This is a genomic window from Ruegeria sp. BHSC037, assembly GCF_059613045.1.
In genome coordinates, this window is the sequence record NZ_JBXWRT010000003.1 from 55,673 (window position 1) to 109,855 (window position 54,183).

The 54,183-nt window shown below is 64.0% G+C and carries 62 protein-coding genes and 1 tRNA gene (2 of these 63 only partly in view); 30 read left to right on the forward strand and 33 right to left on the reverse strand.

Translation table 11 applies throughout. The features are described from left to right. From AC2FMN_RS03510 to rsmA, 4 genes are all read left to right on the forward strand, one after another. Positions 1-593, forward strand: partial view of an LPS-assembly protein LptD gene (locus AC2FMN_RS03510; RefSeq protein ID WP_496686300.1) — the 3' portion only. Its footprint begins 1,564 nt before the window's first position; the window shows 593 of its 2,157 coding nt (coding positions 1,565-2,157); its start codon lies beyond the left edge, outside the window; the stop codon is at positions 591-593. Further along, complete coding sequence (locus tag AC2FMN_RS03515) at positions 584-1,837, forward strand: peptidylprolyl isomerase (protein ID WP_496686302.1); 1,254 nt, start codon at positions 584-586, stop codon at positions 1,835-1,837. The genes AC2FMN_RS03510 and AC2FMN_RS03515 overlap by 10 nt, the downstream gene beginning before the upstream one ends. Then, positions 1,834-2,799: a 4-hydroxythreonine-4-phosphate dehydrogenase PdxA gene (gene pdxA, locus AC2FMN_RS03520; protein ID WP_496686305.1), complete on the forward strand. Its 966-nt coding sequence runs from the start codon at positions 1,834-1,836 to the stop codon at positions 2,797-2,799. The genes AC2FMN_RS03515 and pdxA overlap by 4 nt, the downstream gene beginning before the upstream one ends. Positions 2,800-2,883: 84 nt before the next feature. Next, the gene (rsmA, locus tag AC2FMN_RS03525) at positions 2,884-3,726 is read left to right on the forward strand and encodes a 16S rRNA (adenine(1518)-N(6)/adenine(1519)-N(6))-dimethyltransferase RsmA (protein WP_496686307.1); all 843 of its coding nucleotides are present in this window, start codon (positions 2,884-2,886) and stop codon (positions 3,724-3,726) included. 67 nt (positions 3,727-3,793) lie between these two features. Here the strand turns inward: rsmA and AC2FMN_RS03530 are convergent, their stop codons facing one another. From AC2FMN_RS03530 to prfA, 3 genes are all read right to left on the reverse strand, one after another. Beyond that, on the reverse strand, positions 3,794-4,372 hold the full coding sequence (locus tag AC2FMN_RS03530; protein WP_496686309.1) for a DUF4167 domain-containing protein: 579 nt from the start codon (positions 4,370-4,372) through the stop codon (positions 3,794-3,796). A gap of 240 nt (positions 4,373-4,612) precedes the next feature. Then, on the reverse strand, positions 4,613-5,458 hold the full coding sequence (prmC, locus tag AC2FMN_RS03535; RefSeq protein WP_496686311.1) for a peptide chain release factor N(5)-glutamine methyltransferase: 846 nt from the start codon (positions 5,456-5,458) through the stop codon (positions 4,613-4,615). After that, positions 5,455-6,510: a peptide chain release factor 1 gene (gene prfA / locus AC2FMN_RS03540; protein WP_496686313.1), complete on the reverse strand. Its 1,056-nt coding sequence runs from the start codon at positions 6,508-6,510 to the stop codon at positions 5,455-5,457. Before prfA ends, prmC begins: the two co-directional genes overlap by 4 nt. A 62-nt stretch (positions 6,511-6,572) precedes the next feature. Between prfA and AC2FMN_RS03545 the strand changes: the two genes are divergently transcribed. Continuing rightward, entirely contained in the window at positions 6,573-6,875 is a 303-nt protein-coding gene (locus AC2FMN_RS03545; protein WP_496686315.1) for a hypothetical protein, read from the forward strand. Here the strand turns inward: AC2FMN_RS03545 and AC2FMN_RS03550 are convergent. The 4 genes from AC2FMN_RS03550 to AC2FMN_RS03565 form a co-directional block, all read right to left on the reverse strand. Next, positions 6,801-7,208, reverse strand: coding sequence for a DUF1499 domain-containing protein (locus AC2FMN_RS03550; RefSeq protein ID WP_496686317.1), 408 nt, complete (start codon positions 7,206-7,208; stop codon positions 6,801-6,803). The two genes, AC2FMN_RS03545 and AC2FMN_RS03550, sit on opposite strands and share 75 nt — an antisense overlap. Positions 7,209-7,274: 66 nt before the next feature. After that, positions 7,275-8,222 carry an agmatinase gene (speB, locus tag AC2FMN_RS03555; RefSeq protein WP_496686320.1) on the reverse strand — a complete coding sequence of 316 codons (948 nt, stop codon included), beginning with the start codon at positions 8,220-8,222 and terminating at the stop codon, positions 7,275-7,277. A gap of 69 nt (positions 8,223-8,291) precedes the next feature. Beyond that, positions 8,292-9,269: an agmatinase gene (gene speB / locus AC2FMN_RS03560; protein WP_496686323.1), complete on the reverse strand. Its 978-nt coding sequence runs from the start codon at positions 9,267-9,269 to the stop codon at positions 8,292-8,294. Between the two features lie 35 nt (positions 9,270-9,304). Next, the gene (locus tag AC2FMN_RS03565; RefSeq protein ID WP_496686325.1) at positions 9,305-10,468 is read right to left on the reverse strand and encodes a M20 aminoacylase family protein; all 1,164 of its coding nucleotides are present in this window, start codon (positions 10,466-10,468) and stop codon (positions 9,305-9,307) included. A gap of 66 nt (positions 10,469-10,534) precedes the next feature. On the opposite strand from AC2FMN_RS03565, the gene mazG reads away from it, so the two are divergent. The 3 genes from mazG to AC2FMN_RS03580 all read left to right on the forward strand — a co-directional run bounded on the left by mazG (position 10,535) and on the right by AC2FMN_RS03580 (position 12,843). Then, entirely contained in the window at positions 10,535-11,392 is an 858-nt protein-coding gene (gene mazG / locus AC2FMN_RS03570; protein ID WP_496686327.1) for a nucleoside triphosphate pyrophosphohydrolase, read from the forward strand. Between the two features lie 63 nt (positions 11,393-11,455). After that, on the forward strand, positions 11,456-12,397 hold the full coding sequence (locus tag AC2FMN_RS03575; protein ID WP_496686330.1) for a nucleoside hydrolase: 942 nt from the start codon (positions 11,456-11,458) through the stop codon (positions 12,395-12,397). Then, the gene (locus AC2FMN_RS03580; RefSeq protein WP_496686332.1) at positions 12,394-12,843 is read left to right on the forward strand and encodes a GNAT family N-acetyltransferase; all 450 of its coding nucleotides are present in this window, start codon (positions 12,394-12,396) and stop codon (positions 12,841-12,843) included. Before AC2FMN_RS03575 ends, AC2FMN_RS03580 begins: the two co-directional genes overlap by 4 nt. Here the strand turns inward: AC2FMN_RS03580 and AC2FMN_RS03585 are convergent. The 7 genes from AC2FMN_RS03585 to AC2FMN_RS03615 all read right to left on the reverse strand — a co-directional run bounded on the left by AC2FMN_RS03585 (position 12,840) and on the right by AC2FMN_RS03615 (position 18,880). Beyond that, positions 12,840-13,010: a hypothetical protein gene (locus AC2FMN_RS03585; RefSeq protein ID WP_490361548.1), complete on the reverse strand. Its 171-nt coding sequence runs from the start codon at positions 13,008-13,010 to the stop codon at positions 12,840-12,842. The two genes, AC2FMN_RS03580 and AC2FMN_RS03585, sit on opposite strands and share 4 nt — an antisense overlap. Before the next feature lie 149 nt (positions 13,011-13,159). Next, positions 13,160-13,633 (reverse strand): GNAT family N-acetyltransferase, encoded by a 474-nt coding sequence (locus tag AC2FMN_RS03590; protein ID WP_496686334.1) that lies wholly within the window; start codon positions 13,631-13,633, stop codon positions 13,160-13,162. A gap of 100 nt (positions 13,634-13,733) precedes the next feature. After that, positions 13,734-15,011 carry a phosphopyruvate hydratase gene (gene eno, locus AC2FMN_RS03595; RefSeq protein ID WP_496686336.1) on the reverse strand — a complete coding sequence of 426 codons (1,278 nt, stop codon included), beginning with the start codon at positions 15,009-15,011 and terminating at the stop codon, positions 13,734-13,736. Between the two features lie 135 nt (positions 15,012-15,146). Beyond that, the gene (locus tag AC2FMN_RS03600; RefSeq protein WP_496686339.1) at positions 15,147-16,031 is read right to left on the reverse strand and encodes a DMT family transporter; all 885 of its coding nucleotides are present in this window, start codon (positions 16,029-16,031) and stop codon (positions 15,147-15,149) included. A 144-nt stretch (positions 16,032-16,175) separates the two neighbouring features. Next, positions 16,176-16,589, reverse strand: coding sequence for a Fur family transcriptional regulator (locus tag AC2FMN_RS03605; protein WP_005982689.1), 414 nt, complete (start codon positions 16,587-16,589; stop codon positions 16,176-16,178). Between the two features lie 81 nt (positions 16,590-16,670). Continuing rightward, a complete protein-coding gene (locus AC2FMN_RS03610; RefSeq protein WP_496682305.1) occupies positions 16,671-17,375 on the reverse strand; it encodes an endonuclease/exonuclease/phosphatase family protein in 705 nt (234 codons plus the stop codon). A gap of 86 nt (positions 17,376-17,461) precedes the next feature. Beyond that, positions 17,462-18,880 carry a protein adenylyltransferase SelO gene (locus tag AC2FMN_RS03615; RefSeq protein WP_496686341.1) on the reverse strand — a complete coding sequence of 473 codons (1,419 nt, stop codon included), beginning with the start codon at positions 18,878-18,880 and terminating at the stop codon, positions 17,462-17,464. A 66-nt stretch (positions 18,881-18,946) separates the two neighbouring features. On the opposite strand from AC2FMN_RS03615, the gene AC2FMN_RS03620 reads away from it, so the two are divergent. Together AC2FMN_RS03620 and AC2FMN_RS03625 are read left to right on the forward strand one after the other, a co-directional pair. Next, positions 18,947-19,366 (forward strand): cupin domain-containing protein, encoded by a 420-nt coding sequence (locus tag AC2FMN_RS03620; protein ID WP_496686344.1) that lies wholly within the window; start codon positions 18,947-18,949, stop codon positions 19,364-19,366. Positions 19,367-19,456: 90 nt separating this feature from the next. Further along, the gene (locus tag AC2FMN_RS03625; protein WP_496682299.1) at positions 19,457-20,998 is read left to right on the forward strand and encodes a phospholipase D family protein; all 1,542 of its coding nucleotides are present in this window, start codon (positions 19,457-19,459) and stop codon (positions 20,996-20,998) included. A gap of 12 nt (positions 20,999-21,010) precedes the next feature. Here the strand turns inward: AC2FMN_RS03625 and AC2FMN_RS03630 are convergent, their stop codons facing one another. The 3 genes from AC2FMN_RS03630 to AC2FMN_RS03640 all read right to left on the reverse strand — a co-directional run bounded on the left by AC2FMN_RS03630 (position 21,011) and on the right by AC2FMN_RS03640 (position 23,203). Next, complete coding sequence (locus AC2FMN_RS03630) at positions 21,011-21,463, reverse strand: TspO/MBR family protein (protein WP_496682297.1); 453 nt, start codon at positions 21,461-21,463, stop codon at positions 21,011-21,013. A gap of 29 nt (positions 21,464-21,492) precedes the next feature. Then, complete coding sequence (locus AC2FMN_RS03635) at positions 21,493-21,957, reverse strand: aggregation factor core (protein WP_496686346.1); 465 nt, start codon at positions 21,955-21,957, stop codon at positions 21,493-21,495. A gap of 124 nt (positions 21,958-22,081) precedes the next feature. Further along, positions 22,082-23,203, reverse strand: a complete 1,122-nt coding sequence (locus AC2FMN_RS03640) for an anhydro-N-acetylmuramic acid kinase (protein WP_496686349.1) — start codon at positions 23,201-23,203, stop codon at positions 22,082-22,084. Positions 23,204-23,266: 63 nt separating this feature from the next. Here AC2FMN_RS03640 and tyrS point away from each other — a divergent pair, with 63 nt between their 5' ends. Next, a complete protein-coding gene (gene tyrS, locus AC2FMN_RS03645; RefSeq protein ID WP_496682290.1) occupies positions 23,267-24,517 on the forward strand; it encodes a tyrosine--tRNA ligase in 1,251 nt (416 codons plus the stop codon). A gap of 46 nt (positions 24,518-24,563) precedes the next feature. Here tyrS and AC2FMN_RS03650 read toward each other — a convergent pair whose 3' ends face one another. Continuing rightward, positions 24,564-25,265: a GntR family transcriptional regulator gene (locus AC2FMN_RS03650; protein WP_496682288.1), complete on the reverse strand. Its 702-nt coding sequence runs from the start codon at positions 25,263-25,265 to the stop codon at positions 24,564-24,566. A 112-nt stretch (positions 25,266-25,377) separates the two neighbouring features. On the opposite strand from AC2FMN_RS03650, the gene AC2FMN_RS03655 reads away from it, so the two are divergent. Continuing rightward, positions 25,378-26,328, forward strand: coding sequence for a GlxA family transcriptional regulator (locus AC2FMN_RS03655; protein WP_496682286.1), 951 nt, complete (start codon positions 25,378-25,380; stop codon positions 26,326-26,328). 1 nt (position 26,329) lies between these two features. Here AC2FMN_RS03655 and AC2FMN_RS03660 read toward each other — a convergent pair whose 3' ends face one another. Next, positions 26,330-26,458: a hypothetical protein gene (locus tag AC2FMN_RS03660; RefSeq protein WP_496682284.1), complete on the reverse strand. Its 129-nt coding sequence runs from the start codon at positions 26,456-26,458 to the stop codon at positions 26,330-26,332. A gap of 45 nt (positions 26,459-26,503) precedes the next feature. Here AC2FMN_RS03660 and AC2FMN_RS03665 point away from each other — a divergent pair, with 45 nt between their 5' ends. Together AC2FMN_RS03665 and AC2FMN_RS03670 are read left to right on the forward strand one after the other, a co-directional pair. Then, the gene (locus AC2FMN_RS03665) at positions 26,504-27,382 is read left to right on the forward strand and encodes a GNAT family N-acetyltransferase (protein WP_496686351.1); all 879 of its coding nucleotides are present in this window, start codon (positions 26,504-26,506) and stop codon (positions 27,380-27,382) included. 40 nt (positions 27,383-27,422) lie between these two features. After that, the gene (locus tag AC2FMN_RS03670) at positions 27,423-28,178 is read left to right on the forward strand and encodes a 3-hydroxyacyl-CoA dehydrogenase (protein ID WP_496686353.1); all 756 of its coding nucleotides are present in this window, start codon (positions 27,423-27,425) and stop codon (positions 28,176-28,178) included. A gap of 55 nt (positions 28,179-28,233) precedes the next feature. Here the strand turns inward: AC2FMN_RS03670 and AC2FMN_RS03675 are convergent, their stop codons facing one another. The 3 genes from AC2FMN_RS03675 to AC2FMN_RS03685 form a co-directional block, all read right to left on the reverse strand. Beyond that, positions 28,234-30,045, reverse strand: a complete 1,812-nt coding sequence (locus AC2FMN_RS03675; RefSeq protein ID WP_496686355.1) for an ABC-F family ATP-binding cassette domain-containing protein — start codon at positions 30,043-30,045, stop codon at positions 28,234-28,236. 69 nt (positions 30,046-30,114) lie between these two features. Continuing rightward, a complete protein-coding gene (locus AC2FMN_RS03680; protein ID WP_496682275.1) occupies positions 30,115-30,855 on the reverse strand; it encodes a GNAT family N-acetyltransferase in 741 nt (246 codons plus the stop codon). A gap of 99 nt (positions 30,856-30,954) precedes the next feature. Beyond that, positions 30,955-31,425 carry an outer membrane protein assembly factor BamE gene (locus tag AC2FMN_RS03685; RefSeq protein WP_496682273.1) on the reverse strand — a complete coding sequence of 157 codons (471 nt, stop codon included), beginning with the start codon at positions 31,423-31,425 and terminating at the stop codon, positions 30,955-30,957. 83 nt (positions 31,426-31,508) lie between these two features. On the opposite strand from AC2FMN_RS03685, the gene AC2FMN_RS03690 reads away from it, so the two are divergent. The 8 genes from AC2FMN_RS03690 to AC2FMN_RS03725 all read left to right on the forward strand — a co-directional run bounded on the left by AC2FMN_RS03690 (position 31,509) and on the right by AC2FMN_RS03725 (position 36,859). Beyond that, complete coding sequence (locus tag AC2FMN_RS03690) at positions 31,509-32,045, forward strand: YceD family protein (RefSeq protein ID WP_496686357.1); 537 nt, start codon at positions 31,509-31,511, stop codon at positions 32,043-32,045. Positions 32,046-32,251: 206 nt separating this feature from the next. Then, entirely contained in the window at positions 32,252-32,458 is a 207-nt protein-coding gene (rpmF, locus tag AC2FMN_RS03695) for a 50S ribosomal protein L32 (RefSeq protein ID WP_068331762.1), read from the forward strand. Positions 32,459-32,482: 24 nt separating this feature from the next. Beyond that, positions 32,483-33,571: a phosphate acyltransferase PlsX gene (gene plsX / locus AC2FMN_RS03700; protein WP_496686646.1), complete on the forward strand. Its 1,089-nt coding sequence runs from the start codon at positions 32,483-32,485 to the stop codon at positions 33,569-33,571. Between the two features lie 19 nt (positions 33,572-33,590). Beyond that, entirely contained in the window at positions 33,591-34,562 is a 972-nt protein-coding gene (locus tag AC2FMN_RS03705; RefSeq protein ID WP_496682269.1) for a beta-ketoacyl-ACP synthase III, read from the forward strand. A gap of 97 nt (positions 34,563-34,659) precedes the next feature. Next, positions 34,660-34,962 carry an integration host factor subunit alpha gene (gene ihfA, locus AC2FMN_RS03710; protein WP_496682267.1) on the forward strand — a complete coding sequence of 101 codons (303 nt, stop codon included), beginning with the start codon at positions 34,660-34,662 and terminating at the stop codon, positions 34,960-34,962. Between the two features lie 18 nt (positions 34,963-34,980). Continuing rightward, a complete protein-coding gene (locus tag AC2FMN_RS03715) occupies positions 34,981-35,580 on the forward strand; it encodes a MerR family transcriptional regulator (protein ID WP_496686359.1) in 600 nt (199 codons plus the stop codon). A 61-nt stretch (positions 35,581-35,641) separates the two neighbouring features. Continuing rightward, positions 35,642-35,718 (forward strand) — tRNA-Pro (locus AC2FMN_RS03720). A 61-nt stretch (positions 35,719-35,779) separates the two neighbouring features. Next, on the forward strand, positions 35,780-36,859 hold the full coding sequence (locus AC2FMN_RS03725) for a 2'-deoxycytidine 5'-triphosphate deaminase (RefSeq protein ID WP_496686361.1): 1,080 nt from the start codon (positions 35,780-35,782) through the stop codon (positions 36,857-36,859). 3 nt (positions 36,860-36,862) lie between these two features. On the opposite strand, the gene AC2FMN_RS03730 is transcribed toward AC2FMN_RS03725, so the two are convergent. The 7 genes from AC2FMN_RS03730 to AC2FMN_RS03760 form a co-directional block, all read right to left on the reverse strand. Further along, positions 36,863-37,102 (reverse strand): hypothetical protein, encoded by a 240-nt coding sequence (locus tag AC2FMN_RS03730; RefSeq protein WP_496682261.1) that lies wholly within the window; start codon positions 37,100-37,102, stop codon positions 36,863-36,865. A gap of 62 nt (positions 37,103-37,164) precedes the next feature. After that, on the reverse strand, positions 37,165-37,824 hold the full coding sequence (scpB, locus tag AC2FMN_RS03735; RefSeq protein ID WP_496682259.1) for an SMC-Scp complex subunit ScpB: 660 nt from the start codon (positions 37,822-37,824) through the stop codon (positions 37,165-37,167). Beyond that, positions 37,817-38,611 carry a segregation and condensation protein A gene (locus AC2FMN_RS03740; RefSeq protein WP_496682257.1) on the reverse strand — a complete coding sequence of 265 codons (795 nt, stop codon included), beginning with the start codon at positions 38,609-38,611 and terminating at the stop codon, positions 37,817-37,819. Before AC2FMN_RS03740 ends, scpB begins: the two co-directional genes overlap by 8 nt. Then, positions 38,601-39,608: a beta-N-acetylhexosaminidase gene (gene nagZ / locus AC2FMN_RS03745; RefSeq protein WP_496686364.1), complete on the reverse strand. Its 1,008-nt coding sequence runs from the start codon at positions 39,606-39,608 to the stop codon at positions 38,601-38,603. Before nagZ ends, AC2FMN_RS03740 begins: the two co-directional genes overlap by 11 nt. Continuing rightward, entirely contained in the window at positions 39,605-40,669 is a 1,065-nt protein-coding gene (locus tag AC2FMN_RS03750; protein WP_496686366.1) for an SPOR domain-containing protein, read from the reverse strand. Before AC2FMN_RS03750 ends, nagZ begins: the two co-directional genes overlap by 4 nt. Positions 40,670-40,757: 88 nt before the next feature. After that, the gene (gene argS / locus AC2FMN_RS03755; protein WP_496686369.1) at positions 40,758-42,503 is read right to left on the reverse strand and encodes an arginine--tRNA ligase; all 1,746 of its coding nucleotides are present in this window, start codon (positions 42,501-42,503) and stop codon (positions 40,758-40,760) included. 82 nt (positions 42,504-42,585) lie between these two features. Continuing rightward, the gene (locus AC2FMN_RS03760) at positions 42,586-43,743 is read right to left on the reverse strand and encodes a deoxyguanosinetriphosphate triphosphohydrolase (RefSeq protein WP_496686372.1); all 1,158 of its coding nucleotides are present in this window, start codon (positions 43,741-43,743) and stop codon (positions 42,586-42,588) included. Between the two features lie 76 nt (positions 43,744-43,819). Here AC2FMN_RS03760 and AC2FMN_RS03765 point away from each other — a divergent pair, with 76 nt between their 5' ends. Together AC2FMN_RS03765 and xth are read left to right on the forward strand one after the other, a co-directional pair. Beyond that, the gene (locus AC2FMN_RS03765) at positions 43,820-44,143 is read left to right on the forward strand and encodes an iron-sulfur cluster assembly accessory protein (RefSeq protein WP_490360192.1); all 324 of its coding nucleotides are present in this window, start codon (positions 43,820-43,822) and stop codon (positions 44,141-44,143) included. A gap of 283 nt (positions 44,144-44,426) precedes the next feature. Next, entirely contained in the window at positions 44,427-45,206 is a 780-nt protein-coding gene (xth, locus tag AC2FMN_RS03770; protein ID WP_496686377.1) for an exodeoxyribonuclease III, read from the forward strand. 4 nt (positions 45,207-45,210) lie between these two features. On the opposite strand, the gene AC2FMN_RS03775 is transcribed toward xth, so the two are convergent. After that, positions 45,211-46,362 carry an FAD-dependent oxidoreductase gene (locus tag AC2FMN_RS03775; protein ID WP_496686380.1) on the reverse strand — a complete coding sequence of 384 codons (1,152 nt, stop codon included), beginning with the start codon at positions 46,360-46,362 and terminating at the stop codon, positions 45,211-45,213. 71 nt (positions 46,363-46,433) lie between these two features. Beyond that, positions 46,434-46,856 carry an RNA polymerase-binding protein DksA gene (dksA, locus tag AC2FMN_RS03780; protein WP_496683923.1) on the reverse strand — a complete coding sequence of 141 codons (423 nt, stop codon included), beginning with the start codon at positions 46,854-46,856 and terminating at the stop codon, positions 46,434-46,436. Positions 46,857-47,234: 378 nt separating this feature from the next. Between dksA and AC2FMN_RS03785 the strand changes: the two genes are divergently transcribed. From AC2FMN_RS03785 to AC2FMN_RS03805, 5 genes are all read left to right on the forward strand, one after another. Then, a complete protein-coding gene (locus AC2FMN_RS03785; protein ID WP_496683935.1) occupies positions 47,235-48,080 on the forward strand; it encodes an AAA family ATPase in 846 nt (281 codons plus the stop codon). 121 nt (positions 48,081-48,201) lie between these two features. After that, entirely contained in the window at positions 48,202-48,648 is a 447-nt protein-coding gene (locus AC2FMN_RS03790; protein ID WP_496686383.1) for a GNAT family N-acetyltransferase, read from the forward strand. Then, positions 48,645-49,994 carry a DUF2927 domain-containing protein gene (locus AC2FMN_RS03795; protein ID WP_496686385.1) on the forward strand — a complete coding sequence of 450 codons (1,350 nt, stop codon included), beginning with the start codon at positions 48,645-48,647 and terminating at the stop codon, positions 49,992-49,994. The genes AC2FMN_RS03790 and AC2FMN_RS03795 overlap by 4 nt, the downstream gene beginning before the upstream one ends. 23 nt (positions 49,995-50,017) lie before the next feature. Further along, positions 50,018-50,188 (forward strand): hypothetical protein, encoded by a 171-nt coding sequence (locus AC2FMN_RS03800; RefSeq protein WP_496683914.1) that lies wholly within the window; start codon positions 50,018-50,020, stop codon positions 50,186-50,188. Between the two features lie 4 nt (positions 50,189-50,192). Then, on the forward strand, positions 50,193-51,377 hold the full coding sequence (locus tag AC2FMN_RS03805; protein ID WP_496683910.1) for a vWA domain-containing protein: 1,185 nt from the start codon (positions 50,193-50,195) through the stop codon (positions 51,375-51,377). Positions 51,378-51,396: 19 nt separating this feature from the next. On the opposite strand, the gene AC2FMN_RS03810 is transcribed toward AC2FMN_RS03805, so the two are convergent. Then, positions 51,397-52,881 carry an inorganic phosphate transporter gene (locus AC2FMN_RS03810; RefSeq protein WP_496686388.1) on the reverse strand — a complete coding sequence of 495 codons (1,485 nt, stop codon included), beginning with the start codon at positions 52,879-52,881 and terminating at the stop codon, positions 51,397-51,399. A gap of 203 nt (positions 52,882-53,084) precedes the next feature. Here AC2FMN_RS03810 and AC2FMN_RS03815 point away from each other — a divergent pair, with 203 nt between their 5' ends. Further along, positions 53,085-53,771 carry a M48 family metallopeptidase gene (locus tag AC2FMN_RS03815; protein ID WP_093962334.1) on the forward strand — a complete coding sequence of 229 codons (687 nt, stop codon included), beginning with the start codon at positions 53,085-53,087 and terminating at the stop codon, positions 53,769-53,771. Positions 53,772-53,834: 63 nt separating this feature from the next. On the opposite strand, the gene AC2FMN_RS03820 is transcribed toward AC2FMN_RS03815, so the two are convergent. Then, on the reverse strand, positions 53,835-54,183 hold the 3' portion of the coding sequence (locus tag AC2FMN_RS03820) for an RSP_2648 family PIN domain-containing protein (protein WP_496686390.1). 194 nt of this gene lie beyond the right edge of the window; only the last 349 of its 543 coding nucleotides appear in the window; its start codon lies beyond the right edge, outside the window; its stop codon occupies positions 53,835-53,837.

The following is a 54,183-nucleotide window of genomic DNA, read 5'->3' on the forward strand; positions in this document are numbered from 1 at the left end:
CCGCCGTGATCGGCGTCAACTGGGCCCGCTATGCGGCCGGCGGCTGGCAGGCCCTAGCCACGATCGGACAGGTTTTCCGCGCCGATGCTGATCCGAACTTCACCCTGACCTCGGGGCTGCAAGGCACGTCCTCGGACCTTCTTCTGGCCGGTCAGATCAAGACCGCCAACAACCTCTCGCTGGCGGGGCGCGCCCTGCTGGATGGGGATTTCAGCTTTACCAAGGCCGAATTGCGCGGTGACTGGAAGGGCAACAGCACCTCTTTATCGGGCAGCTACATCTGGCAAGAGCCCGACCCGGCCGAGAACCTCGATGACGAGATTTCCGAAATTCGGTTGACGGCGCTCCACCGTTTGAACGAAAACTGGCGGACGCGCGCGCTGGCCCGCTATGATCTGGCCGAATCCGAGCCGCTCAGATTTGGCTTGGGCCTGACCTATGAAAACGAATGCGTGCAGGTAAACATGTCCGTCAGCCGGCGATATACGTCGTCATCGACTATTGAGCCCACGACGGAATTCGGCTTTACCGTTGCACTGACAGGATACGCCGTCGAAGGCGGGGGCAAAAAGTACAAGAGACAATGCAGTTGATTTCAGCTATCTCCACCTTTCTTCGTTCCGGTTTTCTGAAATCGGCGGCGCCCCTGCTGGCAGCGGCCCTGATCTCGGCGCTGCCGCATCAGGCCCCGGCCCAAAGCCTGTTCGCCCCCGCCATCCGGGTCAACCAGGACATCATCACTTGGTACGAACTGGAACAGCGGCAGCGGTTCCTCGAGGTCCTGGGCATTCCCGGCAGTTCAGAGCCCGAGGTCCGCAAGGCCCTGATCGACGAGCGGCTGCGCAAGCAGGCCATGCGCGAAGCCGGCATTCAGCCCACCCCCGAGGATATCCAGCTTGCGATCGATGAATTCGCCGCTCGCGGCCAGTTGGCGCCCGACCAGTTCCTGCAGGCGCTGACCGACTCGGGCGTCGACCCCGAAACCGTGCGAGACTATGTCGGCAATCAATTGGCCTGGCGCGACTATGTCAGTTCGCGCTTCATTTCTCAGGCCCGGCCCACACCCGACGAGATCAACCGCGCCATGGGCCAGGCCGGTGGCGGCGGGCTTCAGGTCCTGCTGTCGGAAATCATCATTCCCGTCACCCCCCAGACCCTTGCTCAGGCCGAGGCGCTGGCAGACGAGATCGCTCAGGTCAAGACCATCGACGCTTTCTCGGCCGCGGCCACGCAATATTCGGCCGCCCCGACGCGCGAGAACGGCGGGCGCCTCGATTGGCTGAATATCTCCAATCTGCCGCCGGTCCTGCAGCCCGTGATACTGGGCCTCAAGACCGGTGAAGTGACCCCTCCGCTGACGCTGCCGAATGCCGTCGCCCTGTTCCAGTTGCGCGGCCTGCGCGAGGTCGCAACCGGAGCGCCGCGATACTCCAAGATCGACTACGCCGCCTATTATCTTCCCGGCGGCCTCAGCCCCGAAACCTTGAAACGCGCGGCCGAGCTCAAGGAAACCGTCGACACTTGCGACGACCTGTACGGCATCGCCAAGGGTCAACCGCCCGAAGTGCTCGACCGCGTCGAGGCCAGCCCGTCGGAGATTCCGCGCGATTTCGCGGTCGAACTCGCCAAGCTCGACCCGAACGAAGTGTCCTCCACGCTGACCCGCAACAATGGCCAGACGCTGGTGTTCCTCATGCTGTGCGGCCGCACCCGCGACCTGGGCGAAGACACCTCGCGCGAGGACGTGGCCAACGCGCTGACCCAACAGCGGCTGCAAGCCTTTGCCGACAGCCTTCTGGAACAACTGCGCGCCGACGCCACGATCATCGAGCAATGACCGCGCCCATCGCGCTCAGCTGCGGCGAGCCCTCGGGCATCGGTCCGGAAATCGCCGCCAAGGCCTGGGCCGCGTTGCGCGACAGCTGCCCGTTCTTCTACATCGGCGATCCCGACCACCTGCCGGACGATATCCCCACGACCAAAATCGCAGACCCCGCCCAAGTGGCTGACATCTGCGCAGAGGCGCTGCCGGTGTTGCCGCTGGCTTTTCCCGCCCCCAACCTGCCCGGCTGCCCCGATCCGGCCAATGCGCCCTCGGTGATCGATGCTATCGAAACCGGCGTGTCGCTGGTGCAATCGGGCGCGGCCTCGGCCCTCTGCACGGCACCGATCCACAAGAAGGCCCTGATCGACGGCGCCGATTTCGCTTACCCAGGACATACCGAGTTTCTTGCGGCGCTGGCAGGTCGCTCCCGCGTGGTGATGATGCTGGCCAGCGACCAACTCCGCGTGGTGCCCGCCACGATCCACATCCCGCTGTCGCAGGTGCCCTCGCGGCTCACGCCCGACCTGCTGCGCGACACGATCGCGATCACCGCCGATGGACTGCGTCGCCAATTCGGCATCCCGCATCCTCGCATCGCGGTGGCCGGACTCAACCCCCATGCCGGCGAGGGTGGCAAGATGGGTCGCGAGGAACTGGACTGGATCGCGCCCCTTCTATCCGATCTTGCGCCCGACGGCTACACCGTCACCGGCCCGCACCCCGCCGACACGATGTTCCACGCCGCCGCACGCACCCGATACGATGCCGCAATCGCCATGTATCACGATCAGGCGCTGATCCCGATCAAGACGCTCGATTTCGACCGTGGCGTGAACGTGACCCTGGGCCTGCCCTTCATCCGCACCTCGCCCGACCATGGCACCGCGCTCGACATCGCCGGGAAAGGCGTCGCCAACCCCACCAGCTTGATCGAGGCGCTGAAACTCGCCCAACGCATGGGACAAAGCACTTGATCCTTCATCTGGCCCCAAATATCCCCGCCGGAGGCAATTAATGTCTGGCGCCCCGCCCACATCCCGCGCCACGGTAATCGAATCATGAGCGCAATCGACACCCTCCCCCCGCTGCGCGAGGTCATCGCCAAGCATCAGCTCTCGGCCCGCAAGTCGCTGGGCCAGAATTTCCTGCTCGATCTCAACCTGACCGCCAAGATCGCCCGGCAGGCCGGCGACCTGAGCCAATGCGACGTGCTGGAGATCGGCCCCGGCCCCGGAGGCCTGACCCGCGGTTTGCTGGCCGAAGGTGCGCGAAAGGTGGTGGCGGTGGAAAAAGACACCCGCTGCATCGCCGCGCTTCAGGAAATCGCTGCTGCTTATCCCGGGCGGCTTGACGTCATCAATGGTGACGCCCTCGAAATCGATCCACTTGAACATCTGACGCCGCCCATCCGCGTGGCGGCCAATCTGCCGTACAATGTGGGAACTGAACTGCTGGTGCGCTGGCTGACCCCGCCGGAATGGCCACCCTTCTGGCAAAGCCTGACCCTGATGTTCCAGCGCGAGGTGGCCGAACGCATCGTGGCGCAGCCCGGCACCAAGGCCTATGGCCGACTTGCGATCCTGGCCCAGTGGCGGGCTGAGGCGCGCATTGCCATGTCCCTGCCCCCCGGTGCGTTCACGCCGCCGCCCAAGGTCAGCAGCGCCGTGGTCCACTTGACCGCCCTTCCCGAACCACGCTTTCCGGCGGATGCCGACACCCTGTCACGCGTCGTGGCCGCTGCGTTTAATCAGCGCCGCAAGATGCTGCGCGCGGCGCTCAAGGGGCTGGCCCCCGATATCGAGGACCGCCTGACAGCCGCAGGCATCAAGCCGACTGATCGTGCCGAGCAAGTCTCGCTCGAAGCCTTCTGTGCGCTGGCACAGGAATTGCGGAAAACCTGACAGTCTGACCAAGAAAAAGCCCCGGCGCAGATGCCCGGGGCCTGTTCGTTGGCGCAAGTCCGACCGACTATTCAGCCGCTTCAGGCGCATCGCCTCCTTGCACAGGTGGCTCGGTTTCGGCCGGCGCCACCTTGGGTTTGCGACCGCGCGGACGGCGCGCGGGCTTCTCCTTCGGCTCAGACGCGTCGGCTGTACCGCCCTTGCTCTCTGGAGTTTCAACCAGCCCGGATTCAGGCGAATCCGCATCGCTATCCAAATCCAACACATCCGGCTGCGGCGCTTCGGCCGGATCCGCCCGGCGCGCAGCTTCCCGCTCCTGCCGCTCGGCCCGTTCACGGTCACGTTCGGCCTGCCGCTCGCGGTTCTGCCGCTCCTGCTCCTCGCGGCGTGCTTCCATCTCACGCTGCGCTTCGCTCAGCATACGCAGATAGTGCTCGGCATGTTGTTGAAAGTTTTCGGCAGCCACGCGGTCATTGGCCAGCTGTGCATCGCGCGCCAGCTGGTTGTACTTGTCAATGATCTGCTGCGGCGTGCCGCGCACCTTTCCCTCGGGTCCCGAGCTGTCGAAAACCCGGTTAACGACGTTGCCACCAGAGGGGCGATTGCGGTTGTTCTTTGCCCGCGAGCGGGATTTGGAGGATCTCATCTTACTGTACGTCAGCCTTGTCTTGCACTGTCGATCCGCCCGAAGTCTGCGCTGCTCTGTGGCTTGTGCCTTTGCGGGACTGTCGACGTTTTTGGGCTTGGCGTCAGGGGTGCGCCGAAAGGGCGTCAACCGCGCTGACTAACCCGAGTAAACATGTCCTGACGGCGCAGACAAGGGGTTAAAGTTCAAAATGCCGGGTTTTTTACCGCGACCGGCGTAAATCGGCCTCAGAATCCACGGCTAGCCCGGCATTTTGGCGCCAACAACCCGGTCGCGTCCATCCAGATCGGGGATCACGCGGATATCCACCAACCCCGCCGCGTCGAACAACGCGCTGACCGCCTGCGCCTGTGTCGGGCCGATTTCCACCAGAAGTCGTCCACCGGGCATCAGGTGATCAGGGGCGCCCGCCGCAATCCGGCGATAGGCGTCCAGCCCGTCCGCTTCATCCGTCAAGGCCAGACGCGGTTCGTGCTCGCGCACTTCGGGCGCCAAACCGTCCATCTCATCGAGCGCGATATAGGGCGGATTGGAAACGATCAGGTCGAAATACCCGCCAATGTTTTCAAACCAGTCCGAGCGCAGGATCTCTGCCCGATCCTGCACCCTATGGACCACCGCATTGGCGCTGGCCTGCAGACAGGCGGCCTCGCTCAGGTCGACGCCCAGCCCGGTTGCGCTGGTGCGCTCCGCCAGCAGGGTGATCAGGATGCAGCCCGAGCCGACGCCCAGATCCAGCACGCGGTCAAACGGCTGGCTCAGGGCCGCTTCGATCAGCGCTTCGGTCTCGGGGCGCGGGTCCAGCACGTCGCGGCTGACGCGGAAACGTCGGCCGTAGAATTCGCGCTCGCCCAGCAGATGGGAAACCGGAACCCGGATCGCGCGCAGCGACACCAGTTGCTCATAGCGTTCGGCGATCTCGGGCGAGAGCTCTTCGGGTGCGATCAGGGTCACGCGGCTGGCCTCGATCCGGGCGGCATGGGCCAGCAGGACCCGGGCGTCCCGCGCCGGGTCGTCCACACCTGCGGCCCGCAGGCGCGCGGTGGCGGCCACCATGGCCTGTGCCGCTGTCAGCGCCGCGATCATTGCGCCATCTCCGCCAACAAGCGCGCCTGATCGTCGGCCGTCAGCGCGTCGATCACCTCGTCCAGATCACCCTGCATCACCTGGTCCAGCTTGTAGAGCGTCAGGTTGATCCGGTGATCCGTCATCCGCCCCTGCGGGAAATTGTAGGTGCGGATCCGCTCGGACCGGTCACCCGTTCCCACCTGGCTGGCCCGGTCGGCCGAGCGTTCGCTGTCGATCCGCTGGCGCTCCATGTCATAGAGGCGCGTCTTGAGCACCTGCATCGCGATCTCGCGGTTGCGGTGCTGCGACTTCTCGGAACTGGTGACCACGATCCCGGTCGGCAGGTGGGTGATCCGCACCGCCGAGTCGGTGGTGTTCACATGCTGCCCGCCCGCGCCCGAACTGCGCATCGTGTCGATGCGAATGTCATTCGGGTCGATCTGGATGTCCACATCCTCGGCCTCGGGCAGGACGGCAACCGTCGCCGCCGAGGTGTGAATCCGCCCACCGCTCTCGGTCTCTGGCACCCGCTGCACCCGGTGCACGCCGGATTCGTATTTCAGCCGGGCAAAGACGTTGTCGCCCTTGATGTGGGCCACCACTTCCTTGATGCCGCCCAGCTCGGTCTGCTGTTCCTCGATGATCTCGAACTGCCAGCCGCGCGCCTCGGCATAGCGCTGATACATCCGCAGCAGGTCGCCCGCAAACAGAGCCGCCTCGTCGCCGCCGGTGCCGGGGCGGATCTCCAGCATCGCCGGCCTCGCATCGGCCGCGTCCTTGGGCAGCAACGCCAGTTGCAGCGCGTGCTCGGCCTCGGGGATGCGCGCCTTGAGCTGCGGGATCTCCTCCTCGGCCAGCGCTTTCATGTCGGGGTCGTCCAGCATCGCCTCGGCCTCGGCCAGATCGGCCCGCAACTGGCGCCAAGCTGCGATCTGTTCGACCACCGGCTTGAGGTCGGAATATTCCTTGGCCAAAGCCGCGATATCCCCACCCGAGGCGCCATCGGACATGGCCGCTTCGAGGTACTGGAATCGCTGGGTGATCTGTTCAAGACGTTCTTCGGGGATCATTGGGGCGGTGTCTATCATCCGACGGCTTTGGTCAAGGCCCCGGCTTGTGCTAAGCTGTGCGCATGAAACGGATCATTGCCCTGCTGATCGTCTGCGCAACGCCCGGTCTGGCAGATGTCATCGGCCCCAGTGGCAAGGTGCAGGATTGCTATTGCACCGACACATCCGGCGCGCGGGTCGAACTGGGCGAGATGGTCTGCCTGCAGGTCGATGGCCGCATGTTCATGGCCCAGTGCCAGATGTCGCTGAACGTGCCGATGTGGCGCGAGGTGTCCGAGGGGTGCCTGTCTTCAGGACTGCAAAGCCGCCAGCCAACCGTCGACCCGGGTGCGATTGACGTCGAAATCCCGTCGGCCAAATCGTAACCGTCCATAGATGCGCAGCGTGTCGCCGTCCTGCTGGGCAGTGGTGAAGTCGGGAAAGCCGAACACCCGGCTGCGGGTCACATAGGTGATCAGGCCCTCATCCACCGATCCGGCCAGCACCGTCGTGCGCGGCGTCGCCCGCGCCTCCTTGTCCAGCCGCGCGAGGCCGTCCGGTCCGGTCTGCACCACGCGGATCACGCCTCCGGGCAGGTCACGATCTGCCTCGGCCACGACCGGCACATGCCAGCGCGCGGGATCGGACGGTGCCAGCCGCACATAGAGGCCAAGCGCGACAACCGCTGCGACGACCAACCAAAAAACCATGCGTTTCATTCCATTCAGACCCTCCGGCAGAACCCTAACCGCCCGCCGGTACGGGGCAAGACCTGCCGGCCCTGCCTACCGTGACGTCACGCCGGGCAGGATACACAGCAGCTCGAACAGCAGGTTTGCCGCCGTCAGCGCGGTGTTGCCCGACGGATCATAGGGCGGAGAGACCTCGACCAGGTCGCAGCCCACCACGTTCATGCCCCCCAGCGCGTGGATCAGCTGCAGCGCCTGCGGCGTGGTCAGGCCGCCGATCTCGGGCGTGCCGGTGCCGGGGGCGTAGGCCGGATCCAGGCTGTCGATGTCGAACGAGATGTAGACCGGGTGATCGCCCACCGTCTTGCGGATCTGCGCACCGATCTCGGTCAGATTCTGTTGCCACAGATCCCAGGCAGGAAACTGGCGGAAACCCCATTCGCGCGCCTCGGTGAAATCGCTGGCCGCGTAACCCGAGCCGCGGATACCGACCTGAAAGGTCTTGTCGGGCACGATCAGCCCCTCTTCATACGCGCGGCGGAATACCGTTCCGTGGGTCTCGCGCTCGCCGAACATCTCGTCATTGATGTCGGCATGGGCGTCCACATGCACCAGAGCAACGGGGCCGTGTTTGGCGGCAACGGCCCGCAGGATCGGCAGAGTGATCGAATGATCGCCCCCCATCGCCACCGGGGTCACCCCCTGCGTCAGGATCGCGTCATAGCTTGCCTTGATAATCCGCAGGCTGTCGGCCAGCGAGAAGGTGTTGATCGCCAGATCTCCGATATCGGCGATCTGGAGGCTGTCGAAAGGCGCGGCCAGCGTGGCCATGTTGTAGGGCCGGATCATCGCGCTTTCGGCGCGGATCTGCTTGGGGCCGAACCGGGTGCCCGACCGCCACGAGGTTCCGATGTCCATCGGCACGCCCAGCACAGCCACGTCCAGCCCCGCCAGTCTATCGGCCGCAGGCAACCGCATGAAGGTGTTGGGCCCGGAAAACCGCGCCAGATCATTGCCGCTGATGGGTTGGTTGAATTGGCTCATGGCGTCTGCGCCCCCTGTCCCTTTGGTTCACCTGATACCGGCCATAGCAAAACCATGGCTAACCAATGGTTAAAGCCGCGCGTCTTTCGCCAGTTTGTTCCATCCCAGCAGGCACACGATCTGGGTCGCCACATGCGCCCCCGCGATCGCTGTGGCGCCGGACGTGTCAAACGGCGGAGACACCTCGACCACGTCGCCCCCCTTGATGTTGATCCCGGCAATGTCGCGCAGGATGATCTGCGCCTGGATCGAACTGAGCCCACCCCAGACCGGGGTGCCGGTGCCAGGGGCAAAGGCCGGGTCCAATCCGTCGATGTCAAAGCTCAGATAGACCGGGCTGTCGCCCAGGATACCCTTGATCTTCTGCGCCACGGCGGCAGGGCCAGATTCATAGACCTCGCGCGCGTCGATGATGTTGACGCCCAGCGTGTCCTCGTTGGTGGTGCGGATCCCCACCTGGACCGAGCGTTTCGGGTCCACGATCCCCGACTTCACCGCCTTGTAGAACATGGTGCCGTGGTCCACCCGGCTCATGTCGTCATCGGCCCAGGTGTCGGTATGGGCGTCGAACTGCAACAGCGACATCGGACCGTATTTCTCGGCATAGGCCTTGAGGATCGGAAAACTGATATAGTGGTCGCCCCCCAGCGTGACCGAGGCCACATCCGCCGCCAGAATGGTGCGGATATGGTCGGTCAACGTGTTGGGAAAGGCGGGAATGTTGGCATAGTCATAGGCCATGTCGCCATAGTCGATGATCGCCAGCTCGCTGAGCGCATCGAAAGGCCAACCATAGGGCGCATCGGGCGATTGCAGGGCGCTGGCCTCGCGGATCGCGCGCGGGCCCAGACGGGTGCCGGGGCGGTTGGTCACCGCCTGATCGAACGGCACGCCGGTCACTGCGATATCGGCGCCGGTCAGATCCTTGGTGTACAGCCGCCGCAGAAAGGACGTGGCCCCGCCAAAGGTGTTTTCATAGCTCAACCCCTTCAGGTCGGGGTTGGTAAAGGCCTCGTCGACCTGATTTTTCGCGTCTTCCAATGCCATTTTGGCCCGTATCCTCCCTGATATCGACCGGACCGTCAGGTCAACGGCTGCGCCTTTTCGACGATGCGCGCAAAAAACGAGGCACCCACCGGTGCGATCTCGTCGTTGAAATTGTACTTGGGGTGATGCAGCCCCGGCCCGTCGCCCTGCCCCAGGAACAGATAGGCGCCTGGGCGCTCCTGCAGCATGTACGAGAAATCCTCGGCCCCCATCTCGCGGCCCGAATTTGCGATCACCCGATCGGCGCCTGCCACTTCGCGCGCCACCTCGGCGGCGAAACCGGTCTTGTCCGCATCGTTGACCGTGGCCGGATAGCCCACGACGTAATCCAGCGTCGCCGTGACCCCATAGGATGCCGCCTGCCCCTGCACGATTTCTTCAAGACGGGTCATCACCATCTTCTGCACCGCCGGATCGAAGGTCCGGACGGTGCCGTTCAGATAGGCGGTGTCGGGGATCACGTTGTTCACGGTCCCGGTGTGGATCTGGGTGACCGAGATCACCAGATCGTCCAGCGCATAGTGGTTGCGGCTGACGATGGTCTGGATTGCCTGCGCGATTCCGCAGGCGGCCATGACCGGGTCGCGCGTGTCGTGTGGCATGGCACCGTGGCCACCCACGCCCTGAATGTGGATGTCGAACGTATCGACCGCCGCCATGATCGGCCCGGGCGTGGTATAGAATGCGCCCTCGGCAAAGCCCGGCGCATTGTGCAGCGCATAGACCTCGGCGATGTCGAACCGGTCCATCACGCCCTCTTTGACCATGATATCGGCGCCGCCTCCCTCTTCCTCGGCGGGTTGGAACAGCAACGCCACGCGGCCCCGGAAATTCCGCGTCTCGGCCAGGTACCGCGCCGCGCCCAGCAGCATTGTGGTGTGCCCGTCATGCCCGCAGGCATGCATCTTGCCGGGATTCTTCGAGGCATATGCCACCCCGGTCTGCTCCTCGATCGGCAGCGCATCCATGTCGGCGCGCAACCCGATCGTGGGGCCATCGCCCTGCCCGTTGATGATCGCCACGATCCCTGTCTGCGCGATCCCTTCGTGCAACTCATCCACGCCGAACTCGCGCAGCCGCTCGGCCACGAAGGCGGCGGTCTGGTGGCAATCGAATTCCAGTTCCGGGATCGTATGCAGGTGTCGGCGCCATTCGGCCATGTCGGCGGCGTAGTCGGCAATTCGGTTCACGACGGGCATCGGGGGTGGACTCCTGATCCAAGCTGCGGGATGGATGCATCTGACACCGGAACAAGGGGCTTCGCAATGGCTGAAAATCCACTGATCCACGATACCGACGCCGGAATCGAGCGGCTGCTGGAAATCATGCGCCGCCTGCGCGACCCGGAAACCGGCTGCCCGTGGGATATCGAACAGGACTTCGCCACCATCGCCCCCTACACGATCGAAGAGGCCTATGAGGTCGCCGACGCCATCGAACGCCAGGCCTGGGACGAACTCAAGGGCGAGCTGGGCGACCTGCTGTTCCAGTCAGTCTTTCACGCCCAGATGGCCGAAGAGGCCGGGCATTTCACCTTTCAGGACGTGGTGCGAACCATGGCCGACAAGATGGTCGCCCGCCACCCGCATGTCTTCGGCGACGAATCCCGAGACAAGTCCGCCGAACAGCAGACCCGCGACTGGGAGGCGATCAAGGCCGCCGAACGCGCGGGCAAGGAACAGAAGGGCGCGCTGGACGGTGTCGCCGCGAACCTGCCGGCCCTGCTGCGCGCCTACAAGCTGCAGAAACGCGCCGCGCGGGTGGGCTTTGACTGGCCCCATGCGGGCCATGTGCTGGACAAGATCGCCGAAGAGGCCGCCGAACTGGCAGAGGCGCGCGACCAGATGGACGCCGACGCGCTCGAGGACGAATTCGGCGACCTGCTCTTCGTGATCGTCAATCTCGGCCGCCATCTGGGCGTCGAGCCCGAGGCCGCCCTTCGCCGCACGAACGCCAAGTTCACCCGGCGCTTCAACAAGATCGAGGAACGCCTCGCCGAACGCGGCAAGACGCCCGAACAGAGCACGCTCGAGGAGATGGACGCCCTGTGGGACGAGGTGAAGGCCGAAGAGCACCGCGCGAACGGCAAACTCCCGCCGGTCAAGGCCGCAAGCGACGCCTGAAACCGCTGGACAAGCCCAGCCGCGCTTGCCAGTGTCCGCCCTCACCATCCCCCCGGAGACCCCATGACCGCCCGCAAAATCATCATCGACACCGACCCCGGACAGGACGACGCCGTCGCCATCCTGCTGGCCTTGGCCAGCCCCGAAGAGATCGAGGTGCTGGGCATTACCGCCGTCGCGGGCAACGTGCCGCTGGAGCTGACCGCCAGGAACGCCCGCATCGTCTGCGAACTGGCGGACCGAACCGACGTGCCGGTCTATGCGGGCTGCGACGCGCCTTTGAAACGCAAGCTGGTCACCGCCGAGCATGTGCACGGCAAGACCGGCCTCGACGGCCCCGACCTGCCCGACCCAAAGATGGAACTGGCCCAGGGCAACGCGGTCGATTTCATCATCCACACCCTGCGCCGCCACCCGCCCGGCACCGTCACCCTCTGCCCGCTGGGGCCGCTGACAAACATCGCCACGGCCTTTCAGAAAGCCCCCGACATCGTCGAGCGGGTGCAGCAGATCGTGCTGATGGGTGGTGCCTATTTCGAGGTGGGCAACATCACCCCGGCCGCTGAATTCAACATCTACGTCGACCCCGAAGCCGCTGACATCGTGTTCAAATCCGGCGCGGACATCGTGGTCATGCCGCTCGATGTCACCCACAAGGCGCTGGTCACCAAACAGCGCAACGAAGCCTTCCGCGCCCTTGGCACCAAGGTCGGCATCGCGGTGGCCGAGATGACTGATTTCTTCGAACGTTTCGACAAAGAGAAGTACGGAAGCGAGGGCGCGCCCCTGCACGATCCCTGCGTGACCGCCTATCTGATCCGCCCCGAGCTCTTCTCGGGCCGACACGTCAACGTCGAGATCGAAACCCAGTCGGACCTCACCCTTGGCATGACCGTCGCCGACTGGTGGGGCGTCACCGACCGAAAGCCCAACGCGCTGTTCATCGGCGATCTGGACGCCGACGGGTTCTTTGCCCTGCTCACCGAACGGCTGGCGCGGCTATGAGCGCCGCCCTGCGCCTTGCCCGCCCCGACGACCTTGATCGGCTGATGGGTCTGGTCGCCGCCTTTCACGCCGAGGCAGGGATCGAACAGGACCCCGACCAGCGCCGCGCGGCCCTTGCGCCGCTGCTCGAGGGCATCCCGCACGGCTGCATCTACCTGATCGGCCCCAGCCGCGCGCCGCTGGGCTATGTCATCATCACCTTCGGCTGGTCGGTCGAGTTCGGGGGCATGGACGGGTTCGTGGACGAAATCTACATCCGCCCCGCCATTCGCGGCCGCGGCATCGCTACCGAAGTTCTTCAAGCCCTGCCCAAGGCACTGGCCGGGGCCGGCCTGACGGCCCTGCACCTTGAGGTGGATCGAACCAACGAGGCCGCGCAGAAACTGTACCTTCGAACCGGCTTCAAACCGCGCGACCGCTACATGCTGATGAGCAAGACGCTCTAGCGCGACTCACCGCGGAAGATCAGGCTGGGGCTATAGTACATCTCTTGCACCGGATCATTCTGCGACACCGGTTCACCGGTGATCGGGTAGGTGCCAGGCCCCGCACAGGCCGCCAGAACACCGACGGAAAGCATCGAAATCACGAGAAGGATTCTTGAAGCAGACATCACGTTCTCCTTTCTGCTGTACCGTCAGACTACGCCCGTCGCTGCGGTGCGCGTAGGTAAAAGTTCACACATAATAACATTTATGTTTGCTTTTTTGGCGGTTCCGCCCCCCAAAAAACTGAAATTTTGGGCAATTCCGCTGCAATTCCCTAGGCTTCGGCGGTATCGCCCCGCAGCGACATTTCAAAGAACAACAATTGCCCTCGGGCGATTTCGGGAATGTCGGAATAGGCATCGCGTAGCTTGAACCCCAAGGACAGGTACAGCCGAGTCGCCGCCTTCAGCGGTTTTCCGGTGTCCATCCGGATCATCTCGAACCCGTCCTTGCGGCACTGGGCAATCAGTTCCTGCATGACTGCACACCCCGCGCCAGTACCCCGAGCAGCCTCGGTCACGAACACGCGCTTGATCTCGGCGATACCCGGCCCGATTGTCTGGAACATCCCGCAGCCCACCGCCTGCCCATCCAGCATCGCCAGCCGGGTCCCACCCTTGGGCGGCATATGCTCGACCTCGATGGCCGCCAGAACGGAGGCATATTTCTCGGGCGGATAGAACGTGTTGACGACCTGCCGCGACCGTTCGTCCAGTGTCAGTAGAAAGGCGTGATAGTCCCAACACAAACGCCGGACAGCATCAAACTGCTCCGGCGTTCTAGGTTCAATGATGCTGAGCATTAGGGACCCCCGGCCAATGTCGGGGATCAGACTAGCAGCTTGTGGCTTACTTGCGAAGGATCGAACGCCCCGCGTATTCCGCGACCTCGCCCAGCGTTTCCTCGATGCGGATCAGCTGGTTGTACTTGGCCAGCCGGTCCGACCGCGCCAGCGAGCCGGTCTTGATCTGACCGCAGTTGGTCGCCACGGCCAGATCGGCGATGGTGGCGTCCTCGGTCTCGCCCGAGCGGTGTGACATCACGTTGGTATAGCGGGCGCGGTGGGCCATATCCACGGCGCGCAGCGTTTCGGTCAGCGAACCGATCTGGTTCACCTTGACCAGCATCGAGTTGGCGCAGCCCTTCTCGATCCCCTCGGCCAGACGCGCGGGGTTGGTCACGAACAGGTCGTCACCCACCAGCTGCACCTTGCCGCCCAACTCGTCGGTCAGCGCCTTCCAGCCGTCCCAGTCATCCTCGGACATACCGTCCTCGATCGAGATGATCGGATAGTCGTTCACCAACGCTGCCAGATAGGCCACGTTCTCGTCACTGCTCAGAGTCTTGCCCTCGCCCGACAGGACGTATTTGCCATCCTTGTAATACTCGGTGGCCGCGCAATCGAGCGCCAGATAGATCTCGTCCCCCGGCTTGTAGCCCGCCTTCTCGATCGACTTGAGGATGAAATCCAGCGCTTCGCGGGTCGAAGCGATGTTCGGGGCAAATCCGCCCTCGTCGCCGACACCGGTGGCCAGCCCGGCCGCCGACAGTTCCTTTTTCAGGGTGTGGAAAACTTCCGAACCCATGCGCACCGCCTCGCGGATGTTGCTGGCGGCCACGGGCATGATCATGAATTCCTGGATGTCGATCGGGTTGTCGGCGTGTTCGCCACCATTGATGATGTTCATCATCGGCACCGGCAGAACCCGCGCCGAGGTGCCACCGACGTAGCGATAGAGCGGCTGGGTGGTGAAATCCGCCGCCGCCTTGGCCACCGCCAGCGAAACGCCCAGAATTGCGTTCGCACCCAGACGGGCCTTGTTGGGTGTGCCGTCCAGCTCAATCATCGCGGCGTCGATCGCCACCTGCTCGGTCGCGTCAAAGCCCACCAATTCTTCGGCGATCTCGCCATTCACGGCGGCCACGGCTTCGAGCACGCCCTTGCCCATGTAACGGGACTTGTCGCCATCGCGCTTCTCAACCGCCTCATAGGCGCCGGTCGACGCGCCCGAGGGCACGGCTGCCCGGCCCATGGTGCCGTCTTCCAGAACCACGTCCACCTCGACGGTGGGGTTGCCCCGGCTGTCCAGGATTTCGCGTGCGTGGATGTCGATGATGGTGCTCATGATACCGGTCCCTGAAAATGCGTTCGGTTGCATGCCTCATACCAGCACACGGGGAAAAGTAAACCGGGTCCGTTATCGCTAACACGCATATTTTCCGGCCTTTAGCGCCAACAGCAGCGTGTTTGCGCCAACAGGTCAGCAGACCGCCGGAGCCATGGCTCGCGCAATGCGCCGTTCGCGGATGAACGTGTACATGCCCGACCCGATGATCAGCGACGCGCCGATCATGGTCATCAGGTCCGGTCGTTCGCCGAACATCCACATCCCAGCCAGGATCGAGAACAGCAGACGCGTATAGCGGAACGGGGTCAGGGCCGAGGCCTCGCCCACGCGCATCGCCGTGACGATGCCGAAATAGCCCAGCACGCCAAAGCCCACCGCGCCGATATAGGGGCCGACCTGCCCGGCCTGAAGCGGCACCAACGGCTGGCCCGCCATCAGCATCAGAACGCCCCCCGCCAGCGCCACCGCCGCATAGGCCTGCAACGCCACCACGGCCGAGGCCACCCGCGCGTCCAGCCGCCGGGTGATCAGATCGCGCGCAGCGATGGCGATCACCGTCGCCACCACGAACAGAGCCTCGGGGCGGAACCCGTCCAGACCGGGGCGGATGACCATAAGCACCCCGGCGAATCCGACGCCAATCGCGCTCCACCGCCGCCAGCCAACGTGTTCGCCCAGAAACAGCGCGGCCCCCATAGTCACCGCCAAGGGCATTGCCTGGAACACGGCGGCGACCGTTGACAGATCGACCAGCGACAAGGCGGTCACGAAGCTGAGCGCGCCGACGGCCTCGGTGCCCGCGCGGATCAGGGGCAAGGGCTGCCAGGCGGCCCGGTCAAAGATCCGCTTGCGCGTGACCACCGCCATCAGGGCAAAGGCCAGCCCGCAGAACAGGCCCAGAACCAGCATGACCTGCCCGGTCGGCACGGAAGTCGACAGGTGCTTGATAAACATGTCCTCAAGCGTGAAGGCGGCCATCGCCCCGATGATCAGCAGAATGCCCTGTACGTTGTTCATGCGCGCGTCTCCGTCCGGCGGGCCCGTCTTGCCCGACCGGCGCAGGAAATCCCGATTGCCTCGGTCTGGCAACCCGCAACCTGACCACGAATGATGAATTGATTTGAGCCGACCGTTCGCGTTTCGTGATGGGTCGGTGCCGGATCAGTCCTTGTCCAGCGGCACGCCGTATAATTCCAGCCGGTGCCCTTTCAGGCGGTAGCCCAACTTGGCGGCAATCTTTTCCTGCAGAGCTTCGATTTCGGGGTCCACGAACTCGATCACCTCGCCCGAGTTCATATCGATCAGGTGATCGTGGTGGTCGCGCTCGGCATCCTCATAGCGCGCGCGCCCGTCGCCGAATTCCAGCCGCTCGAGAATTCCGGCCTCTTCGAACAGTTTGACGGTGCGATAGACGGTCGCGATCGAGATGCCCGCATCCAGCGCCGATGCGCGGGCGTAAAGCTCCTCGACATCCGGATGGTCGTCGCTTTGTTCCAGAACGGTCGCGATGGTCCGGCGCTGGCCGGTCATGCGCAGGCCTTTGGCTTCGCAACGCGCGATGATCGTGTCCGGCATGGCACCCCTCAGAATCCGTTCGGGTCTCTGTCTTAGTCTGTCCGCACGGGTTTCGCCACCGTGTTTTGCACCCTTGCCGACTCAACCGGCCAGGCGCAGATCGGCCCAGACCGGCAGGTGGTCCGAGGCGATATGCGCGGGCCGCTCCCCGTGCACACCGTGGGCCAGCGCCTCGAGCCCGCCGCCCAGCGCGATCCGGTCCAGCGCGCCCAGAGGCTGCGCGGCGGGAAAGCTGGGCACAGGCGGCAGGAACCGCATGTCGGGAGCAAGGCGGTCAAGGATCGGCTGGCGCGACCATTCGTTGAAATCCCCCGCCCAGACGGTGGGCATCCGGTCCAGCGCGCGGCCGTCCTGCCGCAGGTGAATGATCTGCTGGCGGCGCCACGCCGAGAACAGCCCCAGATGCATCCCCATCACCCGCAGGGGGCCGATATGCGTATCGAACTCGACCCGGACCGCCCCGCGCGGTTCGAGCCCCGGCAGATCGTGATGCGCGGCGCGGCGCACCTGAATGTGGTCGCCCCGCCAGATCACGGCGTTGCCATGCCAGCCGAGGCTGCCCGCACCGCCCAGATCAACGATCTTCCACCCCGCCTCGTCCAGCATGAAATGCGGCAGCGCCGCCGGGCGCGGCGGCAGGCGTTTGTCAGCCTCTTGCAGCACCACGATATCGGCGCTCAGCCGATCCAGCACCTGCAGGATACGCTGCGGCTGGCGTCGCAGGTCCAGTCCGACGCATTTCTGGATGTTGTAGCTGGCAAGGCGCAGCTTGGGCAAAGTGGTCATCGGTTTTCTACGGTTGTACCCCGTCAGGATTCGCAGGATCGCGCCCGGACGCAAGCCGATAGTTCAGCACAGATGCCGAAACCCGCTCAGGTGCCGCAAAAGGTGGCATGCACCACCTCGTCCTGCGTGGGCGGGTGCCTCAGGTCGGCGGCGTCGGGCTGGTCGTCATAGGGTTGGGCCAGCACAGCGTTCAGCCGGTGAAACAGGGCATATTCGCCCTGAACGGCGGCCTCGATCATCTGCTCGACCTGGTGGTTGCGCGGGATGAAGGCGGGGTTCGCCGCGTGCATCACTGCAACCGGGTCAGCCTCGCGCGTCAGCCGCGCGCGCCACCCCTCGGCCCAGCTGTCAAAAGCCGCCGAATCGGTAAACTGGTCCCGTGCCGCATCGCTGCCCAGCGCGCGGAAGGTATTGGTGAAATCGGCCTGGTTCTGCGCCATCCGCGTCAGCAGGTCCGAGATCAGTGCAAGGTCGCCGTCCTCCTCGGTGGTCAGGCCGATCTTGGCCCGGAATCGCCTCAGCCAGTGCCGCTGCATCAAATCGGGCATGGCATGTACGATCTCGGTCGCCTCTTCCACGGCGGCCTGCTTGTCCTCGATCTGTTGGATCAGCGCCGTCGCCAGCTGTGCAAGGTTCCACACCGCGATCTCGGGCTGGTTGGAATAGGCATAGCGCCCCATCCGGTCGATCGAACTGTAGACGGTGTTCGGATGATAGCTGTCCATAAAAGCGCAGGGGCCATAGTCGATGGTTTCGCCCGAGATGGCGCAGTTGTCGGTGTTCATCACCCCGTGGATGAAGCCCACCGCCATCCATTGCGCGATGAGCGCGGCCTGCGCGTCACGCACGGCGCGCAGTAGGCCCATTGGCCCGACGGCGTCCGGGTAGTGGCGCGCGATGGCATAGTCGGTCAGCCGCTGCAGGTCGGCGATCTGGCCGCGTGCGGCGAACACCTGAAACGTACCCACCCGCAGATGGCTTTGCGCCACGCGGGTCAGCACCGCGCCGGGCATCGGGCCCTCGCGCAGCACGACCTCGCCGGTTTCCACCGCCGCCAAGGCACGCGTGGTGGGAATGCCCAGCGCGTGCATCGCCTCGGACACGACATATTCGCGCAGAACCGGCCCCAGCCAGGCCCGCCCGTCGCCCTGCCGCGAGAACGGCGTGCGCCCGGAGCCCTTGAGTTGAATGTCGCGGCGGATCCCGTCCGTGCCCACCACCTCGCCCAGCAGCACCGCGCGCCCGTCGCCCAGCTGTGGGTTGTAGTTGCCGAACTGGTGGCCGGAATACAGCTGCGCCAGCGGCTCGGCCCCGTCCGGCAGGGTATTGCCCGCAAACACCTGCGCCATGTCCTGCGCGTCACCGGGCGAGATGCCCAGCACCTGCGCCAGATCGTCATTGAAAGCCACCAGCCGCGGCGCGCGCACGGGCTCAGGCGACTGGCGCGCATAAAAGGCGCCGGGCAGCCGGGCATAGGAATTGTCGAAGGGGATCGTCAGTGTCATGGCGCAAACATATGATCTGTGCGCAGTATTGCCAGCACCAAATCCCATCGCCGTGAAAGGCCCGCCATGACCGCCGACCAGATCATCGACCACCTGCAGTTGCAGCCCCACCCCGAAGGCGGCTGGTATGCCGAGACATGGCGCGCGGACAACAGCGGCCGCCCGACCGCGACCTGCATCTATTTCCTGCTGAAACAGGGCGAGGCCAGCCACTGGCACCGGGTCGATGCGACCGAGATCTGGCTGTTTCACACCGGTGCACCGCTGATCCTGTCGATCAGCGAAAGCGACACCGGACCGGCAAACGATCACATGCTATCCCCTGACCTGAGCGAGGGTGCCCCGCAGGTCATCGTACCCGCCGGGCATTGGCAGGCCGCCCGCAGCACCGGGGACTACACGCTGGTCAGCTGTACCGTTTCACCGGGTTTCCAGTTCGACGGGTTCGAATTGGCGCCGCCGGAATTCGAAATTCCCAGGGGCTAAACCTCCGGCCCCTGCTGAACCACGCTTGAACTTGCCCTGCCCGATGCGGCAAGGTTCGCTTGTGAATGATTGGGCAAAGATGAGGGCGCGATGCGGCTGATCAAGACTTTGGTGACCGTGGCCGTGATCCTCGGCCTGGGCGTGTTTGGGCTGCGGTTGGCCTTTCCGCTGCCCGAAACCAATTTCTCGGAGCAGACATACAGCCAACCCGCGGATTGGACGGGTCCGCTGGGCCAAGCCATCGAGCCGGCGATTCAGCGCAATCCCGGACTGGATGGCGTCCGCCCCCTCGGTCAGGGGCACACCGCATTCGCCGCCCGCGCCATTCTCGCGCGTGAGGCGGTCTCGTCCATCGATGCCCAATACTATATCTGGCAGGATGACGTGACCGGCCTGATGCTGCTGGACGAATTGCGTGCGGCGGCGGAACGGGGCGTGCGCGTGCGCCTCCTGGTCGATGACAATGGCATCTCGGGGCTGGACACGCTTCTGGCGGAACTGGATGCCATGCCCACGGCCCATGTGCGCATCTTCAACCCGTTCACTCTGCGCAACCCCAAGCTGCTATCCTATGTGTTCGATTTCGGCCGGTTGAACCGCCGCATGCATAACAAATCCATGACAGTGGACGGCGTGGCCACGATTGTCGGGGGCCGAAACATCGGCGACATCTATTTCGACTATGGGGCCGGAACGCACTATCTGGATGTCGATACCATCGCGATCGGTCCTATCGTGGACGAGGTTGCAGCGTCGTTCGATGCCTACTGGAACAGCGGCTCGGCCTATGATGCCGCGTTGTTCCTGCCTGCAGCGACCGATCCAAGCCTGAAGGCATTGGCCGAGGCCGCGCGTCAGACCGCTGCCGGGGCCGGATACCAAAAGGCGATCCGCGACAATGAACTGGCCGACCGCATCGCCGACCGCGATCTGCCGTTCGAGTGGAGCGCTATCGAACTTTTTGTCGATGACCCGGCAAAGGGACTTGGACAGGTGGAGGACGAGAACCTCATGGTCGAGCGTCTGATAGCCTTTGCCGAAAGCTCCGAGACGTCGCTCGATCTGGTCTCGGCCTATTTCATTCCCGGTCCCCGCGGGGCCGAGTTGCTCGAACGGTTGGCGTCGTCTGGGGTCAAAGTCCGGGTCTTGACCAACTCAATGGATGCGACCGATGTGATGCCGGTTCATGCCGCTTACATGGCCTACCGCGACGACCTGCTGGCAAGCGGGGTTCAGTTGCTGGAGCTGCGCGCGTTGCGCGCCGAGCATAAGGCACGCAGCCTGCCCGAGATTCTTGCAGGCTCTGCCTCGGGCCTGCATGCAAAGGTGTTTGGCTCGGATGGCAAACGGATCTTTATCGGCTCATACAATCTGGATCCACGTTCGGCCCGGCTGAACACCGAGATGGGGCTGCTGATCGAGAGCCCCGCGGTCGCTGCAGATCTGGCCCGGCAACTGGACAAGCCGGAATTCGCCTATCGCGTCGAAATGGCCGATGACGGCGGCCTGGTCTGGATTCAGCAGACCAACGACGGAACGACCACGACCTTTGAGACTGACCCGAACACCTCTCGGTTCCAGCGCGGCCTTGCCGCCGTCGTCAGGTGGCTGCCGGTCGAGTGGATGCTCTGACCACCGCCGGCGTCAGTTCAGGACCGCGATCGATAGATTCAGTATGGTGGCGAATGCCACCCATGCCAGATAGGGCACGAACGCCCAGGCCGAAACGCGGTCCACCGGGCGGACGCGCGCGATGAACAGCACAATCACCACCAGAAGCGCAAGAATCACTAACAATGCCAGCCACGGCTGATGCAGCACGAAGAATGTGGGCGACCACAGAAAGTTCAGGCCCAACTGCGCCCACCACAGGCGCATCGCGGGTGAACTTCGGTCGCGTTCGAACTGCCGCCAACCTGCCATCGCGATCAACACGTAAAGAACCGTCCAGACCGGGCCGAATACCCATCCCGGCGGGTTGAAGACCGGTTTGTTCAGGTTCGCATACCACTCACCCGGACCTGTCAGAGTGCCGATCAGTATGCCGCCACCCATTACCAGAACCAGAAATGCGATACGTGTCAGGGTCTTGGTCATGCCGGTTCCATCCGCAGTTTCACCGCCGCTCAGCAGGTCCCGACCGGTATAGCCGCGCGGGCCGCCGACGAAAAGACACCACGCTGGGGGTTCTGTGCGCCTTCCAGAGAGACCGTCGCGCCCTGGATCTCGGCCCCCGACACGATGATCTCGCGTCCGCCACCTGTGTCATCCACGTCGATCGTAAACGCGATTTCTGCACCGGGCGGCATCGCCCGGATGTCCAGATCGACCATCGACTGTCCGTCCTGAACCTGAGGCAACCCGTTCAGATACTCGGACCCCGCGACCATCTCAAAAGGCTGAAACACTTCAACCCCTGCCCCCGAGCCGGTGACATCAAAGATCAACCCGCCCTGTGACGAAGACAAATCCAGACGCACAGTTGCAGCAGACAGGTTGCAATCGCTGGCATTGCGAAGAACGAAACGGTCCTTTGGCGCTCCCTCGACGAACTCAACCAGCACTTCGGCCATGGCAGGCACTGCGAGCATGAACGCAACAGCACAACCGGCCGCATTTTTCACAAGGGAACCGATCATCTTCATCTCCGGCGTTGTTGTGGCTACTGCTACGATTACGCCCGGGTGCCTTGGCAGGATCATTTTTCGCCGCGTTTCAGCGCGGTGCGCCCTGCGACACCCGGCTGACCGTGCCTCCGCCGACCAAGGCCTTGACCCCTGTGGTGCCGGGGCAAGAGGTCGGCATCCCCCGCGCCACGCGCACCGCCAGATAGGCAAAGGCCTGCGCCTCGAGCATGTCGCCGTCCAGCCCCACGGCCTCGACCGGATCGACCGGGCAGTCCAGCGCCACGCGCAGCATCTCCATCAAAACCGGGTTCTTGCGCCCACCGCCGGTGACCAGCACCCGCGCGGGCGGTTTGGGACAATGCTCCATCCCCTGCACCACCCCGGCGGCGCTCATGCCCGTCAGGGTGGCGACTGCGTCAGCGTCGCTCAATTCCTTTACCAGACCGATCATTTCGGCGAAATCGTTGCGATCCAGCGATTTGGGCGGCAGACGGTTGAAATAGGGCTCGGCCAGAAACAGCTCCAGTGCTCCGGCCTCGACCGAGCCCTGCCGGGCCAGCGCGCCGTCGCGGTCCATCGGTAGGCCCAGACGCGCCTGTACCAGATCGTCGATCGGCGCATTGGCCGGGCCGGTGTCAAAGGCCAGCAAAGCACCGGGCGCCTCGGGTCCGTCAAAGGACGGGTCCACATAGGTCAGGTTGCCGACGCCGCCCAGGTTCAGAAAGCACAAGGGCGCCGTCGCCCCGACATATTTTGCGCAGGCAAAGTGGAAGAACGGTGCCAGCGGCGCGCCCTCGCCACCCATGGCCACGTCATCGCTGCGGAAATCCCAGACCACGGGCACACCCAGCGCGACCGCCAGCCCCTCGCCATCGCCCACCTGCAACGTGCCCTTGCCGCGCGGCTCATGCGCAAGGGTCTGGCCGTGAAAGCCGATCAGCTCCACGTCCTCGAATTCCGACAGCAGCTCGGCATGGGCGCGGGTCACCAGATCTTCGGCGGCGTGCACCTCGGGGCCGCTCCATTTTCCCAGCGCGGCGCGAAGCAGCTTGCGCTCGTCCTCGCTGTAGGGCCGGTAGGCACTGTCGCCGAACCGCAGGATCTGCCGCCCGTCGGTTTCCACCACCGCCGCGTCGACCCCATCGAGCGAGGTACCCGACATGGCCCCCAGTGCCCGCACTGCCCCAACTTTGCCTCGGGCCTTATTCATGGCCTTTTCCTTCCCTCGTTCGCCGCCTATAACGTGCCCCGCAATTCAACCCCGAGGCAAGACATGACGTATCACCCCAAATCGGATTTCATCGCCACGATGATCGAGCGCGGCTTTCTGGCCGATTGCACCGATTATCAGGGCCTTGACGATGCTCTGACAAGCGGGGTGCAGACAGCCTATATCGGGTATGACGCCACCGCCCAGTCCCTGCATGTCGGGCACCTGATGAACATCATGGTTCTGCGCTGGTTTCAGAAGCTGGGGCACAAGCCGATCACCCTGATGGGGGGCGGCACCACCAAGGTGGGCGATCCGTCTTTCCGCTCGGACGAGCGCCCCCTGCTGGGTCCCGAGCAGATCGACGCCAACATCGCCGGCATGCAGAAGGTGTTCGACAAGTACCTGTCCTATGACGACAGCGACACCGGCGCGCTGATGCTGAACAATGCCGAATGGCTGGACGACCTGAACTATCTCGATTTCCTGCGGGACATCGGGCGGCATTTCTCGGTCAACCGGATGCTGTCCTTTGAATCGGTGAAATCGCGGCTGGACCGGGAACAATCCCTGTCGTTCCTCGAGTTCAACTACATGATCCTGCAAGCCTATGACTTTCTGGAACTGAACCGCCGATATGGCTGCATCCTGCAGATGGGCGGATCGGACCAGTGGGGCAATATCGTCAACGGCATCGACCTGACCCGCCGCGTGCTGGATCACGAGATCTATGGCCTGACCACGCCCCTGCTGACCACCAGCGATGGGCGCAAGATGGGCAAAAGCCAGGGCGGCGCCATCTGGCTGAACGGCGACATGCTGTCGCCTTACGAGTTCTGGCAGTTCTGGCGCAACACCACCGACGCCGACGTGGGCCGTTTCCTGAAGATCTTCACCGAGCTTCCCGTAGACGAATGCGACCGCATGGGCGCGCTGCAAGGGTCCGAGATCAACGAGGCCAAGATCCGTCTGGCCAACGAAGTCACGACCCTGCTGCACGGTTCCGAGGCCGCGGCCAAGGCCGAGGCCACCGCGCGCGAAGTGTTCGAAAAGGGCGGCGTGGGCGGCGACCTGCCCACCCTGACCCTGACCGCCGAAGATCTGGGCGATGGCATCTCGGTTGTGCAGCTGATCGTGAAGTCTGGCCTGGCGAAATCGGGCAAGGAGGCCAAGCGCCTGATTTCCGAAAACGGCGCCCGTCTGGACGACGCACCGCTGACCGATGCGGGGCTGATGATCGACGCGGCGGCCCTGTCCTCGCCCATCAAACTGAGCGCCGGCAAGAAACGGCACGCGCTCGTGCAGTTGGGCTAACCCGTCTGACCCCAAACACGACGGCCGCCTCAGGGCGGCCGTTTTTTTATCCGCGCTCGACCGAGCCCAGCGGCAGGTCCAGACCGGCGGGCGTCACGAACAGCTCGATCTGGTCGCGCGACAGCGCCCAGTGATCGGCCGCCAGCTGCCCCGCCGCCGCCTCGTCGCGCGCCTCGATCGCGGAGATGATGGCGTCATGCTGGTCGCAGGCCAGATCGAGGCTTTCACCCATCCCGGCCTGATCCGGGCGGTAGAAGGTCATGCCGATGCGCGCATGGTCGATCAGCAGCCGCTGAAACGACGGCAGCAGGTAGACATTCGCCGCCATCTCACCGGTGATCTCATGGAACTGGTTGTTGGCCAACGCGCGATCTTCGGCCGAGCCCGTCCGCAGGGTTGCCCGAAACGCCGCCTGCGACGCCTTCAACCGGTCGATCTGGTCTCCCGTGGCGTTCTGCGCCGCCAGCCGCAGCACCGCGCCATAGATCATCGGCGCCACCAGGAAGAAGTCGCGCAGCGTGGCATAAGACATCTGGGACACCCGCGCGCCCCGGTTTTCACGCAGTTCAAGATAGCCCAGCCCGGCCAGATGCCGGAACACTTCGCGCAGCGGTGTGCGCGACAGGCCGAACGCCTCGGACAGCTGCGCCTCGTCCAGGTCATCGCCGGGGCGCAGTTTCAGCGTCATCACCGCCGCCTTCAGATGCGCGGCCAGCGCCGCCTTGCGGCTTTTCGTGTCGTCTTTCATCCCCAACCTTCGCTTCGGTCGAATCGCGACACCCAGGATGTCGCCCCTGCTCTTGCCCGATAAAATGCAACTTGTACACAATCAGCCTGACCGCCCATGATAGACTGAGCGCATGACCCGCCCGCAACACTTCTGTTTCATCCTCGTTCCCGAGTTCTCGCACTTGGCCTTCTCCTGCGCGGTCGAGCCGCTGCGCATCGCCAACTGGGTCAGCGGCGAGGAGCTGTACCGCTGGTCCTTCGCCTCGGAGGACGGCACGCAGGCGGTGTGTTCGAACGGGTCCGTGACACTGGTGCATGGCGGGCTGGCGAACCTGCCGAAATGCGACCAGATCTTCGTTTTGTCGGGCATTCACATGCGCGATCACGTCAGCCGCTCATTGCTGGCCGCACTGCGCCGCGAACGGGCGCGCGGTACGGCCATCGGGGCGCTGTGTTCGGGCGCGTGGCTGCTCGCCGAGGCCGGGTTCCTGAACGGGATGCAGGCGGCGATCCATTGGGAATATCACGACGCCTTCATGGAGGCTTTCCCGGACGTGAACCTGGTGCGCAGCGTCTTCGTGGCCGATGAAAAGCACATGACCGCCTCGGGCGGCACCGCGACCGCCGACCTGATGCTGCACCTGATCGAGCGCGACCACGGGCAGGACCTGTCGATCGCGGTCGCCGACCAGATGGTCTATAACGCCGTGCGCAACGCGACCGCCGATCAGCGTGTGTCGCTGCAATCGCGCAACGGCATGCGCAACGCGCATCTGGCCAAGGCGATCCAGATCATGGCCGACCGCATCAACGACCCGATCTCGCCGGCGTTGATCGCCGAACAGATCGGCATCTCGACCCGCCAGCTGGAGCGTTTGTTCGGAAAATACCTCAACGCCTCGCCCAAGAAATACTTCATGGAGTTGCGGCTGGACCGCGCGCGAAACCTGCTGTTGCAGACCGAATCCTCGGTCACCGACGTGGCCTTTGCCTGCGGCTTTGAAAGCCCTGGCCATTTCTCGCGCGTGTATCGCGCCGCCTTTGGCGTCACCCCGATGCAGCAGCGCAGCCGGCTGGATTAGGTTAAAACCACAGCCAGTCGGCCACGCTGAGAACCACGAACACCGGCACCGACAACGCGGCAGCCAGCAGAAAGGCCGCGGCACGGGTCACGCGCGGCGATGGGATTGTCTGTCCGAGAACCGTTTTCATGCTGTCATTAACCCCGCTTTAGGTTTCCACCGGGTTAATGCCCGCATGACGACCACGCACACCCCCGTGATGCAAAGCACCGAGATGCAGGCGACCCTGCGCGCCTGCGGGCAGGGCCCGCTGCGGCTGGCGGACGGTACGCTGGTCCTGCGCCGTCGGGTCTTTCCCGGCGTGACCGTGGCAATGCTGCCGCGCGCGCGGATCGACCCGGCCACCCTGCCCGGCCTGATCCGGCAGGCCGGGTTGAACCGCACGCCGCTGATCCTGTCGCCCGACCATCCAGCCCCCGACCTGACCACGTTGGGCGCGATGCCGCTGGTTACCCCGACCTGCGTTGCCGAGTTGGATCTGCGCAGCGACCTGCGGGCAGGGCTGCATCAGAAATGGCGCAATGCGCTTGTTCAGGCCGAGCGCAGCCCGCTGCGCATCACGCGCCGCATCCTACGCGAAGGGTCGGACAATTGGCTGCTGACCACCGATCAGGCGCAACAGCGGGCACGCGGCTATCGCAACTGGCCGGTGCCGCTGACCCTGGCCTATGCCCGCGCCAATCCCGGCAAGGCCGTTGAATTCTTAGCCACCGACGGCGACACCGTGGCGGCGATGCTGTTCCTGTGCCATGGCTCGGTTGCGACCTATCACATCGGCTGTACCACCGCGCGCGGGCGGCGGCTGAATGCCCACCGGCTGATTCTGTGGCAGGCAATGCGCTGGCTGGCGAAACGGGGGTTGCAGCGGCTCGATCTTGGCCCGGTGTCGACCGAGGATGCGCCCGGTCTGGCCCGGTTCAAACTGGGAACCGGCGCCCGCGCCCGCTGGCTGGGCGGCACCTGGGGCTGGTGGCCACCGCTGGGGCGCAGCCTGCGCCCGCTGGCGGGCCTTGACCGCGGCGGGATGCGCTGGACAGATCCCCATACAGGCTGATATTTGAACACTTGTTCAGATCATTGGGGAGGAGCCCGCCATGCAATTGTCCACCACCGCCGCCGTCATCACCGGCGGCGCCTCGGGCCTCGGAGAGGCCACCGCCCGTTACTTTGCCGAGAACGGCGCGCAGGTGACCATCCTCGACCGCGATGCCGAGCGTGGCGCGCAGGTCGCGGCCGAAATCGGCGGGCATTTCGCACAGACCGACGTGACCGACGAGAACTCGGTGGCCGCGGCCATTGCGCTGGCGATGGAAAAGATGGGCAAGATCACTGCTTGCGTGAACTGTGCCGGCATCGCCTATGGCATCAAGACCGTCGGCAGGGACGGCCCCCACCCGCTGGACGCCTTCCAGCGCACCATCGACATCAACCTCGTGGGCACCTTCAACGTGTCGAGTCTGGCTGCCGTCGAAATGGCCAAGAACGCGCCCGAGTCAGATGGCGCGCGCGGCGTAATCATCAACACCGCCTCGATCGCGGCCTTCGACGGCCAAAAGGGCCAGGCGGCCTATTCCGCCTCCAAGGGCGGTGTCGTGGGCATGACACTGCCGATGGCGCGCGATCTGGCCTCGACCGGGATCCGGGTGATGACCATCGCGCCCGGCATATTCATGACGCCGATGCTGGCCGGCCTGCCCGAAGAAGTGCAGCAGCAACTGGCCGCCGACGTGCCCAACCCCGCCCGTCTGGGCGACCCGCGCGAATACGGCCGGCTGGCCGGGTTCATCGTCGAGATGGGCTATCTGAACGGCGAGGTCATCCGCATCGACGGCGCCCTGCGCATGCGCTGACATGACCGCATGGCGTGGGCAGCGCCGATCTGCCCGCGCCTTGGGTCGAGCCTGGCTAGGCCCCGGCCTCAGCCTTTTCTTCCAGTTCCAGCCATTCCTCCTCGGCGGCGGCCAGCTTCTGCTGCCGCTCGACAAGAGCCTCGGTCGCCTTCTGGAACTTCACCGGCTCGCGGGTGAACAGCTCGGGGTCCGACATCAGCTCCTCCAGCTTGGCGATCTCGGCTTCCAGCCGCGCGATCTCGGCGGGCAGCTTCTCCAGCCGGTGCTTTTCGGAAAAGGACAGGCCGGTTTTCGGCTTGGCTTCCTGCTTGACTTTCGGCTTGTTCTCTTTTGTTTTCTCAGGCCTTTTCTCGGTCAGATCACCGCGCTGCGCTACATAGTCCGACCAACCGCCCGCATAGACTGTCGCGCGGCCGTTCCCCTCCATCGCGATGGTGGTGGTCGCCACACGATCCAGGAAATCCCGGTCGTGGCTGACCAGCAGCACGGTACCGTCATAGTCGTCCAGCAACTCCTGCAGCAGGTCCAGCGTCTCGACATCCAGGTCGTTGGTCGGTTCGTCCAGCACCAGCAGGTTCGACGGTTTCGCCATCAGCTTGGCCAGCAGCAACCGCGCTTTTTCGCCGCCTGACAGAGATTTGACGGCCGCTCTGGCCTGCCGCTCGTCGAACAGGAATTCCTTGAGATAGCCCACCACATGCTTGGGCTGGCCGCGCACCATCACCTGATCGGCCTTGCCCGAGACGCGCATCTCGGGGTCGCCGGTCAGGCTGTCCCACAGGGTCATCTCGGGGTCCAACTGCGCGCGGGTCTGGTCGAAGACCGCGATTTCCAGATTGGTGCCCAGAGTCACCGACCCTTCGTCCGGCGCGGCCTCGCCCAGCAGCAATTTCAGTAGCGTCGTCTTGCCAACTCCGTTCGGGCCGACAAAGGCCACGCGGTCGCTGCGCTGTACCAGCAGGTCCAGGTTGCGTACGATGGGCCTGCCGTCGAACGACTTGCTGACACCCCGCGCCTCGATCACCTTGCGCCCGGATTTCGGACCGGATTCCAAAGACATGGCCGCCGAGCCCTGACGCTTGATTTGCGCTGCGCGTTCCGCCCGCAACGCTTGCAGCGCCCGCACCCGGCCCTGATTGCGCTTGCGGCGCGCGCTGATCCCTTCAACCGCCCAGCGGGATTCGGACTTGATCAGCCGATCCAGCTTGTGGCGTTGCTGGTCTTCTTCCTCCCAGATCTTGTCGCGCCAGGCCTCAAAAGCCTCGAACCCCTGCTCCTGCCGGCGCACGACACCGCGATCGATCCACAGGGTTGCCCGTGTCAGTGCTCGCAGAAAGGCGCGGTCATGCGAGATCAGGACAAAAGCCGCCCGCGTTGCACCCAGTTCGCGCTCCAGCCAACCGATGGCCTCGATGTCCAGATGGTTGGTCGGCTCGTCCAGCAGCATCAGGTCGGGGGCCTCCGCCATCAGCTTGGCCAGCGCCGCACGGCGCCGCTCTCCGCCCGAGGCGGTTTGAACCGCACGCGAGGGGTCGAATTTTAGCCCCTCACCGGCCCGTTCCACCTTGTACAACTCGCCTGGTTCCAGCCCACTGGCGGCATAGTCGCCCAGCGTGGCAAAGCCTTCCATATTAGGGTCCTGCTCCATGTAGCCCACGGATTTGCCGGGCGGCACAACGATCTCACCCCGGTCCGGCTCGACAAGACCGGCCATGACCTTCATCAGGGTGGATTTGCCCGAGCCGTTCCGCCCGACCAGCGCAACGCGGTCGCCGGGCTGAACTACCAGGTCCAGGTCGGAAAACACCGGCTCGCCCCCGAAGGTCAGCGAGATACCGGACATCTGCAACAAAGGAATACGTGCCATACGCGCCAGCTAAACCGGCAGGCATTGGGCGTCAACGCCCCAGCCTCACCTTTTGACAGCGGCGCGGCTTCAGCCCGCGATCATCCGCAAGAGGCGTTTCCGCGCCGCGGGAATCGCACCGATCTCGACGCCGGTGAAGACATGCAGCGTGTTCAGCTGGCGGTCCACAACCGCATGATCGCTGACCCAGCCGCCCATCATAAGGTAGGTGCGCAGCAACGGCGGCATGCGCCGCATGGCTTTCTGCGCGTTGGGCCGGCGCCGCAGCCGCGCGGCAAAGCGGAACACGTCCGGCGCCTTGACCCGCGGCAACCAGCGTTTGGGCGCCAGGTGGCGATGTTTGAGCATTGCGAAAGCATCCAAGTAGGCCTCGGTGTCGGTCCCGGCAAATGACGAACAACCAAACAGCAACCGGATGTCGCACCGGTCCACGAACACGGTCATCGCGCCCCACGCCACCCGCAGGATATCCGGGTCGGTCCGGTCGGGATGCACCGCGAACCGGCCCATCTCGACCATCCGTCCCTGAAAGTTCTGCAAGCCCGACAGATCGTAGAACTGTGCCGAATAGCTGCGGCCGATCTCGTGCCCGCAATCCATGACCAGCATCCGGAAACAGCACACGAGTTGCCCGCCGGCCCGCTGATCCTCGACCAGCACATGGGTGCAGATCCGGTCGAACGCATCGCGGTCTGTCCGTGCCGTGCGAAAAGCCAGCGTACGCAGCGCTTGCGCGGCGGCGATGTCCTCGGGCGTGCGGGCCAGTCGCGCCCGATACCTCCCCTTGTTCAGCAAGACATCCGTGTCCATGGCCGCACCCTCCGCGGTATCTGACTTTCCCAGGTTCCGCCTGCCACTAACACCAAGTCTGTAACCGCCTCATGACAGACCGAGGGACCGGAAGCGCGATCAGCTCTGGCCTGGGATGTTTGCCGGGTTGAAACTGCCGATATTGCCCAACAACTGACGTAGGAATCCCCTGTCCTGAACGCTCGAATCGGTCACGCGGCGGTCCAGGACGATGACATAGCCATCCTCGAGCCCGAACCGTTCGATGTTGCGCACGACCCCGCGCTGATCAAAGCTGACGGCGACCAGCTGCCGCTCGACCACTTCGGGGCGTTTGGGGCCATAATGGCGGACACGCGAGGCGACGTAGTAGTACCCCGAATCCTTTAGAACCCCCGACGCACCGGGCGCGCCGACCTTTTCGACTACGCTGTCGCGGGTATCGACACCCACCTTGATTTCGGCCAGTTCCTCGGGCGTGGGGACATAGCCGTGGTTCTTGTAGACCGGGCTGCATCCGGCCATCGCAAGCACCGACACGCAGGCAAGCGTTCCGAACGCCAGTTTCAGCTTGTTCGCGACCTTCGACATCTTCACCCTCTTGCCTTGCACCCTTGCGGCTTCTATCCGATTACAGAAACCCATGCCCCGGTTCAACACAGGAAAGGGTCACTATGGCCAAGGCAACATCTTTGCGCGTCGCGGACCTGCCGCAGAACAGCCCCGTCCCGTTCGATCTGCGCCCGGCAGCGGATGAACTGGATGTCCTCCGGGCGGATCTGGGCCTGCAGGGGCTGCGCAAGCTGAGCTTTGTCGGAGAGATAAAGGCCCGCGGCAAACGCGATTGGGAACTGACCGGTCACCTTGGCGCAACCGTAATCCAGCCCTGCGTCGTCACGCTGGACCCTGTGACCACGCGTATCGAAACGCCCGTGCGGCGCCTGTTCCTGTCGGACTGGACCGAGCCGGACGAACCCGAATTCGAGATGCCCGAAGACGACGAAACCGAACCCCTGGGCCCCGAGATCAACCCCGGTGCCGTGATGCGCGAAGCGCTGGCGCTGGCGCTGCCGCAATACCCCCGCAAGGACGGCGCACATCTGGATGACGCAATTTTCACCGAGCCGGGCAAACAGGCCATGACGGATGACGATGCCAAGCCTTTTGCGGGGCTGGCCGGGTTGCGCGACGCGCTGAAAAAAGACAAGTGACAGCGCCATGATTTCCTGTCATAGCACTCGGTCAGAAAAACCCCTTGAACATGTCGAGAATCGCAGTATTTTCGCGCGCTCATCGGAATTTGGGTTGGACATCGCGGGGCTCGTCCCCTAAACGCGCGTCACACCACGAGAAAACGAAGAATGAAACCCGGGCTGGCAGCGAATCTGCAGCCCCCAGTCAGACAAAGGTTGAGACCATGGCCGTCCAACAGAACAAAGTTTCCAAGTCGCGTCGCAACAACCGCCGCGCACACGACGCTCTGGTTGCTGCAAACCCGAACGAATGCCCGAACTGCGGCGAACTGAAACGCCCGCACCACGTCTGTGCAGCCTGCGGCCACTATGACGACCGCGAAGTCGTGGCGCAGGCCGACGAAATCGACCTGGACGAAGACGCGGCCTGAGCCTGATTGACCGCAGGTTTTGGCATGACGGCGCAGCCCGAGCAGACCGGAAAGATCATCATCTCGGTTGACGCAATGGGCGGGGACTCCGGTCCCGCGGTCGTGGTTGCTGGAATCGCGAAATCAGCGCAGAAGAACCCCGATATCGGGTTTCTGCTGCACGGCCCCGAAGACGTCTTGCGCAAGCTTGTTGCGAAACGGCGCGTCCTGGAAGGGCGCGTCGTTTTTCGCGATTGTCCCGATGTCGTAACGATGCAGGACAAGCCCAGCCAGGTCGTGCGCAACGGCAAGAACACCTCGATGTGGTCGGCGCTGGATTCGGTGCGCAACGGAGAGGCGCACGGCGCCGTGTCCTGCGGCAATACCGGCGCGCTGATGGCGCTGTCGATGATGCGGCTGCGCAAGCTGCCCGGCGTGAACCGCCCGGCGATCGCGATCCTGTGGCCCTCGCGCAATCCGCAGGGGTTCAACGTGATGCTGGACGTGGGCGCGGATGTGCGGGCCGATGCCCGGGATCTGCTGCAATACGCGCTGATGGGGGCCTCGTATGCCCGCAACGGTATGGCCCTGACGCGTCCGCGCATCGGGTTGCTGAATGTCGGTACCGAGGAACACAAGGGCCGCGCCGAGTTGAAAGAGGCGCACGCGTTGATCACGGACTTCGCCGAGCAGGCGAATTTCGATTTCGTGGGCTTCGTGGAAGGCAGCGACATCCCCGGCGACAAGGCCGATGTCATCGTGACGGACGGTTTTACCGGCAATGTCGCGATCAAGACGGGCGAAGGCACCGCCAGCCTGATCGGCGACCTTCTGCGAGAGGCGTTCAGCTATTCTCCTCTGTCCCGGCTGGCCTCGGTGCTGGCGATCACGTCATTGCAGCGCCTGAAAAAGCGCATCGACCCGCGGCGCGTGAACGGGGGGGTGTTCTTGGGGCTGAACGGGACAGTGGTCAAATCGCACGGGGGCGCTGATGCCACGGGTGTGTCCGCGGCCATCAAGCTGGCTTTTACCCTGGCACGGTCGGGTTTTGCCGAAAAATTGGCCGCACGGGTTGCATCGACTGCCCAGCTTGAACAAGATGCTGCGCAATCTGCGCTGCAGACCGAAAAATAACAAAAAGGCAGGACCTCAGATGGCAGGCCGTTCAGTCGTTGTTGGTGTCGGGCATTATCTACCCAAACGCATCGTTCCCAATTCCGAGTTCGAAAAGACGTTGGACACGTCCGACGAATGGATCCGGACCCGCTCGGGCATCGAACGCCGCCATTTCGCGGCCGAAGACGAAACCACATCTGATATGGCGACCCATGCGGCCAAGGCCGCGCTGACCGATGCGGGGCTGACCGCCGACGACATCGACGCGATTGTTCTGGCCACCTCCACCGCAGACCTGACCTTTCCGTCCGCTGCGACCATGGTTCAGGCCAATCTGGGCATGACCCGCGGATTTGCCTTTGACGTGCAAGCGGTCTGCGCCGGCTTCGTCTTTGCGCTGGCCAACGCCAACGCGCTGATCCTGTCGGGTCAGGCCAAACGCATCCTCGTGATCGGGGCCGAGACCTTCTCGCGCATCATGGACTGGTCGGACCGGAGCACCTGCGTTCTGTTCGGCGACGGCGCCGGCGCGCTGGTGCTCGAGGCGCAGGAAGGCGCCGGAACGCCTGAAGACCGGGGCATTCTATCCACCGACCTGCATTCGGACGGGCGGTTCAAGGATCTGCTCTATGTCGATGGCGGGGTCTCGAACCGGACCACCGGCTATCTGCGCATGCAGGGCAACCAGGTGTTCCGCCACGCGGTCGAGAAACTGGCTGCCACGGCCACCACCGCGCTGGATCGCGCGGGGCTAACAAGCGGCGACGTCGATTGGATCGTCCCGCATCAGGCCAATATCCGCATCATTCAGGGCACGGCCAAAAAGCTGCAGCTGCCCATGGATAACGTGGTGGTCACGGTTCAGGATCACGGCAACACCTCGGCCGCATCGATCCCGCTGGCGCTGTCGGTGGGCAAGGAACGCGGGCAGATCAAGCCCGGCGACTTGATAGTGACCGAGGCCATCGGCGGCGGACTGGCCTGGGGCGCGGTGGTGATGCGCTGGTAGGGCGGCGCAAACCTGCTTACACCACCACGCGCAATTCATTGATATTGACAGTGAATTTGCCCTGCCCCTATGGTCGTACATCATCAGGGGAATAATCATGGGCGAAAAAACACTGACGCGAATGGACCTGAGCGAAGCCGTGTTTCGCGAAGTGGGTCTGTCTCGCAACGAAAGCGCGCAGCTTGTCGAAAGCATTTTGAACCACATGTCCGATGCGCTGGTGCGCGGCGAGCAGGTCAAGATCTCGTCTTTCGGCACGTTCAGCGTCAGGGACAAGTCGGCCCGCGTCGGCCGCAACCCGAAAACCGGGGAAGAGGTTCCCATCGAGCCGCGCCGCGTTCTGACCTTCCGCCCTTCGCATCTGATGAAGGATCGGGTCGCGGCCGGAAACCGCAAGTAAGTCCGGGGCAAGGCAGGCATGAGCAAGTCTCCCGACGCATTTCGCACCATCAGTGAAGTTGCGGATTGGCTGGGTGTTCAGGCGCATGTCCTGCGGTTCTGGGAAAGTCGGTTCAGCCAGATCAAACCGGTCAAGCGGGCCGGAGGACGTAGGTATTACCGCCCCAACGACATGCGCCTGTTGGGCGGCATCAAGAAGCTGCTGCACGAGGATGGCGTGACCATCAAGGGTGTTCAACGCATCCTGCGCGAACAGGGCGTGGCCTACGTCGCGTCGCTGTCGCCGGGACTGGACGATGGCGCGGCTCCGGCCCAGACCATCGAAATCCAGGCAGCTGAGAACGTGGTGCCGCTGCCGCAGCCCCCCGCCGTGGTGCAGGGTGCCCTCGATCTATCACCGACCGAGGCCGAAAATTTGGGCGAACCTGCCGCCCCTAAAGCCCGGGATCACGCTGCGTCGCAGAAACCCAAGGCCGAGACCACGCCGCAGCAGGCCGGAATCGCAGCCCGGGCGTGGCGGAAAACCGAGTTCGACACCGACACGTTGCGCCGGATCGCGCCCGTTGCCAAGGATCTGCGCGCCTGGCTGGACCGGGTCGAACGGCAATTGGCGGGTTGAGCAAAAAGGTAATGTTTTCCTCTTGCCCCTGCCGGGAAAATCATTATGAACACCTCAACGTCGGGCTATGGCGCAGCCTGGTAGCGCGTCCGTCTGGGGGACGGAAGGTCGCAGGTTCGAGTCCTGCTAGCCCGACCAAATCACACCGACGTTCAGAAAATACGGGCCGGAGCCTCCTTCGGCTGAGTGGAGGAGCGGAATGACCGGCGTGTGCCCGAACCAGCAGATCGCAGCGATGATCGACACCGGTGAGATCACCGCGACCCCGCCGATCACCCCCGCCCAGATCCAACCCGCCAGCCTTGATCTTCGTTTGGGAACAGTGGCTTACCGTGTGCGCGCCTCGTTTCTGGCTGGCGAAGGCCAGAGCGTGGCCGACCGGCTGGCCGAGTTCGAGATGCATCACATCGACATCTCGGAAGGTGCGGTACTGGAAAAAGGTTGCGTGTATCTGGTGCCGCTGATGGAATCGCTGGCCCTGCCCGGCGACGTGACCGCCGTGGCCAACGCCAAAAGCTCGACCGGGCGGCTGGACTTGCTGACCCGCACCATCACCGATGGCGGAACCGAGTTCGACCGCGTTCCCGCCGGGTATGCCGGCCCACTCTATGCCGAGATCTGTCCGCGTTCGTTCTCGGTTCTGGTCCGTCCGGGCATGCGCCTGAACCAGATCCGATTCCGCCGCGGTCAGGCGGTGCTGTCCGACGCGGATCTGGCCGCGTTGCATGCGCAATCGCCGCTGGTGGACGGCCCGGCCGTCATTCAGGACGGGCTGGGGTTTTCGGTCGATCTGCGCCTTCCCAACACCGATCTGGTCGGGTACCGGGCCAAGCCACATACCGGCGTGATCGACCTGGATCGGATCGGTGAATACGACCCGCAGGACTACTGGGAAGAGGTGCGCACCCGCGACGGGCGCATCATTCTGGACCCGGGCGCGTTCTACATCCTGGTCAGCCGCGAGGCGGTCCACATTCCGCCGATGTATGCCGCCGAAATGGCGCCCTATCTGGCGATGGTGGGTGAATTCCGGGTTCACTACGCGGGATTCTTCGATCCCGGTTTCGGCCATGCCGAAGCCGGCGGCGCCGGATCACGCGGCGTGCTGGAAGTCCGTTGCCACGAGGCGCCCTTCGTGCTGGAACACGGACAGGTCGTCGGGCGGCTGGTCTACGAACGCATGGCCGAGATGCCGACTCAGTTGTACGGCGCGGGAATCGCTTCGAACTATCAGGGTCAGGGCCTGAAATTGTCGAAGCATTTCAAGTCGGTCCAGTAATCCCTAGAACCGCATGAACCGCCGCATCTGGCGGGTCAACTGCCTAGCCTGCTTCATGCTCTGGGCCTGGCGGCGCGCACTTTGCGCCATGTACCGGTCGGCCTTGGGGTCGCGCGGTCCGTCCGGCTGCCCGGACTTGCGTCCCATACGTTCGGCCAGGTCGAGGCCCTTGTCCACGCCGCGCGTGACCAGCCGGCGCACGACTTGCCGAACGATCATGTCGATGATGCGGTTTGCGTTCATTCCGGTCTCCGTTCCTCGGTGTCAAACCTGGCGGGGAATTCGCCGACAAAAGGGCGACGCGTTCAGTCTTCCTCGAACAATTCGGTCTGGTCTTCGTCGCCGGGTTCATCTTCATTGGCCTCGCCGATCGGCATGGTCCCCGGCGGCGGGCGGTTCTCCAACAGCCCCGCAGCACGCAATTCCTTAAGGCCCGGCAAGTCTCGGGCACTTTCCAGGCCGAAATGGTCCAGAAACTGGGGCGTCACCACGAAGGTCACCGGGCGCCCCGGCGTCATGCGGCGGCGGCCCAGCCGGATCCACTCCATTTCCAGCAGTTGGTCTATGGTTCCACGCGACACGGACACACCGCGGATTTCCTCGATCTCGGCGCGGGTGCAGGGCTGATGATAGGCCACGATCGCCAGGGTCTCGATGGCGGCGCGGCTCAGCTTGCGGGTCTCGACCGTTTCCTTCTGCATCAGGAACCCCAGATCGGGGGCCGTGCGGATGGCCCAGGCCTCGCCCACCCGAACCACGCGCACCCCGCGCCCCTCATAGCGTTTCTGCAGCAGTTCCAAGGCCTGCTTGGCGTCGCAGCCATGCGGCATCCGCGCCTCAAGATCGGCCACCGTCACCGGCTCGGCGCTGGCAAACAATACCGCCTCGACCATGCGTTCCTGCTCAGCCAGTGGGGGGGCTTCGAACAGGGTGCCGGTGCCGTCGTCTTCGGGGGCGTCAGTCACTGGGCTTCGTCCTTCTGCGCAGTTGGATCGGGGCAAAGGTCTCGCTTTGCTTGATCTCCATATGTCCTTCCTTGACCAGCTCCAGCGAGGCCGCAAACGTCGCCGCCGTTGCCGAGCGGCGCCGCATCGGGTCAACGTCCCAGCCTTCGGGCAGGTAGGTTTCCATGTCGGTCCAGGTTCCAGCAAATCCGATCAGCGGGCGCATTCGCTCCAGCGCCTGTTCCATCGTGAAGACCGAATCGCGGTCCATCACGAAGGGTCGGAATTCGTCACGGGTGCGGATGCGGGCATAGCCCTGCATCAGGTCCAGCAACGTGGCGGAATAGGTGACCGTGCGGATGCGGGTCACGTCTTCGCCCTGCCCGCGCTTGAAGAAATCGCGCCCCAACTGATCGCGCGCCATCAGGCGGGCGGCCGCATCGCGCATCGCCTGCAGGCGTTCCAACTGAAAGGCCAAGTGCGCGGCCAGTTCTTCGCCCGTCGGCCCCTCTTCATCGGGGTCGGGCGGCAACAGCAGGCGCGATTTCAGAAAGGCCAGCCATGCGGCCATCACCAAATAGTCGGCGGCCAGTTCGATCCGCAGGGCGCGGGCCCGTTCGACAAAGGCCAGATATTGCTGCGCCAGCGCCAGTACCGAGATTTTGCGAAGATCGACCTTTTGCGTCCGTGACAAGGTCAGCAGCACGTCCAACGGGCCTTCAAACCCGTCCACGTCCACAATCAGCGCCTCGGCGGCCAGCCGATCGGCGACCGAAACCGGGTCTTCGCTGAAAAGGTTATCCGTCATACACCTGCCCGCCCATCAGACGGGATAGTTCCGTCTCGGCGGCACGGATGTCAAGTTCCTCGGGGCTTTGCCGCCGGGCCAAGGCGCGGTCCGCGCGGGCTTGCGCCGCCTCGGACATTTCGCCCGCAGCCTCCATCACCTCGGCGCGTTCTTCGAACGTCCCGTTGCAGTGCAGAACCACGTCGCAGCCCGCCGACAGCGCCTGTTGCGACAGATCGGCTAGCGATCCGCTGAGCGCCTTCATCGAGATGTCATCGGTCATGACCAACCCGTCGAACCCGATGCGCTCGCGGATGATCCGCATCATCGCAGGCGAAATCGTGGCCGGTTTTCCGTCAACCTGATCATAGACCAGATGGGCTGTCATGCCCATCGGCAAGTCGTTCAGGGCGCGGAAAGGCTCGAAATCGGTCTGCATCAGGTCGTCAAGCGGCGCATCCACTTGCGGCAGGTCGAAATGGCTGTCGAGCGTGGCGCGCCCGTGGCCGGGGATGTGCTTGACGACGGGTAGAACGCCGCCATCCAAGTGCCCCTGTGCGACCGCTCGGCCGAGGCGTGCGACCGTGGCCGCATCGCCGCCATAACATCGGTTGCGCAGGAAATCGTGCGTCTCAGGTCGGGCCAGATCGACCATCGGGGCGCAATTGCTGTCGATACCCAGCGAAAACAGCTCGTGCGCAATCAGGCGATAGCGCAGGTACATGGCGCGTTCGGCCTGGCCCTCGGCTTGTTCGGCATGATCCATCGGGGGGCGCCATTGACGGGCCAGCGGCGGGCGCAGGCGTTGCACCCGTCCGCCCTCCTGATCGATCGTAATCATACAGTCGCGGCCCACGGCCTCGCGCATGTCGTCGCACAGTGCGCGCACCTGATCGGCCGTGTCGATGTTGCGCGCGAACAGGATGAAGCCGAACGGGTTCATCTGCCGAAACAACGTCTTCTCTTCGGGCGTCAGGCGCAGACCCGCCGCATCAGTGATCGTGGCGCCGTACCTCACCGCACGGCAACCGGGATGCAGTCGGCATCCTGCGCCACCAGCGCCGCGCAGAACTGACGCGAGTCGCTCAGATCGGCAAACCCATGCACGCGCAAGCGATAGAAGGTGCGACCGCCGCTCGAGGTTTTCTGGATAACTCGTTGTTTCCCCTGCATGTACTCGCCAAAGCGGCGGTACAGGCGATCCCATTCAGCGCGGGCCACATCGGGGCTCTCATAGGCGCCCAGCTGGGCCAGCCGTGTACCCTTGGCCAGCGAGTCGGGATCGACATCCAGACCCATTGCCGATTTCACGGCGGCATTCACCGCATCCGCGTCGATTGCGCCACCCACCGGAGCGGCGCGGCGCAACCCGGCGGGGCGCGTCAGCGGGCGCAGAGACCGCCGCACACCGGGCAAGGCGGCAAGCTCCGGGTCGGGCAATTGTGCGGCCAGATCGGCCGGGTCGATGGCGGGTTCGTCCTCGGGCATGGTCAGCGCGGCCAGTTGCACAACCGGTTCCAGCTCGGCAGAGGCCGAGACATCACCCGACAATTCCGAAGCCAGCGACTCCACCGCGCCCTGCCGCAACTCGGCGGCCTCCTGATTTGTTATTGTCTCTTCAACCTTCAGAACCGCCGGGGTCGGTTTCAACGTGCCCATCGGCGCGTCCTCGTCGCTCAGCGAGACCGGGCGCGGGGCAAGGATCAGCCGGTCGGCCGGCGGCGCGGCCGTGCCGACCGCCGCCACGGCGTTCACCGCCAGACCTTGATGATCGGCCGGCGTTCCACCGGGGTTTTCGGGCTGCACGCGCATCGGACCTTCGACCGCACGCACCACCGGCACGCCGGACACGTCCCGCATCACCAGCTTGTAGCCCCAGACTGTCACCCCGGCCACCAGCGCCAGGGACGCCGCGGCGCCAAGAATATTCACGATGCGGCCAAAGCCCGGGACACCGGCCGATGCCCCGTCGAAATCCGGCATGTCGCCGGGGTGCTCGTACCCGTCTTCAGCGGTGAATTGATTCGAGTAATGCATATGCTCGGGGCCTGTCTGCCCCGAGAAATCGTAACGTGCCATATCCGCCTCACTGCCCGAAATGCGCCTGAAATCGCGGCGCGCGGGTCATTTCTTGCCTACCTCGTACCGGCGGTTCGGGCGGTGTTGGTTACCGCATCTCCTGCGCCGGCGTGACCCCAAGAATACCCAAGCCCGCTGAAATCACAACAGAAACGGCCCGGGCCAGCGCTATTTTTGACTGGCTTGTGGCCACATCACCATCCTGCAGGAACCGCAGCGCGGGCTCGTCGTTGCCACGGTTCCACAAGGCGTGGAAATCCCCTGCAAGTTCATACAGATAGAAGGCGATGCGGTGCGGCTCGTTGGTGCGGGCCGCGATCTCGACCAGGCGTGGCCATTCGGCCAGCTTCTTGGCCACGGTCAGTTCGGCCGGGTGATCCAGCGCCGCCAGGTCTGCCCCGCGCAGGGTTTCGTCGGTGGCGTCGATGCCCGCCTCGGCGGCGCGGCGCAGCACGCTCATCACCCGGGCATGGGCATATTGAACATAGAACACAGGGTTCTCGCGGCTCTGTTCCAGCACCTTGTCGAAATCGAAATCCAGCGGCGCGTCGTTCTTGCGGGTCAGCATCACGAAGCGCGTCACGTCGGGGCCGACCTGATCGACCACGTCGCGCAGGGTGACGAAGTTGCCGGCCCGTTTCGACATCTTGAACGGCTCGCCATTCTTCCACAGCTTGACCAGCTGGGTTAGCTTGATGTCCAGCGGCACTTTGCCGTCCGACAATGCCGAAACGGCGGCCTTCATTCGCTTGACATAGCCGCCATGGTCCGCCCCGAACACGTCGATCAGCGCGTCGAACCCGCGGGTCACCTTGTCATAGTGATAGGCGATGTCGGGGGCGAAATAGGTCCAGCTGCCGTCGGATTTCTTGACCGGGCGATCCACGTCATCGCCATGCGCGGTCGAGCGGAACAGGGTCTGCTCACGCGGCTCCCAGTCCTCGGGTTTCTTGCCCTTGGGCGGCTCGAGCACGCCCTCATAGATCAGGCCCTTTTCGTTCAGCGCCTCCAGCGCGGCCTCAATCTTGCCGGTGCCATAGAGCGATTTTTCCGAGAAGAACACGTCCATCTCGACGCCCAGCGCCTTCAGATCGGCGCGGATCAGATCCATCATCGCATCGGTGGCGAATTCACGCACCTCGGCCAGCCACTCGCTTTCGGGCTTGTCCAACAGGCTGTCACCATATTTCTCCTTCAGCGCCTCGCCGATCGGGATCAGATAGTCGCCGGGATACAGGCCCTCGGCGATTTCCGGGCTCAGGCCGTTGGCCTCGCGGTACCGCTCGAACGCAGACCGGGCCAGAACATCGACCTGCGCGCCGCCATCGTTGATGTAATATTCGCGGGTCACGTCATGGCCGGAATACGCCAACAGGCTGGCCAGCGCGTCGCCGAACACCGCGCCGCGGGTATGACCCACATGCAGCGGCCCGGTGGGGTTGGCCGAGACGTATTCGACGTTCACCTTCAGCCCCTGCCCCATGGTCGAGCGGCCATAGTCGGTCCCCTTTTCCAGCACCGCGCCCAGAACGCCCTGCCAGACCGACGGCGCCAGACGCAGGTTCAGAAAGCCGGGGCCGGCGACCTCGGCGCTGGTGATCCGCTCATCCTCGGCCAGCTTCGCGGCCAGCGTCTCGGCGATGTCGCGGGGCTTCATCTTCGCCGGTTTCGCCAGCACCATCGCCGCGTTCGTGGCCATGTCGCCATGCGCCGCGTCGCGCGGCGGCTCGACCGCCACGTTGTCAAAGCTCAGCCCCTCGAGCAGAGCGCCTTCGGTTTGCATCTGGGTCAACGCGTCCAGAACAAGGTCGCGGATATCAGAGAACAGGTTCATTTCGGATGTCCTTTTGCTTGCCCGGCGGTTTATCACGCAAGGCGGCAAGGTCAATGCGGGCGATGGCCAAGGACGCGGGCGCCTAACGCTCCAGCGGTGTTTTCCCAGTCAGGCGTGCGTGATCCTGCAGCGCGAACCGGTCGGTCATCCCCGAGATATAGTCCGACACGATCCGGGCCAGTTCGGTTTCGTCCGCTGCGGCCTCGATATCGTCATGCCAGTGCCGGGGCATCTGCCGGGGATCGTTCAAGTAGATCGGGAACAGCTCCTCGACCACGCGACTGACCCGGGCGCGCACCTCCATGACGCTGGGCGCACGATACATGCGGGTGAACAGAAAAGCCCGAATCTCGCGCAACTGCGCCCATAGCCCCTCCGAGAACCGGATGACCGGTTGGCCCAGGTGGCGGATATCCTCGACCGATTGCGCCCCCGAAGCGGCCAGAATGGCGCGGGACGTGTCGATGACATCGGACACCATCACGCCGAACACGCGCCGCAAGGCCTCGTGCCGTCGGCGATAGGGATCAAGGCCGGGGTACTTGCGATCCACATCCGCGTAGCATTCACCGATGATAGGCAATTGCGTGATCTCGTCGTCGGTGAACAGCCCGGCGCGCAATCCGTCCAACAGGTCGTGGTTGTTATAGGCGATGTCATCGGACAACGCCGCCACCTGCGCCTCGGCGCTGGCATGGGTGTGCAGTTCCAGATCGAAGCCGTCATTGCATTCGGCCAGCGCCCAGGGCAGATCGCCGGTGACCGGACCATTGTGCTTGGCGATCCCCTCAAGGCATTCCCATGTCAGGTTGCAACCGTCGAATTCGGCATAGTGGCGCTCGAGCCTCGTCACGATCCGGATGGCCTGGGCGTTATGATCGAACCCGCCGTAAGGTGCCATCAGCGCGTGCAGCGCGTCCTCGCCGGTATGCCCAAACGGAGTGTGACCCAGATCATGCGCCAGCGCGACGGCCTCGGTCAGTTCTTGGTTCAGGCCCAAAGCGCCCGCGATTGTGCGGGCGACCTGCGCCACCTCGATGGAATGAGTCAGCCGGGTGCGGTAGTTGTCGCCCTCGTGCTCAACAAAGACCTGCGTCTTGTGCTTGAGCCGCCGAAAGGCGCTGGCGTGAATGATCCGGTCCCTGTCCCGCTGAAAGCAGGACCGAAAGCTGCTCTCCTCCTCTGGCACCAACCGCCCCCGTGCGCGGCTGGGGTCCGAGGCAAAACCTGCTCGCTCCAATCGTCTTGTCCTTGTCGCCCGTCGTCGGGTTTTCTATATTGTACGATGGTCAAGAAAGAAACCTTTGGAGTCCGGCATGAATCTGCCCCCCACGGTCACGGAACGCGCGTTTGAGCGGTTGGCTGAAATCGGCGCGGCCGACAATGGCAAGGCGCTGCGCATCGCTGTGGAAGGCGGTGGCTGCTCCGGCTTCCAATACGAAATCGCGCTGGACGAGCCCAAAGAGGACGATCTGGTTTTGGAGGGCAAAGGCCAAAAGGTCGTCGTCGACGCAATTTCCCTGCCCTTCCTTGAAAACGCCACCATCGACTTCACCGAAGAGTTGATCGGCGCGCGTTTCGTTATCGACAACCCCAACGCCACCTCATCCTGCGGCTGCGGCACGTCCTTCTCGATGTAATGCCTCGTGCGGGCTTTGCCCCCACACCCCTAGGATACTTTTAGCCAGATGAAGGCGGAGGTCGGCCCTCCGACGCCAAAGCCGGAGGGCTTCACCTGGCGCGGTCATCGGCGTCCCCGCCTGTACCGCCCCTTCTCTCTCCGACAATCTTGTTAACACACTGTTACTTCATCTGGCCTCAAATATCCCGGAGCGCGAGGCAGAGCCTCGCATTCCCGGCTTACTGCTTGCCGTTGGGGTGGTTCTGCGCGATAGGTGGCCGTGGTTTAACCGGAGGGCTCGCATGAAAATTGCCTCGTTCAACATCAACGGCATCAAGGCCCGCGCCGACGCCCTGCTGCGCTGGCTCGACGACGCACAGCCCGACGTCGCCGTGTTGCAGGAAATAAAATCCGTCGACGAGAATTTTCCGCGAGAGATCTTCGAGGAGCGCGGCTACAACGTCGAAACCCACGGTCAAAAAAGCTTCAACGGGGTCGCGATCCTGTCAAAACTTCCGTTGGAGGATGTCACCCGCGGATTGCCGGGCGATGATGGCGACGATCAGGCTCGCTGGATCGAAGCGACCGTCGTGGGCAAGAAAGCTCTGCGGGTCTGTGGGTTGTACCTTCCTAACGGGAACCCCGCACCCGGGCCAAAGTTCGACTACAAATTGGCATGGATGGATCGGCTGCATCAACGTGCACTCGAATTGCTGAAGGCCGAGGAACCCGCCCTGATGGCAGGCGACTACAACGTCATTCCGCAGGCCGAAGACGCCAAGCGCCCGGATGCCTGGCGCGAGGACGCGCTGTTTCGTCCCGAAAGCCGCGCCGCCTTTCAAAAAATACTGAACCTCGGGTTCACTGACGCGTTCCGCGCCCGAACCCAAGGTCCCGGACATTATACGTTCTGGGACTATCAGGCCGGCGCCTGGAACCGGAATGACGGGATCCGTATCGACCATTTCCTGCTGACCCCGCAGGCCGCGGACCTGTTGCAGGATTGCCGGATCGACGCCGAGGTACGCGGGCACGAAAAGCCTTCGGATCACGTTCCGATCTGGGTCGATCTGGATCTCTGACCCGTCATGCCGTCGGATCGTAATCGTAGATCCAATCATATCGCCGCGTCAGCCTGCGACCGATCAGCGACAAAGCCATCTGCGCCGCGATACGCGTCGGACCTTTCAGGTGGAAGTTTCGTGCGTTACTTGCGGCGGCAGCGACCACCGCGCGGGCGCGGGGGCGGCGCCTGGCTTCATAGGCTGCGAGTGCGCGTTGGACACCTGACTGGTCATCGAATGCACGCCTGAGGACCCACGCGTCCTCGAGCGCGAGACATGCGCCCTGGGCCATGAACGGCAAAGTCGGATGGGCCGCGTCACCTAACAGGGCCACGCGCCCGTTCTGCCATTTCTGTGCCACCGGACGCAGGAACAGCGCCCAGATGTTCACCTTGTCGATGCGGGCAAGGATTTCCCCCGTGACCCCGCCGAAATCGGCGAAGCGCGCATGCAGGTCGCCGACATCGCCTTCCAGCTTCCAGCCTTCCTCGGTCCAGTCCGAACGCTCCTCGATCGCGACGATGTTCATCTGCGATTGATCCCGCAGCGGATAGGTCACCACGTGACGGCCCGGCCCCATGGTCAAAGTGGCCATGGGGGTCGCCGTGCGGTCGGCCCAGGGAATTGTCGCGCGCCACGCGACCTGATGCGTGAACCGGGGCGCCTCGCTTCCGTTCAGAACCGGGCGGACATGGCTGCGCCCACCGTCCGCCGCGATGACGCATTCGGCCCGGAGGCGTGTCCCGTCGCGCAACGAGATCTCGGCGTCGGAGGGGTGTTTGCGCACATGCGTGACCCGCGCGTTCAGACGCAGATCCACCCCTGTCCGCAAGGCCGCGTCGCGCAACAGGTCCAGCAGGTCTGCACGATGATAGTAATACGTCGCCCCGGCCGCAGGCGGCGGCACCCGGCTGATGACGCGCCCGCGCCGATAGTCGCGCAACACGGTTCCGTGCGAGATCTGCGCGGCCTCGGGCGGAGAGCCCGCCACACCCAGCGCGCGCAGCACCGCCATCCCGTTGGCACTGATCTGCAACCCGGCACCCACCTCGGCCAGCTCGGGCGCCTGTTCCAGCACAGTCACCTGTGCGCCGCGCTGTTGCAGCGCCACGGCGGCCGCAAGGCCACCGATCCCTCCGCCCACCACCACAAACTTCAAGCCGTCGATCTTCATGCAGCTGGCATAACGCAAAAACGCCGGAACCACAGGCCCCGGCGTTCGAATTCGTCAGAACGTTCCAGCGATCAATCGTCGCGGTGCACCTTCTCGCGACGCTCGTGCCGCTCTTGCGCCTCGAGCGTCATGGTCGCAATCGGACGGGCATCCAGCCGCTTGAGCGAAATCGGATCGCCTGTGACCTCGCAATAGCCGTACTCGCCTTCGTCGATGCGACGCAGCGCAGCATCGATCTTGGCCACCAGCTTGCGCTGACGGTCGCGGGTCCGCAATTCCAGCGCGCGGTCCGTCTCTTCGCTGGCGCGGTCGGCGACATCGGGAATGTTGCGGGTATTGCCCTGCAGCCCTTCGATGGTGTCGCGGCTGCCCGCCAAAAGTTCGTGTTTCCAATTCAGCAGCTTGCGACGGAAATACTCAAGCTGTCGTTCATTCATGAAAGGCTCATCTTCGGCCGGACGGTAGTCTTCCGGCAGAAAAACTTCCTGCTTCATATCTGCTCCCTTGGCATGGCCGGAAACGTCTTTTGCGGTTGTATCGCCTGACATTCGGCACCCCCTTCTGCGCAGCGTTTATCCCACGCGGCCAGGAATGTCACTATGCAAACGCCAGCCCGGCACGCCACTGATGAAATTGGTACAAGCATGAGACTTAACGTATGAAAACGACTTTTTTCGTGAAACGGATCCGGCCATTTTGCGGCAGGTTCAACGCCGGATCGAACCGGGTGATCCGAATCAACCAGGGGCGGTTCGATTGGCCGGGCCCAAACCGCGACGCTGCGACCCGGGTTGTAAAAGGTCACCCCTGCCGGTAACCCGGTGCCCGAGTTCTTTGCCGGCGCGCTGCGCGACAATCATCACGAGGGCCACATGACCACACGTTTCGAAGGCACCGCAGACTATGTTGCCACCGACGATCTGACCATCGCGGTGAACGCCGCCGTGACGCTGGAACGACCGCTTCTGGTCAAGGGTGAGCCCGGAACTGGCAAGACCGAACTGGCCAAGCAGGTAGCCTCGGCGCTGGGACTGACGATGATCGAGTGGAACATCAAATCCACCACCCGCGCGCAGCAGGGCCTGTACGAATACGATGCCGTCAGTCGCCTACGCGACAGCCAGTTGGGCGACGAGCGCGTGAACGACGTCCGCAACTACATCAAGAAGGGCAAGCTGTGGCAGGCCTTCGAGGCCGAAGAAAAGGTCGTGCTGCTGATCGACGAGATCGACAAGGCCGATATCGAGTTCCCCAACGACCTGCTGCAGGAACTCGACAAGATGGAGTTTCATGTCTACGAGACCGGCGAAACCATCCGGGCCAAAAACCGCCCCATCGTCATCATCACCTCGAACAACGAAAAGGAACTGCCCGACGCCTTCTTGCGCCGCTGTTTCTTCCACTATATCCGCTTCCCCGACGAGGCCACGATGCGCCGCATCGTCGAGGTGCACCACCCGGGAATCAAAGAAGCGCTGCTGACCACCGCCCTGACCCAGTTCTACGAAATCCGCGAGACGCAGGGGCTGAAGAAAAAGCCCTCGACCTCCGAGGTGCTGGACTGGCTAAAGCTTTTGCTGGCCGAGGATCTGGACGCCGAGGACCTTAAGCGCGACGGCGTCAACGCCTTGCCTAAGCTGCACGGCGCCCTGCTGAAGAATGAGCAGGACGTGCACCTGTTCGAACGGCTGGCCTTCATGGCGCGCGCCAAGCGCTGAAGCGCGCCGGTCGTTGACCATTCCGTGATCGCGGCTTGCCTTGGGGCGCACCTGATGCCAGCATCGGCGCGCGCCCTTCCGCGGCCACCAATCGAGCAACCAGACCGCAAAGGCCACCAATGTGACCCAGCCGTGCATTCGCCCTCTGACCGCCCAGGACCGACCGGAATGGGCCGCTCTGTGGCGCGCCTATCTGGCCTTCTACGAAACCGAGCTGCCGCAAGCGGTCTATGACAGCACTTTCTCGCGCCTGCTGGGCGATGACCCCCGTGACTTTTCCTGCCTTGTGGCCGAGTGCGACGGGCAGTTGGTGGGGCTGACCCATTTCCTGTTTCATCGCCACGCCTGGAAGACCGAGGATGTCTGCTACCTGCAGGACCTCTACGCCGATCCGCAGGTGCGCGGCACCGGCGTCGGACGCGCCCTGATCGAGGCCGTCTATGCCGAGGCCGATCGCCGGGGCGCGCCCTCGGTCTATTGGTTGACGCAAGAGTTCAACCACGCTGCGCGCCGGTTGTATGACAGGGTCGGGCAACTGACCCCGTTCATCAAATATCAGCGTCCATGACAAGGCTGGCGGCCTTCGTTCTGGCTTTGGTGCTGGCTGGCTGCAGTACGGTCGAAACGATCGAACTGCCCGCTGAGGTCAAATCGACCGAAAGCACCCTGCCCCCGGCCAGATCCTTCGGCGCGCCGCGCCCGGTTCCGCCCATGCGCTCGAACGCCAACATCGCCACCGATTTTCTCGACTTGTTCTTCTTTCTGGAAAGCGGCACCCCGTTGCCCGTGTTCACCCGGTTCGAAACTCCGATCACGCTGCGCCTGACGGGCACGCCGGCCCCGACCATGCAGGCCGATCTGAGCCGGGTTCTGACGCGCCTGCGCACCGAGGCCGGGATCGACATCCGGCAGGTCCCGGACGGGCCGGCCAACATCACCATCCAGGCCGTCCCCCAGCGCCAGATCCAGCGCGTTCTGCCGCAGGCGGCCTGTTTCGTCGTACCCAACGCCCAAAGCCTAGAGGAATACCGCCGCGACAGGCGCAAACCCAAAAGCAGCTGGTCGGCCCTGCGCAGCCGCGAGCGGCTGGGCATTTTCATCCCCAACGATGTCAGCCCGCAGGAAATCCGCGATTGCCTGAACGAAGAACTGGCGCAGGCGCTGGGTCCGTTGAACGACATGTACCGCCTGCCGGATTCGGTGTTCAATGACGACAATTTCCACACCACCCTGACCGGGTTCGACATGCTGATCCTTCGGGCCGCCTATGCGCCCGAGCTGCGCACCGGCATGACGCGGGATGAGGTCGCGCAGGTGATCCCCGGCGTGATCGCGCGCCTCAATCCGCGCGGCGCACGTCTTCCCGCCCAGGCGGTATCGGCCACGCCGCGCGCCTGGATCGACGCGGTGCAGATCGCGGTGGGCAACGGCGCGCCCTCGCCCCGGCGGCTGCGCGCGCTGGACCGGGCGATGCGGATCGGCCAGCAGCAAGGCTGGACCGACCACCGGCGCGCCTATCCGCACTATCTCAAGGGCCGGATGATCCAGTATGACGACCCCGAAGGCGCACAGCGCGAATATGCGATTGCCATGCAATTCCTGCGCAATACGCCCGGAACCGAAGTGCATCAGGCCCATGTCATCGCCCAGATTGCAGCCTATGCGCTCGGACGGGACCGGGGGCCGGACATGCTGCCGCAACTGGACACGGCCATAGAAACGGCGCGACGGGCCGAAAACGCCGCACTGCTGGCAACCCTGCTGCTGCTGAAATCCGAAGCGCTGGATCAGGCCGCTCGCCCCGAGACGGCACGCGCCGTCAGGCTGGACAGTCTGGGGTGGGCGCGCTACGCCTTCGGTTCTGAATTGGTGGTGCGCGCGCTGGTGCAGAACATCGCGCTGCGCAACCCGTGACACAGCAAACGGATGGCAAGCGAATGGGACTGGTTTGGGGCATGGCGATCGTAGGAGCGATTCTGGGCGCGCTGACGGCACGCAGGCGCAAGGGCAGCGGGGCCGACATCGCCCAATACGCCGCCGGATACGGCATCGCCTTCGCCCTTTTGGGGCTGGTGGCGTCGTTGATCCTGGTTCGGATGGTGGGCTGACCGGATGTTCATTCCCTTTTTCGAAAACCTCAGAAAAGCCGGCATCCCCGTCTCGTTGCGGGAATACCTGACCTTTCTGGAGGGGATGAAAAAGGGGCTGGCCACCTACGACATCGAGGCGTTCTACTACCTCGCCCGTGTCTCGATGGTGAAGGACGAGCGTAACATCGACAAGTTCGACCGCGCCTTCGCCGCCAGCTTCGAGGGGCTGTCCGAGATCACCATGGATCAGGTGCTTGAGGCTGTGGACATCCCGGCCGAGTGGCTGGCCAAGATGGCCGAGAAGCACCTGTCAGACGAGGAAAAGGCCGAGATCGAAGCGCTTGGCGGATTCGACAAGCTGATGGAGACGCTGCGCGAGCGGCTGAAAGATCAGCAAGGCCGCCATCAGGGCGGCAACAAGTGGATCGGCACCGCGGGCACGTCGCCCTTCGGGGCCTATGGCTACAACCCCGAAGGTGTGCGCATCGGTCAGAAGGAAAGCCGCCACCAGCGCGCGGTCAAGGTCTGGGACAAGCGCGAGTTCCGCAATCTGGACGACACGGTCGAGCTGGGCACCCGCAACATCAAGGTCGCGCTGAAACGCCTGCGCCGCTGGGCCCGCGAGGGCGCCGCCGAAGAGCTGGACCTCGACGGCACCATCCGCGCCACGGCCGAGCACGGATACCTGGACGTCAAGACCCGGCCCGAACGGCACAATGCGGTGAAAGTGCTGCTGTTCCTCGATGTGGGAGGCTCGATGGATCCGCATGTCAAGGTGGTCGAGGAATTGTTTTCGGCCGCGCGGGCCGAGTTCAAACACCTGGAATATTTCTATTTCCACAACTGCCTGTACGAAGGCGTCTGGCGCGACAATCGACGCCGGTGGGATGCGCAGACCCCCACGCATGAGGTGCTGCGGACGTATGGCCCCGACTACAAATGCATCTTCGTTGGTGACGCTTCGATGTCGCCCTACGAGATCGCCTATCCCGGCGGTGCCAACGAGCACTGGAACGCAGAGGCCGGTCAGGTCTGGCTGCAGCGCGCGCGCGAGCAGTGGACGTCGAACCTGTGGATCAATCCGGTGCCCGAGAAATACTGGGAGTACACCCATTCGATCGGCATGATCCGCGAGATATTCGAAGACCGGATGGTGCCGATGACGCTGGCCGGGCTGGAACGCGGTATGCGCGAGCTGACGCGGTAGCGACAGCCCGGCTTTGGTCTTATCCGGCGATTGCCTGAATTCCCAGGAACAGCAGCCCCGACAGCAGGGCCGCTGCGGGCACGGTTATCACCCAGGCCGCGATGATCGTCAGGAAATGCGACCGGCGCACCAGCTTGCGGCGGCGGCGCTCTTCGGGGGCAAGCACCGGGCGTTCCGGCACGGCACCGCGCGCCTTGATCAGGCGCCGCTCGGCGTCCCATTCCCGGAAGAACCCGACGCCAAATACCGCGCCAACGGCGATGTGGGTCGAACTGACCGGCAGGCCAAGCCAGCTGGCTACGATCACGGTGATCGCCGCCGACAGCGCCACGCAATAGGCCCGCATCGGGTTCAGCTTGGTGATCTGGCTGCCGACCACCCGGATCAGCTTGGGCCCGAACAGGAACAGGCCGAACGAGATACCAAAGGCGCCGATGATCATGACCCAGGGCGGAATGTTCACCGCATGGGTGAAATCACCCACCGCCGAGGCCTGAACGATCGCGGCCAGAGGCCCGACGGCGTTGGCCACGTCATTGGCCCCATGCGCAAAGCTGAGCAGCGCCGCCGAGATGATCAACGGAATACCGAACAGGATCTTGAGCGATTTGTTGCGGTTCTCCAGCCCCTCGGCCTGACGACGAATGACCGGAATCGTCACCAACCAGATCAGCACGCCACTGACCAGGCCGATCACCAAGGCCGTCTGCAGGTTGATCTTGAACAGATGTTTGAGGCCTTTCAGCGCAAGGTACGAGGCAAACGCCCCGGCCATGATGCCGACCAGAACCGGAACCCATTTGCGCGCCGCGGCGATCTTGTCGTCCTGATAGATGACCCGGGACTTGATGAACCACAAGAAAGCAGCAGCAATGACACCGCCCAGAACCGGCGAGATGACCCAGCTTGCAGCGATCTGGCTCATCTTGCCCCAGCTGACGGCACCGAACCCCGCCGCTGCGATCCCTGCCCCCATGACGCCCCCCACGACCGAATGCGTGGTCGAGACCGGAGCTCCTATCCAGGTGGCAAGGTTGATCCAAAGCGCGGCAGACAGCAGCGCGGCCATCATGGCCCAAATGAAGACAGTTGCCGTTCCCATGCTTTCGGTATTGATGATGCCCTTGGCGATGGTCGAGACCACGTCTCCACCCGCGATCAGGGCGCCGGCGCTTTCGAAAATTGCAGCAATCGCGATGGCGCCGCCCATGGTCAGGGTGTTCGCGCCCACCGCCGGAGCCATGTTGTTGGCCACATCGTTCGCCCCGATGTTCAGTGCCATGTAAGCGCCGAACATGGCCGCGATCACAACGATCATCGTGTTGCTGGCCTGTCCGAACAACAAAGCAGCCGTGATCCCGGCGATTACGATAAACACGAATGCGATGCCCGATCCGACAAACGGCCGCCCGACCTGCGCCGTTGCGACCTCGAGGCGGGAAAACCGCCGCAGGTCACGATCCAATGTTTCAAGGTGCCGGGCTTCTGAGTCTGTATTGGCCATTTGTCCCTCTTGCATAGCGCGCGCTCGCACAGCGTGCGCTGTGCCCTAGAAGGCTTTTGCCTTCATTTCAACCTTTGAAATATGGAATTTGCGATCTGACATCGCGCGATTTCCGACTCATGAACTACCCCAAGTCGCCCATGTTGCCCGAAAGTGATGAGGAACGACTTGCCCCCGCATCCCGATCCGCCCATATCTGAGATATGTTGCGTCTGACCCCAATTCTGCTGGCGATCGCCTATGCCATTGTGATGTATCGGATTTCCGTCTGGCGCACCCATCGCGAGCTGGATGCGAAGTCGACCGAACTGGCCGATCCTGAATTGAAACGCATGACCGACCGCTTGGCCGCCGCCTTGGATGTGGCGCGCGTGCCGGTCTATATCTACGAAATCGACCCGGTGAACGGACTGGCCGCGCCGGACGGGCGCATCTTCATAACCCGTGGGTTCTATCGCAAGTTCCGTAACGGCGAGGTCTCGGCCGAGGAGATGGCCAGCGTCATCGCGCACGAGCTGGGGCATGTGGCGCTGGGCCATGCCCGGCGGCGGATGATCGATTTTTCCGGTCAGAACGCGATGCGGGCGGCGCTGATGATGCTTCTCAACCGGTTCATTCCCTTCATCGGCGCGTGGATCGCAAATGCGCTGACCGCGCTGCTGGCCTCGCGCCTGTCGCGGGCGGACGAGTATGAGGCGGACGAATACGCAGCCGCCTTGCTGACCAAGGCCGGAATCGGGATCGGACCGCAGAAATCCTTGTTTCACAAGCTTGAGGATCTGACACAGCAACGGGCGGGCGTGGTTCCGGCCTGGCTGATGAGCCATCCCAAGACGGACGAGCGGATTGCCGCGCTGGAGGCCCTTGAGCAACGTTGGGAGCGTGGCTGAGGGTCAGGATGCGAGAGGCCAGCCTCTCGCGCTCTCCGGGATATTTTGGGCCAGATGAAGCGGTCAGGCCGCCAGAGCCTTGCCGAGGCGCGGCAGGCGGGCCTTTTTCATCAATGCGCGCAAGGTCCAGCTGTCGCCCGACAGGCGGTTGGCTTCGGTCAGAACCGATTGAGCCACCTGTTCGACGCCGATCGGATCATTCTGCCAGATGCCGTGAAGGAAGCTGTCGGGGTCGATGCGGGCAAGGCCCTCTTCGGCCAGGATATGTCTTGGAAAGTCCTTGGCATTGACGGTGATGATCGTGTCGGCCGAAGCGGCGACCGCGGTGGCCAGCACATGCGTGTCGGCCGGATCGGGAAGCCAGAGGCGCTGTTCGAGGCCGGGCACGTCGGGGCGTTCGGCCTGCGGCCAA

Coding starts and splice junctions, on each gene's coding strand:
- AC2FMN_RS03515 (WP_496686302.1), top strand. CDS start 584: ATGCAGTTGATTTCAGCTATCTCCACCTTTCTTCGTTCCGGTTTTCTG.
- pdxA (WP_496686305.1), top strand. CDS start 1,834: ATGACCGCGCCCATCGCGCTCAGCTGCGGCGAGCCCTCGGGCATCGGT.
- rsmA (WP_496686307.1), top strand. CDS start 2,884: ATGAGCGCAATCGACACCCTCCCCCCGCTGCGCGAGGTCATCGCCAAG.
- AC2FMN_RS03530 (WP_496686309.1), bottom strand. CDS start 4,372: ATGAGATCCTCCAAATCCCGCTCGCGGGCAAAGAACAACCGCAATCGC.
- prmC (WP_496686311.1), bottom strand. CDS start 5,458: ATGATCGCGGCGCTGACAGCGGCACAGGCCATGGTGGCCGCCACCGCG.
- prfA (WP_496686313.1), bottom strand. CDS start 6,510: ATGATCCCCGAAGAACGTCTTGAACAGATCACCCAGCGATTCCAGTAC.
- AC2FMN_RS03545 (WP_496686315.1), top strand. CDS start 6,573: ATGAAACGGATCATTGCCCTGCTGATCGTCTGCGCAACGCCCGGTCTG.
- AC2FMN_RS03550 (WP_496686317.1), bottom strand. CDS start 7,208: ATGAAACGCATGGTTTTTTGGTTGGTCGTCGCAGCGGTTGTCGCGCTT.
- speB (WP_496686320.1), bottom strand. CDS start 8,222: ATGAGCCAATTCAACCAACCCATCAGCGGCAATGATCTGGCGCGGTTT.
- speB (WP_496686323.1), bottom strand. CDS start 9,269: ATGGCATTGGAAGACGCGAAAAATCAGGTCGACGAGGCCTTTACCAAC.
- AC2FMN_RS03565 (WP_496686325.1), bottom strand. CDS start 10,468: ATGCCCGTCGTGAACCGAATTGCCGACTACGCCGCCGACATGGCCGAA.
- mazG (WP_496686327.1), top strand. CDS start 10,535: ATGGCTGAAAATCCACTGATCCACGATACCGACGCCGGAATCGAGCGG.
- AC2FMN_RS03575 (WP_496686330.1), top strand. CDS start 11,456: ATGACCGCCCGCAAAATCATCATCGACACCGACCCCGGACAGGACGAC.
- AC2FMN_RS03580 (WP_496686332.1), top strand. CDS start 12,394: ATGAGCGCCGCCCTGCGCCTTGCCCGCCCCGACGACCTTGATCGGCTG.
- AC2FMN_RS03585 (WP_490361548.1), bottom strand. CDS start 13,010: ATGTCTGCTTCAAGAATCCTTCTCGTGATTTCGATGCTTTCCGTCGGT.
- eno (WP_496686336.1), bottom strand. CDS start 15,011: ATGAGCACCATCATCGACATCCACGCACGCGAAATCCTGGACAGCCGG.
- AC2FMN_RS03600 (WP_496686339.1), bottom strand. CDS start 16,031: ATGAACAACGTACAGGGCATTCTGCTGATCATCGGGGCGATGGCCGCC.
- AC2FMN_RS03605 (WP_005982689.1), bottom strand. CDS start 16,589: ATGCCGGACACGATCATCGCGCGTTGCGAAGCCAAAGGCCTGCGCATG.
- AC2FMN_RS03610 (WP_496682305.1), bottom strand. CDS start 17,375: ATGACCACTTTGCCCAAGCTGCGCCTTGCCAGCTACAACATCCAGAAA.
- AC2FMN_RS03615 (WP_496686341.1), bottom strand. CDS start 18,880: ATGACACTGACGATCCCCTTCGACAATTCCTATGCCCGGCTGCCCGGC.
- AC2FMN_RS03620 (WP_496686344.1), top strand. CDS start 18,947: ATGACCGCCGACCAGATCATCGACCACCTGCAGTTGCAGCCCCACCCC.
- AC2FMN_RS03625 (WP_496682299.1), top strand. CDS start 19,457: ATGCGGCTGATCAAGACTTTGGTGACCGTGGCCGTGATCCTCGGCCTG.
- AC2FMN_RS03630 (WP_496682297.1), bottom strand. CDS start 21,463: ATGACCAAGACCCTGACACGTATCGCATTTCTGGTTCTGGTAATGGGT.
- AC2FMN_RS03635 (WP_496686346.1), bottom strand. CDS start 21,957: ATGCTCGCAGTGCCTGCCATGGCCGAAGTGCTGGTTGAGTTCGTCGAG.
- AC2FMN_RS03640 (WP_496686349.1), bottom strand. CDS start 23,203: ATGAATAAGGCCCGAGGCAAAGTTGGGGCAGTGCGGGCACTGGGGGCC.
- tyrS (WP_496682290.1), top strand. CDS start 23,267: ATGACGTATCACCCCAAATCGGATTTCATCGCCACGATGATCGAGCGC.
- AC2FMN_RS03650 (WP_496682288.1), bottom strand. CDS start 25,265: ATGAAAGACGACACGAAAAGCCGCAAGGCGGCGCTGGCCGCGCATCTG.
- AC2FMN_RS03655 (WP_496682286.1), top strand. CDS start 25,378: ATGACCCGCCCGCAACACTTCTGTTTCATCCTCGTTCCCGAGTTCTCG.
- AC2FMN_RS03660 (WP_496682284.1), bottom strand. CDS start 26,458: ATGAAAACGGTTCTCGGACAGACAATCCCATCGCCGCGCGTGACCCGT.
- AC2FMN_RS03665 (WP_496686351.1), top strand. CDS start 26,504: ATGACGACCACGCACACCCCCGTGATGCAAAGCACCGAGATGCAGGCG.
- AC2FMN_RS03670 (WP_496686353.1), top strand. CDS start 27,423: ATGCAATTGTCCACCACCGCCGCCGTCATCACCGGCGGCGCCTCGGGC.
- AC2FMN_RS03675 (WP_496686355.1), bottom strand. CDS start 30,045: ATGGCACGTATTCCTTTGTTGCAGATGTCCGGTATCTCGCTGACCTTC.
- AC2FMN_RS03680 (WP_496682275.1), bottom strand. CDS start 30,855: ATGGACACGGATGTCTTGCTGAACAAGGGGAGGTATCGGGCGCGACTG.
- AC2FMN_RS03685 (WP_496682273.1), bottom strand. CDS start 31,425: ATGTCGAAGGTCGCGAACAAGCTGAAACTGGCGTTCGGAACGCTTGCC.
- AC2FMN_RS03690 (WP_496686357.1), top strand. CDS start 31,509: ATGGCCAAGGCAACATCTTTGCGCGTCGCGGACCTGCCGCAGAACAGC.
- rpmF (WP_068331762.1), top strand. CDS start 32,252: ATGGCCGTCCAACAGAACAAAGTTTCCAAGTCGCGTCGCAACAACCGC.
- plsX (WP_496686646.1), top strand. CDS start 32,483: ATGACGGCGCAGCCCGAGCAGACCGGAAAGATCATCATCTCGGTTGAC.
- AC2FMN_RS03705 (WP_496682269.1), top strand. CDS start 33,591: ATGGCAGGCCGTTCAGTCGTTGTTGGTGTCGGGCATTATCTACCCAAA.
- ihfA (WP_496682267.1), top strand. CDS start 34,660: ATGGGCGAAAAAACACTGACGCGAATGGACCTGAGCGAAGCCGTGTTT.
- AC2FMN_RS03715 (WP_496686359.1), top strand. CDS start 34,981: ATGAGCAAGTCTCCCGACGCATTTCGCACCATCAGTGAAGTTGCGGAT.
- AC2FMN_RS03725 (WP_496686361.1), top strand. CDS start 35,780: ATGACCGGCGTGTGCCCGAACCAGCAGATCGCAGCGATGATCGACACC.
- AC2FMN_RS03730 (WP_496682261.1), bottom strand. CDS start 37,102: ATGAACGCAAACCGCATCATCGACATGATCGTTCGGCAAGTCGTGCGC.
- AC2FMN_RS03740 (WP_496682257.1), bottom strand. CDS start 38,611: ATGACGGATAACCTTTTCAGCGAAGACCCGGTTTCGGTCGCCGATCGG.
- AC2FMN_RS03750 (WP_496686366.1), bottom strand. CDS start 40,669: ATGGCACGTTACGATTTCTCGGGGCAGACAGGCCCCGAGCATATGCAT.
- argS (WP_496686369.1), bottom strand. CDS start 42,503: ATGAACCTGTTCTCTGATATCCGCGACCTTGTTCTGGACGCGTTGACC.
- AC2FMN_RS03765 (WP_490360192.1), top strand. CDS start 43,820: ATGAATCTGCCCCCCACGGTCACGGAACGCGCGTTTGAGCGGTTGGCT.
- xth (WP_496686377.1), top strand. CDS start 44,427: ATGAAAATTGCCTCGTTCAACATCAACGGCATCAAGGCCCGCGCCGAC.
- AC2FMN_RS03775 (WP_496686380.1), bottom strand. CDS start 46,362: ATGAAGATCGACGGCTTGAAGTTTGTGGTGGTGGGCGGAGGGATCGGT.
- dksA (WP_496683923.1), bottom strand. CDS start 46,856: ATGAAGCAGGAAGTTTTTCTGCCGGAAGACTACCGTCCGGCCGAAGAT.
- AC2FMN_RS03785 (WP_496683935.1), top strand. CDS start 47,235: ATGACCACACGTTTCGAAGGCACCGCAGACTATGTTGCCACCGACGAT.
- AC2FMN_RS03795 (WP_496686385.1), top strand. CDS start 48,645: ATGACAAGGCTGGCGGCCTTCGTTCTGGCTTTGGTGCTGGCTGGCTGC.
- AC2FMN_RS03800 (WP_496683914.1), top strand. CDS start 50,018: ATGGGACTGGTTTGGGGCATGGCGATCGTAGGAGCGATTCTGGGCGCG.
- AC2FMN_RS03805 (WP_496683910.1), top strand. CDS start 50,193: ATGTTCATTCCCTTTTTCGAAAACCTCAGAAAAGCCGGCATCCCCGTC.
- AC2FMN_RS03810 (WP_496686388.1), bottom strand. CDS start 52,881: ATGGCCAATACAGACTCAGAAGCCCGGCACCTTGAAACATTGGATCGT.
- AC2FMN_RS03815 (WP_093962334.1), top strand. CDS start 53,085: ATGTTGCGTCTGACCCCAATTCTGCTGGCGATCGCCTATGCCATTGTG.